At 67.5% G+C, this 56269-nt stretch carries 51 protein-coding genes and 1 tRNA gene (1 of these 52 running past the window's edge); 32 read left to right on the forward strand and 20 right to left on the reverse strand.

The window, feature by feature from the left end; genetic code table 11:
- Window positions 1-121: 121 nt before the first annotated feature.
- The 3 genes from EYS42_RS03475 (at window position 122) to EYS42_RS03485 (ending at window position 3258) form a co-directional block, all read left to right on the forward strand.
- Complete coding sequence (locus EYS42_RS03475) at window positions 122-2014, forward strand: methanol/ethanol family PQQ-dependent dehydrogenase (RefSeq protein WP_130966426.1); 1893 nt, start codon at window positions 122-124, stop codon at window positions 2012-2014.
- Between the two features lie 102 nt (window positions 2015-2116).
- Window positions 2117-2779, forward strand: a complete 663-nt coding sequence (locus EYS42_RS03480) for a pentapeptide repeat-containing protein (protein ID WP_207301093.1) — start codon at window positions 2117-2119, stop codon at window positions 2777-2779.
- Entirely contained in the window at window positions 2776-3258 is a 483-nt protein-coding gene (locus tag EYS42_RS03485; RefSeq protein WP_207301094.1) for a c-type cytochrome, read from the forward strand. Before EYS42_RS03480 ends, EYS42_RS03485 begins: the two co-directional genes overlap by 4 nt.
- Window positions 3259-3280: 22 nt before the next feature.
- On the opposite strand, the gene EYS42_RS03490 is transcribed toward EYS42_RS03485, so the two are convergent.
- The 5 genes from EYS42_RS03490 to exaC form a co-directional block, all read right to left on the reverse strand.
- Window positions 3281-3607 (reverse strand): c-type cytochrome, encoded by a 327-nt coding sequence (locus EYS42_RS03490; protein ID WP_245503481.1) that lies wholly within the window; start codon window positions 3605-3607, stop codon window positions 3281-3283.
- Window positions 3608-3662: 55 nt separating this feature from the next.
- A complete protein-coding gene (locus tag EYS42_RS03495; protein ID WP_165456620.1) occupies window positions 3663-4718 on the reverse strand; it encodes a quinoprotein relay system zinc metallohydrolase 1 in 1056 nt (351 codons plus the stop codon).
- The gene (locus EYS42_RS03500; protein WP_245503482.1) at window positions 4715-5596 is read right to left on the reverse strand and encodes a quinoprotein dehydrogenase-associated SoxYZ-like carrier; all 882 of its coding nucleotides are present in this window, start codon (window positions 5594-5596) and stop codon (window positions 4715-4717) included. The genes EYS42_RS03495 and EYS42_RS03500 overlap by 4 nt, the downstream gene beginning before the upstream one ends.
- Before the next feature lie 68 nt (window positions 5597-5664).
- Complete coding sequence (locus EYS42_RS03505) at window positions 5665-7785, reverse strand: TonB-dependent receptor family protein (protein WP_130966429.1); 2121 nt, start codon at window positions 7783-7785, stop codon at window positions 5665-5667.
- A gap of 163 nt (window positions 7786-7948) precedes the next feature.
- The gene (gene exaC / locus EYS42_RS03510) at window positions 7949-9469 is read right to left on the reverse strand and encodes an acetaldehyde dehydrogenase ExaC (RefSeq protein WP_130966430.1); all 1521 of its coding nucleotides are present in this window, start codon (window positions 9467-9469) and stop codon (window positions 7949-7951) included.
- A gap of 399 nt (window positions 9470-9868) precedes the next feature.
- On the opposite strand from exaC, the gene EYS42_RS03515 reads away from it, so the two are divergent.
- From EYS42_RS03515 to EYS42_RS03550, 8 genes are all read left to right on the forward strand, one after another.
- Window positions 9869-9944 (forward strand) — tRNA-Gly (locus tag EYS42_RS03515).
- Between the two features lie 79 nt (window positions 9945-10023).
- The gene (locus EYS42_RS03520; protein ID WP_130966431.1) at window positions 10024-10428 is read left to right on the forward strand and encodes a YkgJ family cysteine cluster protein; all 405 of its coding nucleotides are present in this window, start codon (window positions 10024-10026) and stop codon (window positions 10426-10428) included.
- Window positions 10429-10602: 174 nt separating this feature from the next.
- The gene (locus tag EYS42_RS03525) at window positions 10603-10866 is read left to right on the forward strand and encodes a hypothetical protein (protein ID WP_130966432.1); all 264 of its coding nucleotides are present in this window, start codon (window positions 10603-10605) and stop codon (window positions 10864-10866) included.
- A 19-nt stretch (window positions 10867-10885) separates the two neighbouring features.
- Entirely contained in the window at window positions 10886-11680 is a 795-nt protein-coding gene (locus tag EYS42_RS03530) for an MbnB/TglH/ChrH family RiPP precursor modification enzyme (protein ID WP_130966433.1), read from the forward strand.
- On the forward strand, window positions 11653-11925 hold the full coding sequence (locus tag EYS42_RS03535; protein ID WP_130966434.1) for an HvfC/BufC N-terminal domain-containing protein: 273 nt from the start codon (window positions 11653-11655) through the stop codon (window positions 11923-11925). The genes EYS42_RS03530 and EYS42_RS03535 overlap by 28 nt, the downstream gene beginning before the upstream one ends.
- Window positions 11888-12382 carry a DoxX family protein gene (locus EYS42_RS03540; RefSeq protein WP_130966435.1) on the forward strand — a complete coding sequence of 165 codons (495 nt, stop codon included), beginning with the start codon at window positions 11888-11890 and terminating at the stop codon, window positions 12380-12382. Before EYS42_RS03535 ends, EYS42_RS03540 begins: the two co-directional genes overlap by 38 nt.
- A 1-nt stretch (window position 12383) precedes the next feature.
- Window positions 12384-12974, forward strand: coding sequence for a sigma-70 family RNA polymerase sigma factor (locus EYS42_RS03545; protein WP_130966436.1), 591 nt, complete (start codon window positions 12384-12386; stop codon window positions 12972-12974).
- The gene (locus EYS42_RS03550) at window positions 12971-13183 is read left to right on the forward strand and encodes a hypothetical protein (protein WP_130966437.1); all 213 of its coding nucleotides are present in this window, start codon (window positions 12971-12973) and stop codon (window positions 13181-13183) included. Before EYS42_RS03545 ends, EYS42_RS03550 begins: the two co-directional genes overlap by 4 nt.
- Here the strand turns inward: EYS42_RS03550 and EYS42_RS03555 are convergent.
- Window positions 13173-14375, reverse strand: coding sequence for a GGDEF domain-containing protein (locus EYS42_RS03555; RefSeq protein WP_130966438.1), 1203 nt, complete (start codon window positions 14373-14375; stop codon window positions 13173-13175). The genes EYS42_RS03550 and EYS42_RS03555 overlap by 11 nt on opposite strands.
- A complete protein-coding gene (locus EYS42_RS03560) occupies window positions 14372-15691 on the reverse strand; it encodes a GGDEF domain-containing protein (protein ID WP_165456621.1) in 1320 nt (439 codons plus the stop codon). The genes EYS42_RS03555 and EYS42_RS03560 overlap by 4 nt, the downstream gene beginning before the upstream one ends.
- 176 nt (window positions 15692-15867) lie before the next feature.
- On the opposite strand from EYS42_RS03560, the gene EYS42_RS03565 reads away from it, so the two are divergent.
- The 3 genes from EYS42_RS03565 to EYS42_RS03575 all read left to right on the forward strand — a co-directional run bounded on the left by EYS42_RS03565 (window position 15868) and on the right by EYS42_RS03575 (window position 20352).
- Window positions 15868-16668, forward strand: a complete 801-nt coding sequence (locus tag EYS42_RS03565; RefSeq protein WP_165456622.1) for a substrate-binding periplasmic protein — start codon at window positions 15868-15870, stop codon at window positions 16666-16668.
- The gene (locus EYS42_RS03570; protein WP_130966441.1) at window positions 16665-19391 is read left to right on the forward strand and encodes a response regulator; all 2727 of its coding nucleotides are present in this window, start codon (window positions 16665-16667) and stop codon (window positions 19389-19391) included. The genes EYS42_RS03565 and EYS42_RS03570 overlap by 4 nt, the downstream gene beginning before the upstream one ends.
- Window positions 19392-19551: 160 nt before the next feature.
- Complete coding sequence (locus tag EYS42_RS03575; RefSeq protein WP_245503483.1) at window positions 19552-20352, forward strand: WecB/TagA/CpsF family glycosyltransferase; 801 nt, start codon at window positions 19552-19554, stop codon at window positions 20350-20352.
- Between the two features lie 70 nt (window positions 20353-20422).
- On the opposite strand, the gene EYS42_RS03580 is transcribed toward EYS42_RS03575, so the two are convergent.
- The 3 genes from EYS42_RS03580 to EYS42_RS03590 form a co-directional block, all read right to left on the reverse strand.
- Window positions 20423-21178: a HesA/MoeB/ThiF family protein gene (locus tag EYS42_RS03580; RefSeq protein WP_130966442.1), complete on the reverse strand. Its 756-nt coding sequence runs from the start codon at window positions 21176-21178 to the stop codon at window positions 20423-20425.
- The gene (locus tag EYS42_RS03585) at window positions 21175-22677 is read right to left on the reverse strand and encodes a S41 family peptidase (protein WP_130966443.1); all 1503 of its coding nucleotides are present in this window, start codon (window positions 22675-22677) and stop codon (window positions 21175-21177) included. Before EYS42_RS03585 ends, EYS42_RS03580 begins: the two co-directional genes overlap by 4 nt.
- 138 nt (window positions 22678-22815) lie before the next feature.
- Window positions 22816-23934: an ABC transporter ATP-binding protein gene (locus EYS42_RS03590; RefSeq protein WP_245503484.1), complete on the reverse strand. Its 1119-nt coding sequence runs from the start codon at window positions 23932-23934 to the stop codon at window positions 22816-22818.
- Between the two features lie 25 nt (window positions 23935-23959).
- Between EYS42_RS03590 and EYS42_RS03595 the strand changes: the two genes are divergently transcribed.
- Window positions 23960-25615 carry an ABC transporter permease gene (locus tag EYS42_RS03595; RefSeq protein ID WP_130966444.1) on the forward strand — a complete coding sequence of 552 codons (1656 nt, stop codon included), beginning with the start codon at window positions 23960-23962 and terminating at the stop codon, window positions 25613-25615.
- A gap of 62 nt (window positions 25616-25677) precedes the next feature.
- Window positions 25678-28476 (forward strand): CHASE domain-containing protein, encoded by a 2799-nt coding sequence (locus tag EYS42_RS03600; protein WP_130966445.1) that lies wholly within the window; start codon window positions 25678-25680, stop codon window positions 28474-28476.
- On the opposite strand, the gene EYS42_RS03605 is transcribed toward EYS42_RS03600, so the two are convergent.
- The 7 genes from EYS42_RS03605 to EYS42_RS03635 form a co-directional block, all read right to left on the reverse strand.
- Entirely contained in the window at window positions 28477-30342 is a 1866-nt protein-coding gene (locus EYS42_RS03605; protein ID WP_130966446.1) for a polysaccharide biosynthesis protein, read from the reverse strand.
- A 76-nt stretch (window positions 30343-30418) separates the two neighbouring features.
- Entirely contained in the window at window positions 30419-31015 is a 597-nt protein-coding gene (locus EYS42_RS03610) for a sugar transferase (protein WP_130966447.1), read from the reverse strand.
- A 31-nt stretch (window positions 31016-31046) separates the two neighbouring features.
- Entirely contained in the window at window positions 31047-32246 is a 1200-nt protein-coding gene (locus EYS42_RS03615; protein ID WP_130966448.1) for a DegT/DnrJ/EryC1/StrS family aminotransferase, read from the reverse strand.
- Window positions 32247-32278: 32 nt separating this feature from the next.
- Complete coding sequence (locus tag EYS42_RS03620; protein ID WP_130966449.1) at window positions 32279-33403, reverse strand: glycosyltransferase family 2 protein; 1125 nt, start codon at window positions 33401-33403, stop codon at window positions 32279-32281.
- Window positions 33400-34521, reverse strand: a complete 1122-nt coding sequence (locus tag EYS42_RS03625; protein WP_130966450.1) for a glycosyltransferase — start codon at window positions 34519-34521, stop codon at window positions 33400-33402. The genes EYS42_RS03620 and EYS42_RS03625 overlap by 4 nt, the downstream gene beginning before the upstream one ends.
- On the reverse strand, window positions 34521-35180 hold the full coding sequence (locus tag EYS42_RS03630) for an acyltransferase (RefSeq protein WP_130966451.1): 660 nt from the start codon (window positions 35178-35180) through the stop codon (window positions 34521-34523). The genes EYS42_RS03625 and EYS42_RS03630 overlap by 1 nt, the downstream gene beginning before the upstream one ends.
- A gap of 99 nt (window positions 35181-35279) precedes the next feature.
- Entirely contained in the window at window positions 35280-36647 is a 1368-nt protein-coding gene (locus tag EYS42_RS03635) for an MATE family efflux transporter (RefSeq protein WP_130966452.1), read from the reverse strand.
- Window positions 36648-36783: 136 nt separating this feature from the next.
- Between EYS42_RS03635 and lysS the strand changes: the two genes are divergently transcribed.
- A complete protein-coding gene (gene lysS, locus EYS42_RS03640; protein WP_130966453.1) occupies window positions 36784-38319 on the forward strand; it encodes a lysine--tRNA ligase in 1536 nt (511 codons plus the stop codon).
- 294 nt (window positions 38320-38613) lie between these two features.
- On the forward strand, window positions 38614-39792 hold the full coding sequence (locus tag EYS42_RS03645; protein ID WP_165456623.1) for an autotransporter outer membrane beta-barrel domain-containing protein: 1179 nt from the start codon (window positions 38614-38616) through the stop codon (window positions 39790-39792).
- Window positions 39793-39906: 114 nt separating this feature from the next.
- Here EYS42_RS03645 and EYS42_RS03650 read toward each other — a convergent pair whose 3' ends face one another.
- Together EYS42_RS03650 and EYS42_RS03655 are read right to left on the reverse strand one after the other, a co-directional pair.
- Complete coding sequence (locus EYS42_RS03650; protein WP_130966455.1) at window positions 39907-41658, reverse strand: caspase family protein; 1752 nt, start codon at window positions 41656-41658, stop codon at window positions 39907-39909.
- 2 nt (window positions 41659-41660) lie between these two features.
- Complete coding sequence (locus EYS42_RS03655) at window positions 41661-42245, reverse strand: OmpA family protein (protein WP_130966456.1); 585 nt, start codon at window positions 42243-42245, stop codon at window positions 41661-41663.
- Window positions 42246-42359: 114 nt separating this feature from the next.
- Between EYS42_RS03655 and EYS42_RS03660 the strand changes: the two genes are divergently transcribed.
- The 11 genes from EYS42_RS03660 to EYS42_RS03710 all read left to right on the forward strand — a co-directional run bounded on the left by EYS42_RS03660 (window position 42360) and on the right by EYS42_RS03710 (window position 54189).
- Entirely contained in the window at window positions 42360-44573 is a 2214-nt protein-coding gene (locus EYS42_RS03660; RefSeq protein WP_130966457.1) for a molybdopterin-dependent oxidoreductase, read from the forward strand.
- A 28-nt stretch (window positions 44574-44601) separates the two neighbouring features.
- On the forward strand, window positions 44602-45198 hold the full coding sequence (locus EYS42_RS03665) for a hypothetical protein (protein ID WP_130966458.1): 597 nt from the start codon (window positions 44602-44604) through the stop codon (window positions 45196-45198).
- Window positions 45199-45227: 29 nt separating this feature from the next.
- On the forward strand, window positions 45228-46451 hold the full coding sequence (locus EYS42_RS03670; RefSeq protein WP_130966459.1) for a hypothetical protein: 1224 nt from the start codon (window positions 45228-45230) through the stop codon (window positions 46449-46451).
- A gap of 45 nt (window positions 46452-46496) precedes the next feature.
- Entirely contained in the window at window positions 46497-47063 is a 567-nt protein-coding gene (locus EYS42_RS03675) for a TlpA family protein disulfide reductase (protein WP_245503485.1), read from the forward strand.
- Window positions 47064-47224: 161 nt separating this feature from the next.
- The gene (aroQ, locus tag EYS42_RS03680) at window positions 47225-47686 is read left to right on the forward strand and encodes a type II 3-dehydroquinate dehydratase (protein WP_130966460.1); all 462 of its coding nucleotides are present in this window, start codon (window positions 47225-47227) and stop codon (window positions 47684-47686) included.
- Window positions 47687-47755: 69 nt separating this feature from the next.
- Window positions 47756-48214, forward strand: a complete 459-nt coding sequence (gene accB, locus EYS42_RS03685; protein ID WP_130966461.1) for an acetyl-CoA carboxylase biotin carboxyl carrier protein — start codon at window positions 47756-47758, stop codon at window positions 48212-48214.
- 12 nt (window positions 48215-48226) lie between these two features.
- Window positions 48227-49579, forward strand: a complete 1353-nt coding sequence (gene accC, locus EYS42_RS03690) for an acetyl-CoA carboxylase biotin carboxylase subunit (protein ID WP_130966462.1) — start codon at window positions 48227-48229, stop codon at window positions 49577-49579.
- Window positions 49580-49585: 6 nt separating this feature from the next.
- A complete protein-coding gene (prmA, locus tag EYS42_RS03695) occupies window positions 49586-50518 on the forward strand; it encodes a 50S ribosomal protein L11 methyltransferase (protein WP_130966463.1) in 933 nt (310 codons plus the stop codon).
- 188 nt (window positions 50519-50706) lie between these two features.
- Window positions 50707-52185 carry a zinc-ribbon and DUF3426 domain-containing protein gene (locus EYS42_RS17420; protein WP_130966464.1) on the forward strand — a complete coding sequence of 493 codons (1479 nt, stop codon included), beginning with the start codon at window positions 50707-50709 and terminating at the stop codon, window positions 52183-52185.
- Window positions 52186-52258: 73 nt separating this feature from the next.
- Entirely contained in the window at window positions 52259-53173 is a 915-nt protein-coding gene (locus EYS42_RS03705) for a carbohydrate kinase family protein (protein WP_130966465.1), read from the forward strand.
- Entirely contained in the window at window positions 53173-54189 is a 1017-nt protein-coding gene (locus EYS42_RS03710) for an endonuclease/exonuclease/phosphatase family protein (RefSeq protein ID WP_130966466.1), read from the forward strand. Before EYS42_RS03705 ends, EYS42_RS03710 begins: the two co-directional genes overlap by 1 nt.
- Window position 54190: 1 nt before the next feature.
- Here the strand turns inward: EYS42_RS03710 and gpmA are convergent, their stop codons facing one another.
- The gene (gpmA, locus tag EYS42_RS03715) at window positions 54191-54934 is read right to left on the reverse strand and encodes a 2,3-diphosphoglycerate-dependent phosphoglycerate mutase (protein ID WP_130966467.1); all 744 of its coding nucleotides are present in this window, start codon (window positions 54932-54934) and stop codon (window positions 54191-54193) included.
- Between the two features lie 75 nt (window positions 54935-55009).
- Between gpmA and EYS42_RS03720 the strand changes: the two genes are divergently transcribed.
- From EYS42_RS03720 to secB, 3 genes are all read left to right on the forward strand, one after another.
- Window positions 55010-55417, forward strand: a complete 408-nt coding sequence (locus tag EYS42_RS03720) for a rhodanese-like domain-containing protein (protein ID WP_130966468.1) — start codon at window positions 55010-55012, stop codon at window positions 55415-55417.
- Window positions 55418-55532: 115 nt separating this feature from the next.
- Complete coding sequence (gene grxC / locus EYS42_RS03725) at window positions 55533-55790, forward strand: glutaredoxin 3 (protein WP_130966469.1); 258 nt, start codon at window positions 55533-55535, stop codon at window positions 55788-55790.
- 143 nt (window positions 55791-55933) lie between these two features.
- A protein-coding gene (gene secB / locus EYS42_RS03730) for a protein-export chaperone SecB (protein ID WP_130966470.1) crosses the window boundary here: on the forward strand, window positions 55934-56269 show its 5' portion. 117 nt of this gene lie beyond the right edge of the window; the window shows 336 of its 453 coding nt (coding positions 1-336); it begins with the start codon at window positions 55934-55936; the stop codon falls past the right edge of the window.

Consider the following 56269-nt stretch of genomic DNA (forward strand, 5'->3'; position numbering starts at 1 on the left):
CGGCCGCTTGGCGGCTCATGGGCAGGCATCCCAAAAGCTGGCATGTGCTTTGCGGTAAGGGGCCCCAGGCCGGCGTCAACGCCGCCACGACGAAACACCCCACCCCGATTGAGGAGCCTGCATGAGAGCACCCGTGAACCGCACCGCCCACCGCCTGTCTGTTCTGGCTGTGGCCGCCCTGGCCCTGAGCGCTGCCACCAGCAGCCATGCCGTCAAACCCGTCACCTGGGACGACATCGCCAACGATGCCAGAACCACCGACGACGTGCTGACCTACGGCCTGGGCCTGACCGCCCAGCGCTACAGCCCGCTCAAGAAGGTCAACGCCAAGACCATCGCAAACATGGTGCCGGTGTGGAGCTATTCCTTCGGCGGTGAAAAGCAGCGCGGCCAGGAAGGCCAGGTGCTGGTGCATGACGGCGTGATCTACGCCACCGCGTCGTACTCGCGCTTCGTGGCCATCGATGCACGCACCGGCAAGCGCCTGTGGACCTACGAGCACCGCCTGCCCGAAGACATCCGCCCCTGCTGTGACGTCGTCAACCGCGGCCCGGCCATCTACGGCGACAAGGTGTTCTTCGGCACGCTCGACGCCTCCATCGTGGCCCTGGACCGCACCACCGGCAAGGTGGTGTGGAAGTCCAAGTTCGGCGACCACAAGATCGGCTACACCATGACCGGCGCCCCCTTCGTGGTGAAGGACCCGAAGAGCGGCCGTGTGCTGCTGGTGCACGGCTCGTCGGGTGACGAGTTCGGCGTGGTGGGCTACCTGTACGCCCGCGACGTGGACACCGGCGAAGAAGTGTGGGCCCGCCCCTTCGTGGAAGGCCACATGGGCCGCCTGAATGGCAAGCCCAGCACGCCCACCGGCAACCCGAAGGCCCCGAGCTGGCCTGACGACCCCAGCTCGCCGACCGGCAAGGTGGAAGCCTGGAGCCACGGTGGCGGCGCCCCCTGGCAGACCGCCTCGTACGACGCCGACACCCAGACCATCGTGGTGGGCACGGGCAACCCTGCGCCCTGGAACACCTGGAAGCGCACGGCCCCTGGCGACAAGCCCATCAACTGGCCCAGCCTGTACACCTCGGGCCAGGCCTACCTCGACCCGACCACCGGTGAGCTCAAGGGCTTCTTCTCGCACACCCCGAACGACGCCTGGGACTTCTCGGGCAACAACTCGGTGCTGCTGTTCGACTACAAGGACCCGAAAACCGGCAAGACCGTCAAGGCCTCGGCCCACGCCGACCGCAACGGCTACTTCTTCGTGACCGACCGCCTGAAGCTGGCCCAGGGCGGCGCCGAACACCCCTGGAAGCAGAACGCCATCATCAATGCCTGGCCATTCGTGGACGGCATCACCTGGACCAAGGGCTTCGACCTGAAGACCGGCATGCCACTGGTCAACGAGAACCAGTACCCGCCGCAGCCCAAGGAAGGCCAGGACAAGGGCGACAGCATCTTCGTGTCGCCACCCTTCCTGGGCGGCACCAACTGGATGCCCATGAGCTACAGCCCCGACACCGGTCTGTTCTACATCCCGGGTAACCACTGGGCCATGGACTACTGGGCTGAAAAGATCAACTACAAGGCCGGTGCAGCCTACCTCGGCCAGGGCTTCCGCATCAAGAAGCTGTACGAAGACCACGTGGGCATCCTGCGCGCCATCAACCCGGTCACGGGCAAGATCGCCTGGGAGCACAAGGAGAAGTTCCCGCTGTGGGCGGGCACGCTGACCACCGCCGGTGGCCTGCTGTTCACCGGCACCTCGGACGGCTTCCTCAAGGCCTTCGACGCCAAGACCGGCAAGGAAGTCTGGAAGTTCCAGACGGGATCCGGCGTGGTCTCGGTGCCCGTGACCTGGGAGATGGACGGGGAGCAGTATGTCGGCATCCAGTCGGGCTACGGCGGTGCCGTGCCGCTGTGGGGTGGCGACATGGCCGAGCTGACCAAGCAGGTCTCGCAGGGCGGCTCGATGTGGGTGTTCAAGCTGCCCAAGCAAGCCGCCGGTCGCTGAATCGCAGCGCCCCTGAGCCGACCTGAGACCCACACGTCGGCTCACCCCGCCCCGACCTGGCCCTGCCTGCTGCAAGGCCAGGTCTTTGTCATGGAGATCCCGATGCAACGAGCTGCTGCTGTCACACCGCGCACCGGCCTGTCATGGCCACACGCCCGGCTTCGCACCTGGGGCCTGAGTCTGGGCCTGGGCTTGATGGTCATGGCCGGCATGGCCCAGGCCGATGCCAACCCCACCGACCTGACCGAGCCACCACCCGGCGAGCCCCTGGTGATCAACGGCTGCCCCATCTGGCCCTACACCCGCTGCCCCGGCGCCGACCTGCGCCACGCCAACCTGGTGGGCAAGAACCTGACGGGTGCCGACCTGCGTGGCGCCAAGCTCACGCGCGCCGACCTGCGTGGCGCCAACCTGGCCGTGGCCAACCTGGAAGGGGCCGACCTGACCGGGGCCCGACTGAACAAGGCCACGGCCGCCAACACCAACTTCCGCAAGGCACGCTTCGTGGGCACCGACCTGGAGGCCGCCCGCATGATGCGCTCGGACTTCAGCGGTGCCGAGTTCATCGGCTGCAACCTCGAGATCACCCGGCTGGACCACGCCTGGTTCGTCGGCACGCGCTTCGTGGGCAATGACCTGCAGGAAAGCAAGTTCAACCAGGTGAACCTGCAGGACGCCTACTTCGAGGCCAATGTGATCCGCTACGCGATTTTTCCGAGCTCGAACATGGCCGGCTGCACCGGCTGCCCGGGAGGATGGGAATGAAGGTTCGCACCCTGTGCGCCAGCCCGGTGCTGGCCCTGACCCTGCTGACACCTGCGTGGATGGCCTGGAGCCCTGTGCGGGCCGCCACCGCGCCACAGGCCCCGGAAGTCGACACCCGCGGCCTGCCGGCGCTGGCGCCCGGCTGGGCCGAGCGCAACCCGCTGCGTGAGGTGCCGCTGGCGCAGGCCATCGGCCGGCAGGCCTACCACCAGGCTTGCGCCCGCTGCCATGGGGTCGAGGCCGACGGATCGCGGGCACCGGCCCCTGACCTGCGCCGCATCGGCAAGGCCTGTCAGCGTCTTCAGGACCTGAGCTGGCGTGAGCGCTGCCTGTCCGACAGCGACCACTTCTTCGTGCAGTCGGTGCGCTTTGGCAAGAAGAAGTTCGACATCGAGCACATGCCAGCCTGGGATGGCGTGCTCAGCCCTCAGGTGGTGTGGTCGATCCGCAGCTTCATCGAAAACGCGCCCAAGCCCTGAATGCAGGACCGGGCGAAGACCGTCATTTCTTGACGGTCAGGATCCATTCGGCCAGCCGCTTGACATCGTCCTTGGCCAGGCTGGGGTGTGACGGCATGGCCATGCGTCCCCATTTGCCGGTCGAGCCGTTCTGGATGGACATCATCAGGTCGGCCACGGCATCTTTCTGCCCGGCATAGCGCTGGGCCACCGATGAATAGGCCGGCCCGACCACCTTCTCGGTCATCCCGTGGCAGGAAAAGCAGCCATTGGCTTTGGCCAGGTCGGGCACGTTCACAGGGTCGGCGGCCTGGGCCAGGCCGGCCAAACTGAAGGTCAGGCTCAAGGCCATCAGACGAATCTTGTTCATGGGGTTTGCTCCGTACAGCATCGGGGAAGGAAAGGGATCGGTGAGCGGCGGGGGCTCATGGCGCAGTGGTGCGAGGCCCCAGGGCCCGCACTTCGTGCGCCGGGTACCACTGCACCAGGGTGCGGTGCCATTCCGCGGGCTGCGCCGCCCAGTCCGCGAATCGTTCAGGCAAAGGCAGGCCCAGCAGCTCGCTGAGGTCACGCCCTGCTTCGGCGCTGTCGCGCAGGTGTCGGTTCACCCATTGCAGCCAGTCGCGGGTCTGGGCCATGCCATCGACACCGGCGTGCACCGGACCATGACTGGGCACCAGCTGCCGAAAGCAGCCGGCCTGGTGCAGTGACTCCAGTCGCGACAGGCTCTCGAGCCACTGGGCCGGCGTGGCATGGGGCGTGGTGGGCACACGGTCCTTGAAGACCAGACCACCCACAAAGGCCACCCCCGTGGTGTGATCGATCAGCACCAGGTCACCCCCGGTGTGGCCTTGCAGGCGCAGCCATTCCAGGCGGTGCTGGCCCAAGGTCTGCAGGCCCAGCGGCACAGACTGTGTGGCGGCCATGGGCACCGTGTGGCGCTGCCATGGGCCACACAGGCGGTGCAGGTTGGCGGCCAAGGCCTCGCCCTCGGCCTGCATGGCCTGCGCACTGGCCGGCAAGGCCTGCACGCCCACATCGGCCCAGGCGCCATTGCCCAGGAAGTGATCGGGGTGCTGGTTCAGGTTGACCACCTGCACCACCGGCTCGCGCGTGGTCTGGGCGATCAGGGCACGTTGCTGCTGGCCGTACAGCAGCGAAGGCCCGGTGTTGATGACGACCACCCCCGCACCCGTGGCAATGAAGGCGGTGTTGATGATGTTGCAGCCATTGGCCAGACGGAAGTCGTCTACCGCGCCTTCGATCACCCAGGTGCGGTCGGCCACGCGGCGGGCGCGCAGGGCCAGGTCGAGGCGGGCAGCATCGGGGTGGGCAGCATCAGGGCGGGCGGCCTCTGTGTCGGCTGCACGCTGATGGGTGGCCACCTCTGGCGGGTTGGCCCAGGCCAGGCCGGGCAAGGCACCCAGGCCCAGCAAGGGCATGAGCGGCCAGCAGCGCTTGAGCGGGCTCGGCAGGCTCATGACTGCAGCACCTGGTCGATGCGCAGGCCGTTGTTGTCTCGGCCTTGCACGCGCCATGGGCCTGGCTGGCCCGTGTCGGTGGCCAGTGGCCACTCCAGGGTGAACAGCGGATTCTCGGCCACCGGCTCGTGCAGAAACAGGCGGCACGCCGCCTGCCCACGGGCATCGGTCAGCGTCAGTGTTTCCAGGTAGAAGGCCGGCACCCCAGGCACCAGGCCCGTGTCCATGGGGTGCATCACGCGCAGGCGCAGCCGGCGTGAGCCCTCTTGGGCGTTGTCGAACCAGCGGGCCTGCACCTGGCCCAAGGTGTCCTGCCAGCTGCCATCCGAGCGTGCGCCGCCCGGTGCCGTGCACCCGCCACCTGCCGCGCCCACCTGGGTGCCACCCACATGCCACTGGCCATCGTCGGTCTGCACCAGAGCCCTCACGGGCGAAGCCTGCTCCAGCCGCATGCGCAAGGCCAGCACGGGCAAGGCCTGCAGGGGTTCGAAGTCCAGCACGTGGCGCACCGGGTTCAGGTCGGCCACCACCCGGATGCGGCGCACACGCTGGCCGCCCATCCCGGCCGTGCCCAGCAGGGCCTTGGCGTCGATGCGCACGGGCACATTCAAGGGGTCGTCGGCATGCACCGGCGCTTGCACGAGCACCCGGGTCGAGAAAACGATGGGGCCACCGTCCGTGAACTGCCGGGCCAGGTCCGGCCACGACGGCGAGGCCAGCGGGTCGGCAGGCCAGCGCACGGCCTTGGCCGGGTGGGCCACATGGGCCACATGGGCCCTGGAGCGGGCCTGAGCTTGGGCTCGGGCGGCATCACCCCACAGCCAACCGGCCAGGGGCAAGCCTTTCAACAGGCGTCGGCGCATGGTGGAGGTGCTCATGGGGTGCGTGGCGCGGCCCGGGGATCGGTTGTGGGGTGTCGGTTCAGGTGTCTGCGGCAAGCGCCTGCTCAGAAGGCCAGCGTGGCGCTCAGGCCCACACCCCACTGACGCCCAGGGGCCGGCTCGAAGAAGCGGCTGTTGGCGTCGTTGGCGATCACGGAGCCGATGGTGGCGCGGTCTTCCAGGTTGTCCACCCGCACCGATTCACGCAGTTTCCAGGCACCCACCGTCTGCTCCCAGCGCAGGCTCAGGTTCAGCAAGGTGGCCGCTTCGGCGCGGTCGCTGTTCACATCGTCCACCGCGATCGAGCCGCGGTGAACCAGCTCCAGGCCACCGGTGAAGCCCTTGTAGAAACGTGGTTGCCAGACCAGCTCGGCAAAGAGGTTGCGATTGGCCACGCCCGGGATGCGGTTGCCCGCGGCCACCGTGGCACCGCTGCTGTTCTTGTAGGCCTCTGCGAACTCGGCCCGCAAGGCCGTCAGGGCCAGATGGGTGCGCCACTCGGGGCTCCACTGCGCGGTGTGCGACAGCTCGGCGCCCACGCGACGGGTCTGGCCCGCATTGGCGTAGATGGCACGCCCGCCGGTGTTCGAGGCCACCACGATCTCGCGGCGGGTGTCGATGTGGAACAGCGCCGCATCGATGCGCTGGCCCGGGGCCCACTGGCTCTTGATGCCGAGTTCCGAATGCGTGCTGGGCGAGGCCTTCAAGGCCAGGTTGGGGCCGCTGCCTCCGGCCTTGTAGGCGATCTCGGTGAGGGTGGGTGTCTCAAAGCCACGGCCGATGTTGGCGTACACGTTGGTGTGCACGCCCAGGTGCCGCGTGATGCCTACCAAAGGGTTCGTGGCATGGAAGGACACCTGGCCGCTGTCGTCGGGGTTGCCGGGGCGGATGTAGGCGTCTTCCACCTTGAAGCGCACTTCGTTGGCCCGCACGCCGGCCAGCGCGCTCCAGTCTTCGTTGATGGCCCAATCGGCCTGCGTGAACAGACCAGACTGGGTCACGGCGTCCTGCTCGTCACGCTTGAGGGTGCCCTGCACCCCCAGGTTGTTGATGTAGCCCAGGCGGTGTTCACGCATGCGCTCGTGGTCCAGGCCCACCAGCCAGCGCACCTGGCCCACGCTCAAGGCCGTGCGACGGCTGTACTGCAGGCCCAAGCCGCTGTAGACACGGTCCAGGTCCACCATGCCCCCGGCGGCCGTGGCCGAGGTCTGGGCCGACAACGGCGTAGACAGGCGGTTGCCCAGGTCGCGCTCGCCGGCGTACACGCGGGTCATCCATTCGCTTTGGCCATCGATTTTGTGATCGACCACCACGCCCAGCTGGTTCTGGGCCACTTCCTTGCCCGCCTTGTACAGCGTCGAGTTGGCCACGGCCTGGCGCGGGTTCTGCTGCACCTGGGCACGGGTCAGGCCCAGCGGGTCACCCGATTCAGGCTGGTCGAAGGCATTGGCCACCACGGTCACACGGGTCTGCTCGGAAGCCTGCCAGCGCAGGCGGGCATTGAGCTGCTTGCGTTCTGCCGCGCTGTTCTGGCGCCAACCATCGGTCTCGAACTGACTGAGGTCGATGAGGTAATTCAGGCCGTCCTGCTGGCCACCGGCCTGCAGGCCCACACGGTGCATGCGCTGCGGGCCGGCATCGTAGGTGGCCGTGATCTCCGGGCGTTTCGGGCCAGCCGCCGTGAACACCTGCAGCACACCACCGGCCGAGTTGCCGTACAACTGGGCCAGGGGGCCACGCAGCACCTCGATGCGCTCGGCCGAGGGCAGGCTGATGGTCGAGGCCTGACCTTGCCCGTCGGGCATGGTGGCAGGGATGCCATCGACGATCAGGCGAGCGCCGCGGATGCCGAATGGCGCGCGGGCCCCCGAGCCCCGTATCGACAGTTGCAGGTCCTGTGCGTAGTTCTGGCGGTTCAGCACCGTGATGCCAGGCACGCGGTTCATCACCTCCGACAGGTTCACGCGCGGGCCGGCCGCCTCGATGGCCGCACGCTGCACCGACTGAACCGAGGCCGGCGCATCAAAGCTGCGCTGGGCCTGGCGCGAAGCGCTCACCACCACGTCCTGCAGGCCCTGTGCATCGGGCAACGCCTCGTCGGCCTGGGCCATGAAAGGGCTGACGCCCAGGGCCAGGGCCAGAGATGTGGCCAGCATGTGGCGATGGAAAGGGGGCCGTTGGGGCATGGGGGTCTCCGTCATCGGCTGCTCCGCGCGCAGCCTGTTGGGCATCTTGTGGGGGTCTTCAGCGGCTGTCGAGCACACGGGGCACCATGCGCTCGACAGCCGAGGCTACCGGCCACCCCGGCGTTTCGGCTCAGGGCAAGCCAGCAGCTGTCTCGTCAGGGCATCAGAAGAAGCCCAGCTTGTTGGCGTCGTAGCTGACCAGGATGTTCTTGGTCTGCTGGTAGTGGTCCAGCATCATCTTGTGGGTCTCGCGGCCAATGCCCGATTCCTTGTAGCCGCCGAAGGTGGCGTGCGCCGGGTAGTGGTGGTAGCAGTTGGTCCACACGCGGCCGGCCTGGATGCCCCGGCCGAAGCGGTAGGCGCGGCTGCCGTCGCGCGTCCACACGCCAGCGCCCAGGCCATACGGCGTGTCGTTGGCGATCTGCATGGCTTCGGCCTCGTCCTTGAAGGTGGTCACGGCCAGCACGGGGCCAAAGATCTCTTCGCGGAAGATGCGCATGCCGTTGTGGCCCTTGAACAGCGTGGGCTGGATGTAGTAGCCGTCGGCCAGATCGCCGCCCAGCTGCGCACGGTCACCCCCGATCAGCACCTGCGCGCCTTCGTCCTTGCCCACCTGCAGGTAGGACATGATCTTGTCCATCTGCATGCTCGAAGCCTGCGCGCCCATCATGGTCTCGGTGTCCAGCGGGCTGCCCTGCTTGATGGCCGCCACGCGCTTGAGCACCTTCTCGATGAAGCGGTCGTAGATCGATTCGTGGATCAGGGCGCGGCTCGGGCAGGTGCACACCTCGCCCTGGTTGAAGGCAAACAGCACCATGCCTTCGATGGCCTTGTCCAGGAAGGCGTCGTCAGCGGCCATCACGTCTTCGAAGAAGATGTTGGGGCTCTTGCCGCCCAGCTCCAGCGTGGCCGGGATCAGGTTGGCTGCCGCGGCCTGGCCGATGATCTTGCCGGTGGCCGTCGAGCCGGTGAAGGCGATCTTGGCGATGCGCTTGCTGTTGGCCAGCGGCATGCCGGCTTCGCGGCCCATGCCGTTGACAATGTTGAGCACGCCCGGAGGCAGCAGGTCGGCAATCAGCTCGGCCAGCACCAGGATGCTGATGGGCGTGCTCTCGGCAGGCTTGAGCACCACGCAGTTGCCGGCACCCAGGGCCGGGGCCAGCTTCCAGGCGGCCATCAGGATCGGGAAGTTCCAGGGGATGATCTGACCGACCACGCCCAGCGGCTCGTGGAAGTGGTACGCGATGGTGTTGCCGTCGATCTCCGAGATCGAGCCCTCCTGCGCACGCAGGCAGCCGGCGAAGTAGCGGAAGTGGTCGGCCGACAGCGGGATGTCGGCGTTCAGGGTTTCGCGGATGGGCTTGCCGTTGTCCACGGTCTCGGCATAGGCCAGCTTCTCGATGTTGGCCTCGATGCGGTCGGCGATCTTGAGCAGGATGTTCGAGCGCTCGGTGGGCGAGGTGGCGGCCCACTTGTCCTTGGCGGCGTGGGCAGCATCCAGCGCCAGCTCGATGTCGGCCTCGGTCGAACGCGCTGCCTGCGTGAACACGCGGCCATTGATCGGGGTGATCACGTCGAAGTACTGACCTCCCACGGGGGCCACGAACTTGCCGTTGATGAAGTTGTCGTAACGGGTCTTGAAGGCAACGGGGGCGCCCGCGCTGCCGGGGGTGGCGTAGATCATGTGTCTTCCTCAGTTGGATGAAAGCAGGACAAGCCGGAGGTGGCTGCCGGGCTTTTTCTCAAACTCCATGCCAGGCCAGAAGCAGCGCTGAAAGCCGCCCGACGCGCCCTTAGACCCCGCAAAGTGCTCCGTTTGTGAACACTGTGCGGCTGTGCCGCGCCCTCTGTGACGCGGCACTGTTCCATCCTGCAATGCCCACCCGCACCCGCGGGCCCTGACAAGCCCGGGCGCACGGCATTCGCGGCCGTTTGGCGCCGTCAGACAGGTCCTTGCTGCGGGTGAACCCTGAGCCCGAACCCGATCCCTCAGGGAAACCCTGTAGATGACGCCCGGAGGCGCCTTCGTCGCATGCAGGGCCCGTTGTCGGGCCAGAAAACACGCTATAATCTTGGCCTCAGCGCGGGAATAGCTCAGTTGGTAGAGCGCAACCTTGCCAAGGTTGAGGTCGCGAGTTCGAGCCTCGTTTCCCGCTCCAGATCGCGAGCCCCTGTCAGTCACCTGACAGGGGCTTTTTGCTGTCCGGCCCTGCCCTTCACTTCTGCCCTCCTGCGTCCATGCGCTCCTCGATCCACATCGTCGACGTCGACCGCCTCGACACCTGGACCCGCTATCGCAACGGCCTGTGCGACACCTGCATGGCCAACTGCTGCACCATGCCACTGGAAGTGCGCCTGACCGACCTGGTGCGTCTGGGCGTGGTCGACGCCTTCGAAGCCGAGCATGAAGAAGAACGGCTGATCGCACGGCGCCTGCAAAAGGCCGGCGTGGTCGAGCGCTTCCACCAGAAGTCGGGCGTTTTCACGATGGCGCGTCGTGCGGATGGCGATTGCCGCTACCTCGACGCACACACCCGGCGGTGCACGGTGTATGCCCAGCGCCCAGACACCTGCCGCAAACACCCGCAGGTGGGCCCGCGTCCAGGGCACTGCCCCTACGGTCGCCGCGACGCCACACGCTGACACATGGCTGGTTGCAGATTTCTGTCAGGATCTGCATGGCACCCGCGACAGAGACACCAGCAGGCCTGAGAGGCGGTTCACGCAGCAATGCATCCACCCCAACCGGCCTTGCGTAACTGTCACTGTGCACACCCCGTGCTCGATCTCAACGCTCCCTGAGCAAAGGACTTCGCCATGAACATCAAGACCCTCGCCGCCCTGGCCGCCACCGTGATCGCCACTTCGGCCTACGCCGGCCACCATGAAGAAGCCAAGTGCGGCGCCGGCACCTGCGGCAAGAAGGAAATGACCGACAAGAAGAAGGCCAAGGCCGCCAAGGCAGGCGCTTCGGCCGCCTCGGGTGCCGAACACAGCTGCGGCAAGAAAGACGCAGCCTGTGGCAAGAAGGAAGCCAGCTGCGGCAAGAAGGACAAGGAAGCCTCCTGCGCCAAGAAGTGATCGGTCCGAGGGCTGCACCATGCTGGGACTGGGCTTGCGCCGCGAGATGCTCGACTGGGACCTGTCATCCCTGCAGGCCCGGTTCTTCGAGGTCGTGCCCGAAAACTGGGTGCACCGCGACCGCAGCCCCCTGCTCGCCCTGATCGAGGGGGGGCGCCCCGTGCACCTGCACGGTGTGTCCATGAACCTGGGCGGCACCTCACCGATCAGCCCGCAGTTCCTGCGTGAACTGCGCGGCCTGATCGACGACCTCAGCGGGCCACAGGGCGTGCCGCACTACTCCGACCACCTGGCCGCCAGCGGAGATGCGCACCAGCTCTACGACCTGTTCCCCATCCCGTTCACGCCGGCCGAAGTGGCGCGCGTGGCGGGCCGCATCCAGCAGGTGCAAGACGGCCTGGGCCTGCGCATGGCCATCGAAAACAGCACCTGGTACAGCAACACCGGAACCCTGTCAGAGGCCGACTTCCTGGCGGCCGTGGCCGAGCGGGCCGACTGCGACATCCTGCTTGATCTCAACAACATCAGCGTGAACCGGAAGAACCACGGCACGCATGACCTGAGCGAGTTCATCGCCCGCATCGACCTGAACCGGGTGCGCTACATGCACGTGGCCGGCCACGAATTCGACGCCCGCTTCGAGCTCTACATCGACACCCACAGCCAGGGCGTCGAGCCCGACACCGCCGCGGTGGCGCGGCAACTGCAGGCACTACATGGCCTGCCCATCCTGCTGGAGTGGGACAACGACCTGCCTGACATGGCCACACTCAACCGGGAGCTGGCATGTCTGATGCCTTCTACGACTACGTGAGAGGCCGCAGCGACGTGGTGCCCGAGGGGCACAACGAACGCGGCTTGCAGGCCTACCGCCACCTGGTCTGGTTGGGCGCCAGCCAGATGGTCGAGTCGCATTTCCCGGAAGTTCGCCGGGAGCTGGGAGAAGACGCCTGGCGAGCCTTGATCGCGGCCTTCGTGCGCGACTCGCGCTGGCAATCTCATTATTACGGGGACCTCAAAGATGATTTCCTGGCTTTCCTGGCCGAACACACTGCTTGAGCGCGCCACGGCACCGCTGCACGACCTGGGCCTGCTGGTGCTGCGCCTTTGGGTGGGCCAGGAGTTTCTGCTGGCCGGCTGGACCAAGGTGGCCGCAGGGCCCCAGGCGCCTGAATGGTTCACGGGCCTGAGCTTTCCCTGGCCCCAAGCCCTGCTGCCCGCCGATGTCAGCTGGGTGCTGGCGGGGTATGGTGAGTTGCTGCTGTCACTCGCCTTGCTGCTGGGTCTGTACAGCCGGGTGGCGGCGCTGGGATTGCTTTACGTCACCTTCGTGGCCGTCTACACAGTGCATTTCGACCTGGGCTGGGCTGGCTGGAACCAGATCGACAGCGAAGATGGCCTCGGCTTCAAAGTGCCCCTGATGCTGGCGCTGATGCTGCTGGCCGTGCTCACTCAGGGCGCTGGCCGGTATGCGGCCGACGCATGGCTGACGCGCCGCGAACACGACAGGACCTGAGATGGACGCCGCACGCGACATGGACGCCTGGGCGCGCCGATGGCGAACCCCGATGCTGCGCTTTGCTCAGCTGCACATTCAGCCTCGGGAAGAAGCAGAGGACGCCGTCCAGGAAGCCCTGATGGCACTGGTCGCTCAACTGGCCAGCGGTGAACTGGCCGCAGGTGCCAGCGCGGGCGAAGCGCTCAAACCCTATCTGTTCGGCATCCTCAAGCACAAGATCACCGACCGCTTGCGCCACCGGTACCGCCACACTGCGCGCACCGAATCGATGGACGACGAGGCCTTCGAGGCCGAGCTGTTCGATGCTCGGGGCCACTGGCTGGATGGCGCCGCCCCCACGCGCTGGCATTGCCCCGAATCGACACTGGCCAACGAGCAGTTCTTTGCCGTGGTGGACGCCTGCATCCACCGGCTGCCCGCCAAGGCCGCCCGGGTGTTCAGCATGAAGGAACTGCTGGACTGCGACGCCGATGAGGTGTGCGCCACCCTGGGGCTGAGCAAGACCGATTACTGGCAATGCATGAGCCGGGCCCGCAAGCAGTTGCAGGTGTGCCTGACACAACGCTGGTTCGAAGGGGATCGCACATGATGAACTGCAAGACCTATGTGTTCAAGCTGAGTTCGGGGCAGCTGGACACAGCCAGCCTGGGCGAACGCCTGTGGGCCGCACAGCACCGCATGATGTGTGGCAAGTGCCGCGTCTTCACGGCCAATGACCAGCAGCTCACGGCCGTGATGCAACGTCACAAGAACGATCTGCTGAAGGCCCCGCCACCCGAGGAGCCGATCAACCGCTGACCTGGTTGCGCCCGGCCACCACGGCGCGAGCCAGGGCTCGCTGGGCCCGTGCGATCAGCTGCTGAGGCGCACTGGCCGGGTCGGAAGGCACCGCAGTGCCCACCCCGATGGTGATGGTGATCGGCCCCAGCGACTGCGACGCCCGGTGCCCCTGCGCGCGCACCAGGTCGAACAGGCGGTCGGCCGCGACCATGGCCTCGATGTTCTCCACATCGGGCAGCACGGCCGCGAAGGTCTGCGCATCGAAACGCACCATCAGGTCCTTGGGGCGCACGCTGCTGGACAGCAACTGGGCCACCTCTCGCACACACTGGTCCATCGCGTGGCGGCTGGCCACCGTGGCGCCACCACGCAACTGGTCCACCTCGATCAACAGCAAAGACACGGCCTGCGGCTCTTCCTGGGTGGTCCGCCACACCTGCCTCAGGTAGTCGTCCAGGGCCTGCCGGTTGCCCAGCCCGGTGAGGGCATCGGTCTGAGACAGCAGCACCAGTTCATCACGGGCCGCCTGCAACTCGTCGAGCAACTGGTCTTCCTTGAGGTTGAGCAGGAAGCGCTGGCGCTCCTGACGCTCCAGCGCAAAGTTGCAGGTCAGGGTGGACACAGCACTGAACCCCAGCATGCACACCAGCGGCACCACCAGTGGATTGCCGTGCTGGTCACGCATGAAGGTGGCCACGATGTGCATGCCCAGTACCGCCAGCGAGAACATCAGGGCAAGCCGAAAACGCACCCGCTGCAACAGGTTGCAGTACAGCAGCACGACGATGAGGCCCGCGCTGTACAGGTAAGCATGCACACTCTGACTGATCAGAGACAGGAACAGCAGCGAGGCTGCGACTGCCAGCGAGGTGCTGACCACCAGCCAGTCGGCGGTCCACGACCCCAGGCGCGCAATCAGCGGCTGGCTGAAAAAATGGCTCATGAGGATGAGTGCCACACCCACGGGCGTGAACACCCCCAGACGGATCGTGACGCCCGTCCAGAACACATCGGGCAGCAGCATCCAGTCGACCAGCACAAACAGGTTGTAGACCAGCAGCGCCAGCGCCGCGGTGCGTATGGCATAGCCAATGCGCCTGGGCACCTCATGGTCGAGGTAATGGCGTTCGAGGTCGTCGTCAAAGCCCAGCCGCCAGCGGGGCTGCACCAGGGCCTGGTCGACCGTCTTGAGCAGTGCCGTCTGGTTCATGGGGCCGGCCTTTCCTGCCAGGACACCTGCATCCGGTCACCGCCCTGTCGTTTGGCGCCGGCCAAGGCATGACGGGCCATGGCGATCAGGGCCTCGGGCGTGTCGAACTCGGACACCTGAGGCAGGCAGGACACCCCAAGGCTCAGGCGCACCGGGTGCCTCAGTGCTTGATCTTCATCGAGGTGGAGCATCCGGCTCGCCGCCAGGATCCGTTCCCCCACCACGCGGGCCGGCTCGGCCCCGGTGTGACCGAGCACCACCATGAACTCGTCATCGTCGGTGCGGGCCACGAAGTCATTGGGCCGACGCAGGCTGGCCTGAATGGCACGGGCCACCGCCTGCAGGCAGGCATCGCCATGTCGGGCGCCGTGGGCTGCGTTGTGATCGGCCAGGTGATCCACATCGATCAGCAGCACCGACACGGGGGCTTCGTCAACCAGCAGGCGGGCCCAAGTGCGCTCGAAATGCTTCTGGAACTGGCGCTTGTTGGGCAACTGGGTCAGGGCGTCCACCCGTGCCATCGCCTCGATCTGCTGGATCGTGTCCTGCAGGTCCTGGCGGATCATGCCCTGCTTGAGCGTGAGCAGGTGATTGCGCCGGCTCTCCTTTTCAAGGTGGAACAAGGCATACACCACCATCACCGCAGAAGACAGCAGGATCAGAAAGACCGGCAACCCGATGGTCAGACTCTGCTCGGGCGCAGGCAACAGCAACTGGGCCGCGAAGGTCAGGCCCACGGTGCCCACGATCGTCCACAGGCCGGGCACCAGCCGCATGCGAAGGAAGGCGGCGGTGTACATGATGTGCATGGCACTGGCCACCAGGTACTCCTGGGCCAGCACACTGCCACTGGCCAGAACCAGACAGAGGTGCAGCAGCACCGCACTGATCGTGCCGACAGCCTGCAGTTTCTGCATGGCCATGGACGACATGACCATCTGGGAGGCCAGGTGGGCAAACAAGGCGTAAGGTGCCATGCCCACCAGGCGCACCATCACGGCCATCCCCCACACGTCGGGGATCATGAAACGGTCGGCCAGGATCAGCAGCGCCATGGCAGGCGGCAACCACTGCGAGGCCCGCACAAACACTGCGCGGCGCTCGCCCAAGGTGGCCGATTCGAAAGTGGCCTCCAGCTCAGGTTCGAAACGCAAGCGCCAGGCCGGTTGCTCCAGCGCGCGGTCGATGTGCGCCCAGGGCGTGGCCACGCGCAGCGCCTCACCGCCTTGCGACAGGGGCATGGAGGGGTCATCTCCCCGGCCGGAAGAGGCGGAGGACTGGAGCACACGGTCCAGAGATCGGGCGGGCGGGTTCATGGGTGCACGGCGGTGTCTTCCCGGATCTTGCAACAAGGCCGACGCCATGACCAGAAGGGAAGTCCCCGTGCTGCAGTGCAGCGAACAAGGTGGGAAACACCGTTGAATTGTGCCCAACCCGATTTCCCGTCCCTTGATATAAAACTGATTCATGGCGCAGTACAGGAGTGTCCACAGTGAAACGAACCCTTCGCTTCCTGCAGGGCATGGTCTGCAGAACCTTGGTCTTGGCAGGTCTGGCTGCGGCAGCGGCCATGGCACCATCGGCCTCAGTGGCAGCAGGCGCTCGCTCGGTCACGATCGGAGCTGAAGACGACTGGCCTCCTTATTCGTTCCGCCACACCGATGGCAGCCTGCAGGGCATCACGCCTCGCCTGGTGCAGGCTGCCCTGAAACTCAGGGGCATCGAAGCGCGCTACGAAGTGCTGCCGTTTTCCCGCTGCATGCGCGACGCCATGGTCGGCCGTCTGGCCGCCTGCTTCAACGCCACCATCACCGCGGAGAACAAAGCCCCCTATCAGTGGCACCCAACCCCGCTGTTTGTTGAAGAACTCGGCATCTTCGCCCGCAAGGGTGCGGGCGCCCGCGCAGCCTCGGCCCAGGACCTCGAAGGGCAGATCGTGGGCATCACCCGGGGTTACACCTACCCCAGTGAGATGGTCAAGAACCCGCGCATCCGCATCGTCGAGGCAGCCTCGGACTTGCAACTCATGAAGCTGCTCCAGGCCGGACGGCTGCAGTTTGCGCTGCTCAACACCTTGCCGGCCTCCTGGCGCATCCAGCAGGAAGCCAGTTTGAAGGGGCAGATCGAGCGGGTGGGCGCCGTCAGTCAGGACGGGTTCTGGCTGGCGGTGTCACGCAAGCACCCACAGGGCAACGAACTCGTGCGCGAGATCGAAGCCGGGCTGCAACAGCTCAAGGCCAGTGGCGAGTACGACCGCCTGATGCAGAAGGCCCGACAGGAGCTGATCCGATGAGCCTGCCCTATCGATCGCTTTCCAGGCAGCTGACCTGGCTGGTGGCAGCCGTTAGCCTGCTGGTGGCCCTGGTGTCGACCGCTTACCGTGCCAACCAGGTCCATGAAGAGGCCATGGCCCACCTGGAAGCGACATTCCACACCATCGAAGTCAGCCATGTGCGCGCCTTGTCGGCCAGCGCCTGGTTGCTGGACGAAGCCCAGGCGCAGGAGCAACTCAGGGGCATCGCCGAGCTTCCACAGGTGAAGCAGGTGCAGATGACCGGCGACCTCAAGCTCCAGACCCAGGCAGAGCCCACACCGAACTCACGCTGGACACCCCCGGCCTGGATGGACATGCCCCGCGTGGTCAGTCGCAGTTATGTGCTCAGTCACCCAGCCGATGGCGCACCTCAGGCACGCACCGTCGGACGCCTGCAGGTCGATGTGTCATTGCAGGGCGTGTACGACAGCGTCATGAACATGCTGTGGGTCATCATGCTGGTCGAACTGGTGCGGACTGCGGTGCTGGGCCTGGCCCTGCTGTGGGTGGTGCAGCGCCTCATCACCCGGCCACTTCAACAGGTGGCAGACGCCTCGAACCGCCTGCAGATCGAAGACCTGCACACCCCATTGGTGCTCAATGGCCGGTCCACCCGCTCCCGCGACGAAATCGACGTGCTGGTCGAAGCCAGCAACAGCATGCGCCGCTCGATTGCCGAACAGATCGACCAGCGCGAGGACAGCGAGCGGCAACGCCAGGCCATGTCGCTGGAAAAGGAAGCCGCCCAACTGGCCAATGCGGCCAAAAGCGATTTCCTGGCCAGCATGAGCCACGAGATCCGCACCCCGATGAACGCCATCATCGGCATGTCGGAACTGACCCTGCGCACCCCCCTGGACAACAAGCAGCGCAACTACATCCAGAAGGTTCGCCATTCGGCGCAGATCCTGCTGAGCCTGATCAACGACATCCTGGATTTCTCCAAGATTGAGGCGGGTCGGCTCGACCTGGAGCACACGCCCTTCGACCTCTACCACGAGCTGGAGGGGCTGCTTGACATCGTCAGCCTCAAAGCCGCCGATAAGCCGATCGAACTGATGCTGTCGGTGGGGCCCGACGTGCCACGCCACCTGATGGGCGACCCCCTGCGCCTGCACCAGATCCTGCTGAACCTGGGCAGCAATGCCGTGAAGTTCACGCGCTTCGGCGAAGTGGTGATCGGGGTGGAGCGACTGGCTCATGACGGGCACAGCAGCACCCTGCGCTTTTACGTGCGCGACACCGGCATAGGCCTGACCCAAGCCCAGAAGGCCAAGCTGTTCCAGCCCTTCACACAAGCAGATGCCTCGATCAGCCGCCAGTTCGGGGGGACCGGGCTGGGCCTGGTCATCAGCCAGCGACTGGTCAATCGCATGGGCGGCACGATCGACATCAACAGCGCCTACGGGGTTGGCAGCACCTTCTCCTTCGACCTGCGGCTGGAACACGCCCCCCAAAATGAGCTCCGCGAGGAGTCCATCGAGCAGACCGTGCCTCAGCGTGTGCTGGTGGTCGACGACAACAGCTCGGCCCGCCAGATCTTGGCCGACATGAGTCGCACCCTGGGGGCCGAAGTGGTGACTGCGGAGGACGGACAGAACGCGATCCGCCTGTTCGATGCGGCACTGCGCGCAGGCAAACCCTTCGACATGATCTTGCTGGACTGGCAGATGCCCGGCATGGACGGCGCCGCCTGCGCACGCCTGATGCAAAGCCTGAGCCCCAACCCACCACAAGTGCTGATGGTTTCGGCACACCAGCGCGACGAGATCGAAGCGACTTTGGCACGTTCGAACACCCAGGTGCAGGCGTTTCTGAGCAAACCCGTCACGCACAGCGCCCTGCTGGAGGCCTTCCGGCAGGTGCGAGCACCAGCCCGGCCTCAGACAGGCAAGGCGCCCACTGAAGAAGTGGACACCGCTGAAGCCCGGCGCCACCTGCAGGGCCTGCGCGTTCTGGTGGCCGAAGACAACCCCATCAACCAGGAACTCATCAAGGCCATGCTGACCCGCGTGGGCGTGCTGGTGACCACGGCACAGGATGGCGAGCAGGCCCTGAGGGCGCTGCAATCGGCCGAATTCGACGCCGTGCTGATGGACTGCCAAATGCCCGACATGGACGGTCATGAAGCCACACGGCGCATCCGCAAGCGATCTGACTGGGCCACGCTGCCCATCATCGCTGTGACTGCCAGCGCCATGCCAGGAGAGCGCGACAAGGCCCTGGCCTCAGGCATGAATGCCTACCTGATCAAACCACTGGCGATGGCCGACCTGTACCGCACCTTGCGCCAGGTTCTCGCATGTGAAGGAGCCCCGACAGCCGGAAGACTGGACACTGGCGCATTTCTGGCCGATAACGGTCTGGACACAACGGCCGGTTTGGCCCAGACCATGGGCAACCAAGCGCTGTACCAGCGGCTTCTGAAGCTGTTTGCACAACAGGAATCGGATTTCTGCCCGCGCTTTGACCAAGTGCTTCGACAAGGGCAGCCCCGAGAGGCACGCCGCATGTTGGGTAATTTGCGCACATCGGCCGGAGCGCTGGGCGCCCATCAGATCGTAGAGGCCTGCAACGAGCTGGACCGCTTGCTGTACCTGGGCGAGACAGGCTCCCGGCTGCAACCGGCACTGGACGGTCTGGCGAACGCTGTGTCGCACGCGGTGGCTGGCATCCGCCAGCTGGAGGGGTTTGAAGCCTGAGCAGGGCTTGCCCCACCCCCAATTGGGGGGTGGGTGACCGCAAAACCCGAACTAACCCTGAGGAAATCGCGACTTCAATCACGCCTCCTAGGCGAGACCCTGAGTCGACCGCCTCGGGCACGCCGATAAAGTTGCACCAAAGCCTTCCAAGGTAGTCACAGTGAAGCCTTCCAACTACAGCCTGTACCTCCAGACCGTTCGCCAACGAGCACGTCGCTCGGGTGCGACCGTTCTGTCGAGTTTCATCGATGCGGTGGATTGGGACCAAGCCCTGGCCCGTCTGGCCACGTGGGCTCGCTTGCGCGAATCGCGCTATGTGTGCCTGTGCAATGTGCACTCGGTGGTCACGGCTGAACAGGACCCAGCATTCCACGAAGTGATCGCTGGTGCCGACATGGCCCTGCCAGACGGCGCTCCAGTGGCCTGGAGCCTGCAGCAAAGCGGCTTTCCCGAACAGCAACGCATCAACGGCCCTGACCTGATGTGGCGCTACATGCGCGTGGCCGAGGAGCTGGGGCAGTCGGTCTTTTTTTATGGCTCTTCGGAAGACACCCTTCGCCAACTGCGCCAGGCCGTGGCCCGTCAGTTCCCCACGCTGCGGGTGGCCGGCATGATGTCGCCCCCTTTCCGCGAACTCAGCGCCGAAGAAGATCAGGCCCATGTGGACGCCATCAACCGCTCGGGCGCCCATGTGGTGTTCGTCGGTCTGGGCTGTCCCAAGCAAGAGGTCTGGATGGCCCAGCACAAGGGCCGCGTGCAAGGCGTGATGCTGGGCGTGGGCGCAGCCTTCGACTACCACGCAGGCACCCTGCGCCGCGCCCCGGTGTGGATGCAGAACCATGGCCTGGAATGGGCCTACCGCCTGGCCAGCGAGCCGCGCCGCCTGTTCAAGCGCTACCTGGTCACCAACACCACCTTCGTGTGGAAGCAGGGCCTGAAGATGCTGCAAGGCCGGTTCTGAGGCCGGCCCGACATGCCACATGAAAAAAGCGCCTTACAGGCGCTTTTTTCATGTCGGCAAGCGCATCAGCTCAGTGGGCCGAGCCACACACAGCGCAACCCGGCTGCCGCTTGAAACGCACCGCCGAGGTCTCGCCCGTGCGGCCATCGACCATCACCAGGCGGCCCAGCGCCGAGGCGGGCGTCAGGCCAGCCAGCTGGCGCAAGGCAGCACCCGCCTGCATCACCCCCACTTGCCCCACTGCCGGCGCAAACACGCCCATGGTGGCGCAGCGCACCTCGGGCGGCGCCTCATCAGGGGGGAACAGGCAGGCATAGCAGGGGCTGTCAGGCACGCGCGGGTCGAACACGGCCAGTTGCCCGTCCCAGCGCACGGCCGAGGCCAACACCAGGGGCTTGCCATGGCGCACGCTGGCGCGGTTGAGCAGGTGCCGGGTCTCGAATCGGTCGGTGCAATCCAGCAGCAGGTCGGCCTGCGGCGCCCACGCGGCCAGCAGGGCGTCGTCGGCACGGGCGTGCACAGGCTGCACCTGAACTTCCGGGTTCAGGGCCCGCAGCGTGTCGTAGGCCGACGCCACCTTGGGCCGGCCGATGCCATCGGTGCGGTGCACGATCTGGCGCTGCAAGTTGGTGAGGTCGACCTCGTCGGGGTCGATCACCGTGAGGCGCCCCACACCCGCACTGGCCAGGTACATCAGGGCCGGGGCCCCCAGGCCTCCTGCCCCCACCACCAGCACGTGCGAATCGATCAACCGCTGCTGCAGGTCTTCCGACCATTCGTCGAGCAGCAGGTGGCGGCTGTACCGCAGCCGCTGCGCATCGTTCACTTGCCGTCGGCCTTGGGCTTGTCGTCCTTGGCCTTTTCGTCCTTGCTGTCCTTGGCCTCGGCCTTCTCGTCCTTGCGCTCGGTCATGGTCTTGGAGGCCAGCACCGGCAGGCCCTTGAGCTGGTTCAGTGCCTGTTGCAGCTGGAAGTCTTCGGGGGAACCGAACTCGGGCAGAGGCTTGGGCTTGTCGTCCTTGTCCTTGGCTGCCTTTTCTTTTTCTTCCAGGCGCTTGATGGCTTCTTCGCGGGCCTTCTCGCGGGCAGCGTCCTTCGACTCGGGGCCCTGTCCGCTGGAGATGTGCTTCTCCAGGTCGGCTTCGCGCATGCGCAGGGCGCTGTAAAGATTGCCCTCGGCCGATTCGTCGATCATGACGTCGGGCACGATGCCCTTGGCCTGGATGCTGCGCCCATTGGGCGTGTAGTAGCGGGCTGTGGTGATCTTGAGGGCCGTGTCGGCCGTGAGCTGGCGCACGGTCTGCACCGAGCCCTTGCCGAAGGTCTGGGCGCCCATGATCACGGCGCGCTTGTGGTCCTGCAAGGCGCCCGAGACGATCTCGGAGGCCGAGGCCGAGCCCTCGTTGACCAGCACCACCACCGGCACGTTCTTGAGCGCGGCGGGCAGGCGGGCCAGCACGTCGCTGCCACTGCGGCGCGAGTAATCTTCAGGGCGGGCCAGGAACTTCTGCTTGCTTTCGGCCAGCTGGCCGTCGGTGGTCACCACCACCACGTCCTTGGGCAGGAAGGCCGCCGAAATGGCCACGGCACCGTCAAGCAAACCGCCCGGGTCATTGCGCAGGTCGAGCACCAGACCCTTGACCTGGGGCTCATCAGCGTAGAGCTTGCTCACCTTGGTGACGAAGTCTTCCACGGTGCGGTCCTGGAACTGCGTGATGCGCACGTAGGCATAGCCCGGCTCGACCATCTTGGCGCGCACGCTCTGCACGCGGATCTCTTCGCGGATGATCGTGACGGGGAAGCTGCGGTTCTCGCTCTTGCGGAAAATGGTGAGCACGACCTTGGTGTTGGGCTCGCCGCGCATGCGCTTGACGGCCTGGTCCATGGTCAGCCCTTTGACGAAGGTGTCGTCGATCTTGGTGATCAGGTCACCGCTCTTGAGGCCCGCGCGAAACGCAGGCGAACCTTCGATGGGCGAGACGATCTTGACGAGGCCGTCTTCCATGCCGATCTCGATGCCCACGCCCACGAACTTGCCCGAGGTGCCTTCGCGGAATTCCTTGAAGGTGGTCTTGTCAAAATACTGGCTGTGCGGGTCAAGGCCCGCCACCATGCCGCCGATGGCGTCGCTGATGAGCTTCTTTTCGTCGACCGGTTCAACGTAATCGGTCTTGATCATGCCGAACACGGCGGCCAGCTGCTGCAGCTCTTCCAGAGGCAGTTGTGGCGTGGCGCTTCGCGCGGTGGCCTGAAACTGCAAGGTGGTCATGCCGCCGGCCAGGGCACCAATGGCCACCCAGCCCGCAATCTTCAATTTGGAGGTCATTGTCCTTGCCTCGGTCTGCTCAGCAATGTGCTTCCGACTGGAGCACGTGTGGATCTTGCAGTATAGGAGAGGGGATGACAGCGCAAGGGGCAATCTGGGCTGAAAACCCGCACAGATCGGGTGAAGTCGGGTGAACGCTCAGGCCGCGCTCTGCGCCTGTCGCGCGAAGGTGACGACTTCCTGCGGCGCCAGGCGAATGCCCACCTCCTGGCCCGCCTGCAGGGCCGGCTCGGGCGGCAGCTCGGCGTACAGCACCTGCCCGTCGCTCAGACGCAGGGTGCCCAGCGCATCGGCCCCGCGGTACACCCAGCGCAGCACTTCAGCGCGCAGGCTGCTGTCGGGGTCGAGTGCAACGTCACTGGCCCGCAGGAGCAGGTCGTGGGGGGCCGATTCCGCGGGCGCCGGCGCCGGCGCCGGCACTGGCGCGGCAGCCGCGGGCACAGGCGGCGCTGAGGCATGCTGGTTGGCTGCCGTGTCGACCGGCTGGTCGTGCGACGCCATCCAGCGCGAAGGCAGCAGCACCCCCTGCCCGATGAATTCGGCCACGAAACGGCTGGCCGGCTGGCGATACAACTGGCGTGGGGCGTCCCACTGGTGCAACTGCCCCTGGTGCATCACGCCGACCTTGTCGCCCAGGGCAAAGGCCTCGGCCTGGTCGTGGGTGACGAACAATGCCGTGGTGCCGGTGGCCTTGAGGATGTCGCGCAGTTCGTGCACCAGGCGCTCGCGCAGGCTGGTGTCGAGGCTGGAAAAGGGCTCGTCCAGCAAGATGAGATCAGGCGCCGGGGCCAACGCACGGGCCAAAGCCACCCGCTGCTGCTGGCCACCCGACAGCTGATGAGGCCAGCGAGCAGCCAGCCCATCCAGACCGACCAGGGCCAGCATGCGTGCCACCCGTTCGTGGCGCTGGGTGCGGCCCAGGTGGCGCAAACCAAAAGCCACGTTGCCCGCCACCGTGAGGTGCGGGAACAGGGCGAAATCCTGGAAGACCATGCCGATGCGGCGCTTTTCAGCCGGCACCTGCAGGCGGGCGGCCGGGTCACTGACGCACTGGCCGGCAATGGAGACGCGACCCGCCGAAGGCCGCTCCAGCCCCGCGACCACGCGCAGCAAGGTGGTCTTGCCACAGCCCGACGGGCCGAGCAGCACGCCGATCTCGCCCGACATCAGGCTCAGGCTCACGCCATCGAGCACAGGCCGGGCCGCAGGGCCAGGCCAGCGCATCACCAGTTGATCAACGGACAGCATCGGCTTCATGGCCCCATGTTATCATCAAATGATAATGAGAGCTGTTTGCATTTATTTACTGATCGGGGTGGCGCTGCTGCTGAGCCTGCCCGTGGTCAGCGTGCTGACAGCCTGGGCGGGTGGCCCCGACACCTGGGGCACCGTGCGCCACCAGTTCGACACCGTGATGGGGCTTTACGCCTGGTCGTCGCTGCGGCTGGCGCTGGGGGTGGCCGTGGGCAGCGCCGTGCTGGGCGGGCTCACCGCCGCCGCCGTGGCCCTGCTCGATTTCCCTGGGCGCCGCTGGCTGGGTGCGGCCCTGCTGTTGCCCATGGCCATGCCAGCCTATGTGCTGGCCTATGTGCTGACCGACACCCTGCAGTTCAGTGGCCCGGTGCAGACCTGGTGGCGCGACTGGCAGGGCGCCGATGCGGGCCGTCTGCCCGATGTGCGCAGCCTCGGCGGCGCCGTGGTGCTGATGGTGCTGTGCCTGTATCCGTATGTGTACCTGCTGGTGCGTGCCAGCCTGGCCGACCAGGGCATGCGCCTGATGGAAGCCGCCCGCGTGCTCGGGGCCAGCTGGCCCCGCCGCCTGTTCACCGTGGCCCTGCCTGTCGCGCGCCCTGCCCTGGTGGCGGGGGTGGCCCTGACCCTGATGGAGACCCTGGCCGACTACGGTGTGGGTGCCTATTTCGGCCTGAGCACGGTCACCACCGGGATCTACCGGGCCTGGCTGTCGATGGACGACCGTCTGGGGGCCGCCCAGCTGGCCAGCCTGCTGCTCTTGGTGGTGATCGGCCTGCTGTGGCTGGAACAACGCGCACGCCGCGGCATGTCGCTGGCCATGAACCGGCCCGGGGCCTCGGCCGCTCAAGTGGCGCCTTTGCGCCTGCGTGGCTGGGCCGGCTGGGCCGTGAGCCTGGGCTGCGCCCTGCCGGTGCTGCTCGGCTTCGTGCTGCCCACGGTGCGGTTGCTGCAGCTGTTGTGGCAAGAACATCAACACGGCGAGTTCGGGCTGCCATGGGCCCAGTTCGCGCAGTGGTGCCTCAACAGCCTGCAACTGGCCGGTGGGGCGGCCATGCTGACCGTGCTGCTGGCCCTGGTGCTGGTGCACCTGGTGCGCACCACCGGGCACCGCGTACTCAAGGGCGCCACCGTGCTGCTGTCGATGGGGTATGCCGTGCCCGGTGCCGTGATCGCCGTGGGCCTGCTGTGGCCGGTGGGCCTGCTGCAATCGGTGTGGCCCGCTGAATGGCTCGACCCGCAGCGCCCGCTGCTGTCGCCGGCAGGCCTCATGACGGGCACCCTGTTCGGCCTGATGTACGCCTACCTGGTGCGTTTTTCCTCGGTGGCTTTGCAAACCATCGAGTCGGGCGACGCCCACATCAGCCGCACGCTCGACGAAAGTGCCCGGTTGATGGGTGTGTCGGGCTGGGCCCTGTGGTGGCGCGTGCACCTGCCGCTGCTGTGGCGCCCGGCGCTGGCAGCGACCACGCTGGTGTTCGTTGACGTGATGAAGGAACTGCCGGCCACCCTGGTGCTGCGCCCCTTCGACAGCGACACCCTGGCCGTCATGGCCTACCAGCTGGCCCGAGACGAGCGTCTGGGCGAAGCCGCCCTGCCCTCGCTGGCCATGGTGCTGGTGGGGCTGGTGCCGGTGCTGATGCTGTACCGCCAGATGAGCAAGGCCCACCACGCCCCGACGCACTGAGCGGGTCTGATAGGCTTGTGAATCTGTGCTCTTTCGGCACCGCACTTCACACCATCACCCCGATGCCCTTGTCGCCGCATGCCCGCCTGCTGCTGCAGCGCGCCGCCATCACGTTCGCCGCCTACACCCTGGCGGGGACGGCGTCGCTGTGGCTGTCGGGCTCGAACGATGCGGTCTCCCTGATGTACCTGGCCACCGGCGTGGGCCTGGCCTTCGTGCTGGGCTGGGGACGGCTGATGGCCGTGCCCGTGGGGCTGGGGTCCGCTGCCGTGTCCTGGATCGGGCAGTGCCTGGCCTCTCCCGACCCGATGGGTTGGGCCCTGTGGGTGTCTTTCATCATCAGCGGCTTCGGCGGCGGCCTGCAGGCCTGGTTGGCCGCACGCTGGACCATGCCCGACCCTCAGGGCGATCTGCGCCTTGACCGTCCGCGAGACATTGTCAGTTTCCTGGTGCTGGCGGGCCCCATGGCTTGCGTGTTCAACGCCGCCATCAGCACGACGGCCATGGTGGGGCTGGGGTTGCTACCCGCTGCCCTGTGGGCGCCGACCCTGGTGAGCTGGTGGGCGGGCGATGCCCTGGGCGTGCTGATGGGCACCCCGCCCCTGCTCACCTTGCTGGCCAGGCCACGCCCCCTGTGGCAGCGGCGTTTGCGCATCATGGGCATCCCCATGCTCGTGGCCATGCTGCTGCTGGCCGTGGGCATCCGGCAGATGCAGCGATGGGAGCACGAACGCGAGGCCGCCACCTTCCGGCAGGAGGTCGATCGCACGGCCACGGCCGTGAAGCTGCGCCTGAGTGGCTACCTGTCGGCCCTGGAGTCGTTGCGCGGCGTGTTCGATGCCTCCGATTCGGTCGAGCGCAACGAGTTCTCGCGGGCCAGCCGCCCCTGGTTGGAGCAGCTCAAGGATGTGCGGGCCATGGGCTGGGAGGAGCGGCTGTCCACCACGCGCCTGGCCGACTTCGAGGCCCAGCAACGCGCGGAAGGCCTGACCCAATACCGGGTGTTCGATGGCACCGAACGCCAGCCGCCACGGGGTGACGAAGTGGTCGCGCTGCGCTTCATCGAACCCATGGAGGGCAACGAAAGCGCACTGGGGTACAACGTGCTGTCACGCCCGCAAACCCGCCAGGCCTACCAACGGGCTGTGCTGGACAACCAGCCCAGCGTGACCCCGGCTCTGAACCTGATGCAGGACGACGCGCGCCAGACCGGCGTGGTCATCTATCGGGCGGTGTACCGCGACCCCAATGCCCTGCCCTCAGACCGGGCACGCTCGGCCGCTGGCGTGGTGTTCATTGCCTTGCGCCCCCAGGAGGCGCTGCAATCGGTGCTCAAGGACATGCCCTCGTACATGCGGGCCTGCCTGATCGACGTGACAGAGCGGGAGCCCGTGGTGCTGAGTGGCGATGCCGGCTGCCAGCAGGCCCACACGAGCGGCTCACCCATCAAGACGGCTCAGTCGCTGACCGTGCCACTGCCATTTGCACAGCGCCAGTGGGCCTTGCACCTCTGGGCGGTCGAGGCCGTGCCCATCGTGGGAGGACGGGCCACGTCCTGGATGTTTGCGACCGTGGGGGTGCTGTTTGCCGCGGCGTTGAGCGCCCTGCTGCTGGTGATCACCGGCACCACCGAGCGCATGGCCGCGGCCATGTCGGAAGCTCGCAGGCAGCGCGAGTCGGCCGAACAGGCCAACCAGGCCAAGAGCGAATTTCTCTCCCGCATGAGCCACGAATTGCGCACGCCGCTCAACGCCATGCTGGGCTTCTCGCAGGTGATGGGCCTTGACCCGTCTGAGCCCTTGGCGACCGGGCAACGACAACGGCTGGAACAGATCCAGCAGGCTGGCTGGCACCTGCTGGACATGATCGACGACGTGCTCGACCTGTCTCGCATCGACAGCGGCACCTTGCGCCTGGAGGTGGCCAACCTGCCCTTGCCGCCGGTGCTGGCCGCCTGTGAGCCGCTGGTGGCGGAACTGGCCGAGCGCATGGATGTGCACCTCACGCTGGACGGCACCTTGCCAGCCGGGTGGGGTGTGCAGGCCGACGAGACCCGTCTGCGGCAGGTGATCACCAACCTGCTGAGCAACGCCATCAAGTACAACCGCCCGGGCGGCTCGGTGCGTGTGCAGGCGGCGCTGGTCAAGACCAGCCAGGGGCCCATGGTCAACCTGGTGGTCACTGACAATGGCCTGGGCATGAGCGAGCAGCAGGTCAGCCAGCTGTTCCAGCCCTTCAACCGTCTGGGCCGCGAGCGTCAGGGGCAAGATGGCACAGGCATTGGACTGGTCATCAGCCGCCACCTCACGCAGCTGATGGGCGGCCAGTTGTCGGTGTCCAGCCGCGAAAGCGAAGGCTCGACCTTCACCTTGAGCCTGCCCGCGGCCTCCCTGCCTGTGCAGGCCAGTGCCCCGCCGCCACTCGCCACGACCAGCGCGGTGCCCACTTGGGGTACCCACGATGAGCCCACCCGCCATGTGCTGTACGTGGAAGACAACCTGGCCAACTCGGCCCTGGTGCAGGCGGCTTTGAGCTCACGCCCCTGGATCCGGCTGACGCTGGCAGAAACCATCGAAGACGGCCTGGCCGCCCTGCATGACCGCCTGGCTGGGCCAGCCCCGCAACTGATCTTGCTCGACGTGCACCTGCCCGACGCCTCGGGCCTGGACTTCCTCAAGCTGGCCAAGGCCAATCCGGAAACCCGCCACATCCCGGTGGTGATGATCTCGGCCGATGTGACGCCCGACCAGGTCAATGCCTGTCTGAGCGCCGGGGCCACCTGCTACCTCACAAAACCCGTGGGCATTGCCGACCTGCTGGAACAGGTCGACAAACTGCTGGGGCGCCGAAGCGCCGCCTGATCACTGGCGGGGCGCGTATTCAGGCACCAGCGTGTGCAGGCGCTGGCGCAGCTGGGCGGGCGGAGGCAGGTCTTCCTGACGCGCCAGGGCCAGCATTTCATCGATCCAGCCGGTGGGCAGCTCGCCGTTCAGGCGGGCCAGGCGCAGGCGCGGGTGGGGCGTGGGCAGGGTCTGGTCGGCATCGGCCAGCAGCTCTTCGTAGAGCTTTTCGCCCGGACGCAGGCCGCTGAACACGATGGGAATCTCGGCCTCGGTGTGGCCCGAGAGGTGAATCATTTCGCGGGCCAGGTCGGCGATCTTGATGGGCTGCCCCATGTCCATCACGAACACCTGCCCGCTGTCGGCCAGGGCGGCGGCCTGCAGCACCAGCTGCGAGGCCTCGGGAATGGTCATGAAAAATCGGGTGATCTCGGGGTGCGTGACCGTGACCGGCCCGCCCTTGGCGATCTGTTCCTTGAACTTGGGGATCACGCTGCCACTGCTGCCCAGCACGTTGCCGAAGCGCACGGCCATGAACCGGGTGCCCGGGGCCTGGGCGGTCCAGTGCGAGACCACCATTTCGGCCGCGCGCTTGGTGGCGCCCATCACGTTGGTGGGGTTCACGGCCTTGTCGGTCGAGATCAGCACGAAGCGGCGCACCCCAGCCTCGGCCGCGGCCTGGGCCACCTGGTAGGTGCCCAGGGTGTTGTTGCGGATCGCCATCCAGGCGTTCTCGTCTTCCATCAGAGGCACGTGCTTGTAGGCCGCTGCATGGAACACGAGGCCGGGCGACTGCTGGGCCATCACCCGGCGCAAGGTCGGCAGGTCTTTCACATCCCCCACCAGGCGCACCAGCGGCAGGTGGGGGAAACGCTCGCTCAGGTCTTGCTCGACCTGGTACAGCGCGAACTCGCTGAGCTCGAACAGCACCAGGCGGGTCGGGCCGAAACGGGCGATCTGGCGGCACAACTCGGAGCCGATGGAGCCGCCCGCGCCGGTCACCAGCACCACTTCGCCACTGATCAGGCTGGACAGCGCCGATTCATCAAGCTGCACCTTGTCGCGGCCCAGCAGGTCTTCGGGCTCGATGTCGCGCACGCGGTCGATGCGCGAGCGGCCTTCGCGCAGTTCGTCGGCCGAGGGCACGGTCACCACGGGCAGACCGGTCTCGGCCGCCAGGTCCAGCACCCGCTTGCGCTGCGGGCCGCTGGCCGAGGGCATGGCCAGGATCAGGTGGGTGACGCCGTCGACCACCTCAGCTTCTTTGAGGCGCTCGACGCCCCCCAGCACCGGCACGCCGCTCACGCGGGCCCCGTGCTTGCGCACATCGTCGTCAAGCAGACCGTGCACGGTCCAGCCGCGGTGCTGGATGCCGGCGATCAGCAGCTTGCCAGCGGCACCTGCGCCCAGCACCAGGGCGTGCTGGCCGGTGGCGTCGCCCCCGCGGGTGCGGGCGCGGGCGTGTTCATGGGCCATGCGCAGGAACATGCGGGCCAGGCTCAGGGTGATCAGTGCGAACACCGGGTGCAAGGCCAGCACGGCACGGGGAATCTCGACCAGCTGGGCCATCAGCACCACCACGGCACTGGCCAGCCCAGCGCCAACGCACACCCAGCCCAGGCGGGAGATTTCCTGGAAGCTGACGTAGCGCCAGGCGGCCTTGGGCACACCCAGGGCCCACGACACGGTGCTGTACACCACGATCACCCCCAGCAGCACGCCGTTGTCGTAGCTGGGGCGCTCGTGCAGCCAGCGCTCCACGCCCATGCGGAACAGGTAGGTGGCATGCCAGGCCAGCGCAATCAGCCCCGCGTCGGCCGCCAGCACCGAGGCGGTGCGGTGTGCACGCAGGCGGTCCAGCAAGGGGGCAAGGCGGGTCCAGATCATGGTCAGGGGCGGTGGAAAGGCTTGTGCAAAGCCCACATTGTCCTACGGCAGGTGGCAGCAAGGCGCCGGAGGTGTGTCAACGCCGGACGATGGCCACCAGCGTGCGCCAGATCAGGCGCACATCCAGCCACACCGAGGCCTGGTCCACATAGCGGGCCGCCAGGGCCAGCTTGTGCGGCAGCACATCGTGGATGTAGGCATGCTCGGGGTCGGCCGCACGCGCCAGCACGGCGCTTTCGTCGCGGTACTCGATCGAGGCGATGTCGGTGATGCCCGGGCGCACCGACAGCACCTTGGCCTTGAGCTCGGCCGGGTACACGGCCACATAGCGCGGCACCTCCGGACGCGGCCCCACCAGGCTCATGTCGCCCCACCACACATCGAGCAGCTGAGGCAATTCGTCGAGCTTGCTGGCGCGCAGGAAGTGGCCCACGCGCGTGATGCGCGCATCGGCCCCCACCGTGATCTGCAGGCCCTGGCCCACCGGCGCATGGCGCATGGTGCGGAACTTGTGGATGCGAAAGGGCACGCCGTGGCGTCCCACCCGCTCTTGCCGGAAGAACACGGGCCCGGGCGAATCGAGCTTGACGGCCAGGGCAATGAGCAGCAGCACCGGGGCCAGCACCAGCAGGCCCAGGGAAGACATCACCCAGTCGAACACGCGCTTGGCCATCACCCGAGTCTCGTCAGCCCCATGACGGGCCTCAACGGCCGAAGGCCTTGCGAACCGCCGTGATCACCCGCTCGACATCGGCATCGGTCATGCGGGTGTACAGCGGCAGGCTCACCATGCGCTCGTAGGCCTTCTGGCTGTGCGGGAACTGCACGGGCTGCAGGTCGTAGCGCTCTTTCCAGTAAGGGTGCAGGTGCAGCGGGATGTAGTGCACGCTCACGCCGATGCCGTCGGCGAACAGGCTGTCGATCAGCTGGTCGCGCGTGAGGGTGGCCTCGTCAGACAGGCGCACCACGTACAGGTGCCAGGCGTGCAGGTCACCCGCGTGCTGCGGTCGCGGGGGCAGCACCAGGGGCAGGTCGGCCAGGGCTTCGTCGAAGCGGGTGGCGATCTGCTCGCGGCGCACCTGGAAGCCGTCAATGCGCGTCAACTGGTGCAAGCCCAGGGCCGCCGCGATGTCGGTCAGGTTGTACTTGAAGCCGGGCGCCACGATCTCGTAGTACCAGCTGGGCACCTTGGCCGTGAAGCGGTCGAAGGCATCGCGGTTGATGCCGTGCAGGCGCATGACCTTGGCCCGCGCAGCCAGCTCGGCATTGCGCGTGACCAGCATGCCGCCTTCGCCGGTGGTCATGGTCTTGTTGGCGTAGAAGCTGAACACGACCGCATCGCTGGCGTGCAGCCCCACCAGCTGGCCCTTGAAGGTGGTGGGCAGCGCGTGGGCAGCGTCTTCGACCACCTTCAGGCCATGGCGCTGGGCGATGTCGTGGATGGCGTCCATGTCGACGGCCAGGCCCGCGTAGTGCACAGGCATGATGCACTTGGTGCGCGGCGTGATGGCCGCTTCAATGGCCGCCGGGTCGATGTTCAGCGTGGCCGGGTCGATGTCGACCAGCTTCACGTCGGCACCGAGGTAGCGCACCACCTCGGCCGTGGCCGTGAAGGTGTGCGTGGTGGTGATGACTTCGTCGCCCGGGCCGATGCCCAGGGCTTCCAGCGCCAGGTGCAGCCCGGCCGTGGCCGAGTTCACCGCGATGCAGTGCAGGCCGTGCTCGCCCGCCTGGCCACCGTTCAGGTAGGTGCCAAACGCCTCTTCGAACTTGCGGGCCTTGGGGCCCGTGGTGACCCAGCCAGAACGCAGGGTGTCGACCACTTCGGCGATTTCTTCTTCGCCGATTTCAGGCAGGGCAAAGGGCAGAAAGGGCAAGACAGGCTGAGACGGGGTGTTCGACATGTGCAGACTCGGTTTCGAATGCGGTGCAGGGCTCAGCGCTGCGCAGCGGCCCCGCGGGTCAGGCGGCCAAAGCTGGGGTCGGGACGGCCCTTGACGAGCGCGTCCCACCAGCCACGCAGGCTGCCCAGGCCATAGCCCCAATGGTAGGCCGCGATCACGGCGGGCAGGTGGGGCTTGAGCTCGGCACCGGCCTCGCGGGCGATGCGGCCGCTGATCCACCACACGGCCGCGCCATAAGCCAGCAGCCCGGCCACCAGCAGCAGCGAGCTGCCCAGCATCAGCCACACGGCCACATCGCGCGCAGGGCCCACGGGCATCCACGACACCGCCAGCCCGGCCAGCAGCGACAGGCCGTACAGCAGGGCCAGCCCGCCCACGAACAGGCCCGGAATCAGGTGGCGCAGGGCTGCGGCCTGGCCATGTTTTTTCATGACGAAGGGCTTCCAGTAGCCGTACTGGCGGTACTGGCGGAACACGTCCATCTTGTGGGCGCGCGGGAAGTAGGTGGAGCGGATGCTGGCCGACTGCCACACCTTGCCGCCACCCTTGTGGATGCGCAGGTTGTGCTCGTCGTCCTGGTTGCGCACCAGGGTTTCGTCGAAACCGCCAAAGCGCTCGAAGGTGGCTTTGGGCCAGGCCCCCAGGTACACCGTGTCCACCCAGCCGTTGTGGATCAGGTCGCGCGAGAGGGCACCACCGGCCACCAGCTTCGACTGGAAGGCCGCGGCCACCGCACGCTGCACCACACCGGCGGTGCCTGGCTGGCCTTCGGCCTTCCAGGGGCCGCCCACGTTGTCGGCCCCGGTGGCCTGCCAGGTGGCCAGGCACTGGGCCACGTAGTCGGGCGCGTACACGGTGTGCACGTCCAGGCGCACGATGAACTCGCCCGCGGCCTGCTCGATGCAGCGGTTCAGCCCGCACGACACGATGCGGCCCGGGTTGTCGATCATGACGAAACGCGGATCACGCCGGCAGAAGGCCTGCAGCTTCTTGCGGGTGCCGTCGTCGCTCAGGCCATCGGCGATCAGCACCTGCAGCTGCCAGCCGGCCGGCACCTGCTGGCCCGCCACGCTGCGGCAGAAAGCCTCGATGTGATCGGCCTCATTGCGGCACGGCACGATCACCGAGACCGTGCGTCTCACGGCGTTCACGGTCATGCCGACCTCACCGGGCGACCCTTGTTCAGGCTGGAACAGGGCTTGAGCAGCTGCAGGTACAGGGCCCACATGCGGTCCATCTGGCCGCGGCGCGAGGCCTCTCGTTCAACCACCACGCGGTTGTAGGCGCCCATCAGGCGCGCCTGCTCCGGGTGGTCACAGGCCTGTACCAGGGCTGTGGTGATGGCCTGGGCGTCACGCACAGGCACGATCCAGCCGCCGCGGGCATCCAGCCACTGGCGATTGGCCGGCAGGTCGGAAGCCACGATGGGCAGGCCACAGGCCATGGATTCCAGCACCGACACCGAGGTGGCGTCGCTGGTGGGCACCGAGATGGACACACGGCTGCGCTGGATGGCGGCCACCATGGCCTGGTCACCCACTCGGCCGTGGAACACCACGGCATCATGCAGGCCCAGTGCGGCCACCTGGGCCTTCAGGGCCTCGGCCTGGGTGCCGCCACCCAGCAGGTGCAGACGGGCCTGGGCCTGGGGACGGGCCGCGCGCAGCCCGGCAAAGCCCTGCAGCACGGTGTCGATGTTGTAGTTGGGCTCCCAGCTGCGCAGGCTGACCACCTCGAACCCCTCGGCCGGCACGGCGGGGCAAAACTTGTCGGTGTCGGCGCCCCACAAGATCTGATGGGCCGGCGCATGGGGGTGGTAGCCCGCGATCTCTTCGATCATGTCCATGGAATCGGCCGTGATCAGGTCGGCACGGCGCAGCGACCAGCCCACCACCTGGCGCATGAGGCGGCTCTCGCGCGGCGTGACCAGGATGTCCGAGCCCCAGGCTGTGAGCACGGTGGGGCGTTGGAGGCCACAGGCCGCAGCCCACAGGCCATAGGAGGTCACGTAGTGGCCATGCACCACACACACCGGCCAGCGGGCATGCAGTTGCGCCGCCACCCGACGCACCTCCGGCAGGGCCAGGAACCAGCCCATCTTGTCGCTGCCCGGGCGGATGGCGATCACTTCGTCCGCACCCGGCACCTCGGCTGGCTGCCGCGTGATCACCACGGCACGGGCACCGCGCTCGACCACGGCGGCCACCCAGCGACGCGTGTGCACGCTGGCGGCATCGGCAAAGAACAGGATGCGGTCCGGGGCCTTGGGCGCCATCAGGCTCGGCCTCCGGCGCGTGCGTTGCGCTGGTCCGCGTGGGCCAAGGCCTTGTTGAGGTTGTCGTGCCCGGCCCAGGCCGCATACACGGCGTGCAACTCGGGGTGCTGCGCCAGCAGGCTGGCATCGACCTCGCGGGTGTCGCCCATGACCACCGCCGGCTGGCCCATGGTGCGCGGGCCCACGATGGCGAAGTCGGGCACATCACCCGACACGAAACTGAAGGCCTGCACGATCACGCCACGGCCAATGCGGGCGCCTGGCGCGATGATGCAATGCGGGCCCACGAAGCTGTAGGCGCCAATGTGGGTGGCGCGGCGCACATAGCCCACCGGGTCAGGGTGGCCGTAGTATTGTTGCCCCATGATGCGCACCGAACGGTGGCTGGAGTGGCTGAGCACCGACACGTAGTTGGTGATCTGCACGCCCTCGTCGATGGTCAGGCCGTTCGAGCCGTCGATGCGGTTGAAGTGCCCGATGAAGATGTGGTCGGCCAGCGTGATGCCCTCTGGACATTCGAAACAGGTGTGCGTGCTGAACCGGGTGCTGGGGCAGTAGCCTCCGCGCGCGTTCTGCCACCCGTAAATGATGCGCGGGCCACTCGCCAGCGACAGCAGGCGGGCCAGGGCACGTTTGATGGTTTGCGGGATGGCGGACATGGCGGCGTTTCAGGGAGCCCGTATTGTCACCGGGAAGTCATCGCCGCGCGCCCGGCTGCCAGGGGCACCCCTCAAACACGCCCCCGCGAGCCCGGGGTGTCAGCCCTTTGTGGCAGCCGCGTCAGCCGGGATGGCTGGCACACCCGACCACAAGGCCCGCCAGGGCAGGCCCGCGTGCTGCAGGAACACCCGGTAGGCCACGGCAATGGCCACGATGTAGCCCAGGCTGGAGGCCACCGCGGCCCCCACCGCGCCATGCAGGGGCACCAGCAACCAGCCCAGCGAGAAGCTGATGGCCAGCGACAGGGCTGCAATGCTGCCCGACAGGTGCGGCTTGCCCAGGTGGTTGGTGTAGAACGCCGACAGGCTGGAAGCTGCGGCATAGGCGGCCACCCCTGGAAGCAGGGCCGCCAGCGGCAGAACCGAAGCGGCATAAGCCTCACCCATCAACCAGGGCAGCCCCCACCATGCACCCGCCAAGAGCAAAGGGGCCGCCGCCAGCGTGGCCAGCACATTGATGCGCACAGCCTGCACCGTGGTCTGCCCGGCAATGGCCCGGTCGGGATGGCCAATGCGCGAATACGCCGACACCGACACCGACGACGACAGCAGCCACAGCAGCTCGGCCACGCTCACGGCCACCGAATAGGTGCCCACCACGGCCAGCCCCAGGTGGCGCTCGACCAGGAACAACGAAGCCCGGTAGTTCAGCAGGCTGACCACATTGGTGATGCCGATGGTGGCCACGAAGCCAGGCTCCTGCCACCAGCGCGGCCGGGGCTGCACCGGCGCAATGCCTTGTCCGGCCCGGGCGTCGTCACGCAGGCGCGCTTCGCGCAGGGCATACAGCGCCGTGGCCACCGCCACCACCGATTTGCCCAGCACCCAGGCCGTCAGCACCAGCACCACCATGGGCGTCTGGCGCTTGGTGCTGTCAAGCAACCACCACACCACCGACAGCCCGCCCAGCACCGACGCGGGCGCCGCCACCTGAGCCAGGTTCAGCGGCCACATGCGGCCCTGCCCCAGCCACAGGCCGGTGGCGGTGGGCACCAGCAGCAAAAAAGGCGCGGCCAGGGCCAGCAGCCACAACTGCGCATAGGGCATCACCGAGGTCGACCACGACACGGCCAGCAACACACCCGAGGCCAGCAAGCCCAGCCCCACCGCAGCGCGCAGCACGCTGCGCAACAGGGGCGCACCGAAGCCCGACTCACCGGCCTCCTGGCGCGACACCTGGCGGGCCAGCCACAGACCCAGGCCCGTGAACAGCGTGAGCAAGGCCGACTCGATGGCCACGAACAGCGCGAACGCGCCCTGCACCTTGGGCCCCTGACGGGCCACCAGCACCGTGATCGTCAGGCCCAGACCCACGATCAGCAGCTTGGCCGCCAGGTTGCCCAGGGCGGCTTTCGGGATGGCCGACCAGGCCCGGCGAAGCAGAGAATCAGACGCGTTGACAGACATTGCCGCCCATTGTCTCGCACGGTTTCATACAATCGAGGGTTTGGCCCCACCCGAAACTGTTGTCTTGCGCCGGTTCATAGCCGGTCTGACACCGCCAGGGGGGAGCGCCCCGCCACCGAAACCAGCCCATCCAGCCATGAGCACGCCTGACACGTCCAAGCCTTCGACGCCCGACACCGCCACCCCCGAGACCGTGGTGGACACCAACAAACTGGTGGCCGAGCGTCGCGAGAAACTGGCGGCCATCCGCGCTCAGGGCGTGGCCTTCCCCAACGATTTCAAGCCGGCCGACCGCGCTGCGGGTCTGCACGCCGCCCACGACGGCACCGAACCCGAGGCCCTGGAAGCCCAGGCGGTCAAGGCCAGCGTGGGGGGCCGCCTGATGCTCAAGCGCGTCATGGGCAAGGCCTGCTTCGGCACCCTGCAAGACGCCACCGGCCGCATCCAGGTGTACGTCACGCTCGACAACGTGGGCGCCGAGGCCCTGCAGGCCTTCAAACACTGGGACCTGGGCGACATCCTGGGCGCCGAAGGCACCCTGTTCAAGACCAAGACCGGCGAGCTGTCGATCAAGGTGAGCAGCATCCGCCTGCTGACCAAAGCCCTGCGCCCGCTGCCGGACAAGTTCCACGGCATGACCGACCAGGAGCAGAAGTACCGCCAGCGTTACGTCGACCTGATCGTCGACGAAGAATCGCGCGCCCGCTTCATCGCGCGCAGCAAGGCCGTGGCCTCGATCCGCAGCTTCATGGTCGACCACGGCTTCCTGGAAGTCGAAACGCCCATGATGCACCCCATCCCTGGGGGTGCCAACGCCAAGCCCTTCATCACCCACCACAACGCGCTCGACCAGGAAATGTTCCTGCGCATCGCGCCCGAGCTGTACCTCAAGCGCCTGGTGGTCGGTGGCTTCGAGCGGGTGTTCGAGATCAACCGCAACTTCCGCAACGAAGGCGTGTCGGTGCGGCACAACCCCGAATTCACCATGATGGAGTTCTACGCGGCCTGGTGGAACCACCGCGACCTGATGGACTTCACCGAGAGCATCCTGCGCCACGCGGCCATTGCGGCCGTGGGCACCGCCAAGGTCACGTATGGCGGCAAGGAAGTCGACCTCGAATCGCCTTTCGAGCGCCTGACCGTGCGTGAGTCGCTGGTGAAGTACGCCGGCCTGAGTTCGGAAGAGGCCGACAACGCCGAGGTGCTGCACAGCAAGCTCAAGCAGCTGGGCGAAGAACCCCCGGCCCGCTGGAGCCTGGCCGAGCTGCAGTTCGGCCTGTTCGAAGCCGCAGTGGAAGAAAAGCTGTGGCAGCCCACCTTCATCATCGACTACCCGGTGGAAGTGAGCCCGCTGGCGCGCGCATCGGATGCCGACCCCAGCATCACCGAACGCTTCGAGCTGTTCATCACCGGCCGCGAATACGGCAACGGCTTCAGCGAATTGAACGACCCCGAAGAGCAGGCCGCCCGGTTCGCTGCCCAAGCCAATGCCAAGGAAGCTGGCGACGAAGAGGCCATGTACTTCGACGCCGACTACATCCGCGCGCTCGAATACGGCCTGCCCCCCACGGGCGGCTGCGGCATCGGCATCGACCGCCTGATGATGCTGCTGACCGACGCGCCCAACATCCGTGACGTGATTTTGTTCCCGGCGCTGCGCCGCGAGGCGTGATAGCCGGCTGTAAGCTGCGCCCGACCGGGCGTGGCCACACGACACCAGGGGCCCCAGTGGCCCCTTTTTCATAACCCCTGAGGCAAGGGGGCTCACCCCCGCTGGCGGGATGGCATGGCATACGCTGCATGGAAAAATCTGCGGCTTCAAACACGTCGCCATTCCACGAGCGGCATGCCAACACTTCAGGGAGAAGCAAGCCCACCGCTGGTGGGCAAGGCGTGCTTGCGCGTGGGTTTCAAGTTTTTGTCCATGCCTCTCACACCCCTCCTTTCGCCAACCCGTGTCTGGCTGGTGCTGACACCCGTCGCTGTGGCTGCCTGCTGGTGGCCGCTGATCACGCAGGCTCAGGCCATGACCGCTTCGGCGGACATCCCTTGCGCTGCGCCCAATGAAGCGCCGGCTGAGGCGCCCGCCGAAGAATTCATACCTGACTCCGATGGCACCCGGTTCATCGACCGAGACATCGAAACGGCGCTGACGCGAGAACGCGCCGCCGCCATCGGTCAGAACGTGTCCGCCACCGAATGCGGCCCGCTGGTGCAAGGTGGCGTGCTGGCCCTGCACAGCCAGCAGGCCCTTCGGCTGCAACTCCACCAGCAGCAACTGCGCGTGCTGCAACGCCAGCAGGCCGACCGCCTGGGCGGCAGCCCCTGGCTGCGTGGCGAGCGCCGCCTGAGCGTGTGGGCACAGGGCGCCAGCCACACGGCCGACCAGGGGGCCATGGCCAACGCCGCAGGCCTGGCCCAAAGCAGCGCCGACCTGAACCTGGGCGCCGACTACCGTCTGAGCGAGCAGGCTGTGGTGGGTGCGGGCCTGTCCCTTCAGTACCCCCGCCTGCGCTGGCTGGGCACGGCCTCACGCGTGAGAGGCCAGCAGGTGGGCCTGAGCCTGTATGGCCTGCACGAACTGGGACGCTGGGGACACTTGAGCCTTGCCGTGGCCCGCAGCACCGACCGCTACCGCAGCACCACCGACCTGGGCGACGGCACCGTGGTCGATGGCCGCCAGCGCGGCCACACCACCGGCCTGAGCCTGCAATGGGGCCATGACCTGGCCTGGGGCGCTCACAGTGTGTCGCCCTACCTGCGCCTGGACCAGGTGCGCACCCGCCTGACAGACGCTACCGTGGGTGACACCCAGGGGCGCTCGGATGCGGCCAGCGTGGGCGTGCAATGGCAGGCCAGCGTGCTGCAGACCTGGGGCGTGCTGCTGCCCTATGCCCGCGTGGAATGGAGCGAAACCACCCGCCAGCGCCTGACGGGCGCGTCGGCGCAGGCCTACGCCACGGCGCAAGGCTGGCTGCCTGCTCCCGCACCGCAAGCGGCCGACCGCCACCAGGGCAGTGCGGCGGTGGGCCTGTCATCGGTGAACGCCAAGGGCATGAGCCTGTTTGCCGACTACGAGCAAGGCATCGGCCTGCGCAACACCACACACTGGCGGTTCAGCGCAGGTGTGCGGCAGGAGCTGTGATCGATCGGGGCATCCGAGATGCCCCGCCCTGCGTGCCCAATTCACCGCGCAGTTTGCCGAGCACCCCTCACCGGGTGCCCACCATGAAGGGCTCTTCCGCGGCCCCTTCGCGCCTCAACGGGGGCTGAGCACGAAGTCGCCGGCCTCATGCCCGGCAAAAGCAATCGGGGCATAGTGTGGCTGCTGCTGCACCTGCAGCCTGCGGCCCAGATGGGCAAAGCGGGCTGCCACCGCCTGGTGCAATTCCAGCGCCGCCACGGGGGCCTGCACCTGGCGCAGCACGTCGAGCAGGCTGCGTGCGAACAGCGAATGCTCGATGCTGCCGCCGTCGAGCACCGGCTCCAGCCCGCCCGACGTCATGGCCACACGCACCCTCTGCCGCGACAGGAACTCCAGCGCCTGGCGGCGTTGCCCTTCGGCCAGGGCCGTGTCGATCTGGGGCATCAGCGAATGGGTGAGCGTACCCGAGTAGCAGGAATCAGCGATCACCATGGCGTGCCGCGCCTGCATGGCCGACAGCTGGTCGGTCACGTCGATCACCGACACCCAGCGGCTGACATCCTGCTTGTCACCATCGACCGGAATCCAGTAGCCACGGGCCGTGACGTTGTCCATCTGGCCGTGGCCGGCGTAGTACACCAGCACCTGGTCCTGCGGTCCTGCGCGCGCGCGCAGGGCCTGCAAGGCCTGCAGCATCTGGGCCCGGGTGGCGTTGCGAACCCATTGCACGTCAAAGCCATAGCGGTCACGCAGCACCTCGCCCACGGCCTGGGCATCGGTGAGGGGGGTGTCGAGCGCGCCCCATTGGGCATAGGCCTGGTTGGCGATCATCAGGGCCCAGCGCCGACCGGCGGGCAAAGCCTGGGCGCGCTCCCCCGGAGCCCGTTCAACCGAGGCGGCTGCACCCGATGCCGTCGGCGCTTGTACCATCAGCTGTTCGGGCGACGGGGGGGGGGCCACCGGCCGGGCCAGGGCTTCCCCGCTGGAGCGCTGCACCACCCGCACCTCGGTGCGGGCCAGGGCACCGTCAGTGGCCTGAGCTTCCAGGGCATAGGCCTGCGCACCCGCCATGGCCGCCCCGCCCTGCTCCGCACTGGCCACCGGCACCTGCAGCAGCCCCTGGGCATCAAGCTGCACCGCCTGCCCGTTGACCTTCACCGACTTCAAGCCGGCAGGCGCCACCACGCGGGCCACCAGCTCTCGGGCCTGCGGACCGGCCTCGACCGTCAACACCCCATCGACCGGCCTGGGCAGGCGCATGGCGGCCTCAGGTGCCACCACCTCGATGCGCAGGCGCTCACGCGGGGCCATGACCAGCCCCGCCACCCAGCCGCCCGACGCCGCCGCCAGCAACTGCTGGGTGCGGTCAGAGCCGGGCGTGGTGGCGCCGCTTTGCACATCCAGACTGGCCAGATTGAACTGTGCACGGGCCACGCCGGCCGCTGCGGCCTTCTCGTACCAGGCACGCGCCAGCTTGGGCTGCCCTTGCTGCTCGTACAACTCACCTGCGGTGGCCTGGGCTTCGGGCATGCCGTCGGCGGCCAGGGGCAACCAGATCTTCAAGGCCCCCACGGTGTCTTGCGATTCGACATATTCGCCACCCGCAGCCAGACACTCGGACGGGCTCACGCGCAGGGCACGCCGGGGCGTGGCCACCACGCTCAGGCCCAGGCGGCGCACCTGTCCGGGCAACAGGCAATGCACCCAGGCCCCACTGGCTTGCGCACGGTCGGTCTCGGTGGCGGCATTGAGGCGCTCAAGCGCATCGGCCGCATGCGCGCTCAACGGAGCCGCACCAGCCAGCAGCGCACACGCTGCCCGTGCAGCCAGCGCCATGCGCAGGGCCTTGCAAACTTGATGGCGCATGCTCACCCCGCGCGGAACTGCACGCGGCGGTTGCGCGGGCTGTAGGGGTCGGTGTCGATGGGCTTGCGCGGGCCCTTGCCATCGACCTGCAATTGCCTGGGCGACAGGCCCTTGGCCGCGATCAGGTACTCGCGCACCGCCTGCGCGCGCTTGAGCGACAGGCTGTCGTTGTAGTTCAGCGTGCCCTTGGCGTCGGTGTGGCCCTCGATCACCACCTTCACCGTGCCTTCGGTCAGCTTGATGCCTTCGGCGATGGTGTTGAGCTGGATGCGGGCCTGCGGCGTGAGCTGCGCCGAATCGAAGCCGAAGGTGATGGGCACCGACAAGGCGCTGGCCTCGGTCACCTGACGCACGGGCTTTTGCTCGAGTGCGGCAAAGGGCGAGCCTGCAGGCATCTGGCCGCGCAGCTTCTGCTGTTCGACCGCGCCGCGCGACAGGATGTCGGCCACGTCCTGCGCCGAGGGGGCCTGTCCGTTTTCGTAAACCATGACCGATTGGGCCTGGGCTGCGGTCATGCCGGCGGCCAGAACCCAAGGAAAGAGGACACGGGCGGCCGCAGCCAGCCCGAATGCACGGGGTGCCATCATGTGTTTCCCTGAAGATTGATTTGGTTGGCGGCGATTGTTCCATGCGAGGATGGGCGTTCGTGTCCCCTGAGCGGGGGGATGCCATGCCACACCCCATGCAGTGAACCCATCGCCATGAGCCACACCGCCTCCCCTGCTGCCCACGGCAGCACCCTGCCCGTGACCACCCGCACCGTGCAGGGCGCCTGCAACCTGTGCGAGGCCATCTGCGGCCTGACCTTCACCGTCGAGACCCAGGGCACGCACGAGCGCATCGTGTCCATCAAGGGCAACGAGGCCGACCCGCTGTCACGCGGGCACATCTGCCCCAAGGCCGTGGCCCTGAAAGACCTGCACGAAGACCCCGACCGCCTGCGCCAGCCCGTGCGCCGCGTGGTGACCAACGGCCAGACCACCTGGCAGCCCATCGGCTGGGACCAGGCCTTCGACCTGGTGGTCGAGCAACTGGCGCGTGTGCGCGAGCAACACGGCTCGCAGGCCGTGGCCGTGTACCAGGGCAACCCCAGCGTGCACAACTGGGGCAACATCACCCACGCCCAGACCTTTTTCGGCCAGCTCAAGACACGGCACCGCTACTCGGCCACCTCGGTCGACCAGCTGCCGCACCACCTGGTGTCGCACTGGCTGTATGGCCACCAGATGCGCATCCCCGTGCCCGACATCGACCGCACGCAGTTCATGCTGATCCTGGGCGGCAACCCGATGGCCAGCAACGGCAGCCTGATGACCGTGCCCGATGTGCGCGCGCGCTTCAAGGCCCTGAAAGAGCGCGGCGGGCAGCTGGTGGTGGTCGACCCCCGCCGCACCGAAACCGCGGCCCTGGCCCAGGAACACCTGGCCATCGAGCCCGGCACCGACGCGGCCTGGCTGCTGGCCCTGCTGCACACCCTGTTTGACGAACAGCTGCTGCGCCCGCGCCGGTGGGAGGGCCTGCTGCAGCACATCGAGGTCGTTCAACAGGCGGTGCAGCCCTTCAGCCCCGAGGCCATGGCAGGCGTCACCGGCATCGACGCGGCCACCACCCGCCGCCTGGCCCGCACGCTGGCCACCTCGGAAGCCGGTGTGGTCTACGGCCGCATGGGCGTGTCCACCCAGGCGCATGGCGTGGTGTGCCAATGGGCCATCCAGGTGCTGAACCTGCTGTGTGGCCAGGTCGACCACGAAGGCGGCGCCTTGCTGACCTCGCCGGCCGTGAACCTGATCCAGATGGGCCTGATGGGCAAGGGCCATTTCGACGTGTGGCGCAGCCGCGTGCGCGGCGCCCCCGAGTTCAATGGCGAGTTGCCTGTGGCCGTCATGGCCGAAGAAATGCTCACGCCGGGCCAAGGCCAGGTGCGCGCCCTGATCACCTCGTGCGGCAACCCGGTGCTGTCCACCCCCAACGGCCAGCAGCTCGACCGCGCGCTGGAGGGGCTGGATTTCATGGTGGCCATTGATTTCTTCATCAACGAGACCACGCGCCATGCCGACGTGATCCTGCCGCCCACCTGCTTCGTCGAGCACGACCACTACGACCTGGTCTTCCTGCACCTGGCCGTTCGCAACGTGGCCCGCTACAGCGAGCCCGTGGTGGCGCCCGCCGAAGGCAGCCTGCACGACTGGCAGATCTACAGCGAACTGGCGCGCCGCTACGCCCGCCGCCTGTGGGGCGTGGAAAGCAAAAGCACGCTCGGCCGACTCAAGGGCATGGCCATGCGCGCCGCCCTCACGCGGCTGAGCCCCAAGCGCCTGCTGCAGCTGGGCCTGGGCCGCAAGGGCGCCCGTGTGACCTGGGACGAGCTCAAGCAGCACCCCGAGGGTGTGGACCTGGGCCCGCTGGAGCCGCAACTGATCGACGCCCTCAAAAAACAGAACCGCCGCGTGAACCTGATGCCCGACCGCATCGCGCAGGAGCTGCCCCGCCTGGTGCAGGCCTTCGTGACCGAGGTGGCCCGCCCCAACGCGCTGCGCCTGATCGGCCGGCGTGACGTGCGCAGCAACAACTCGTGGATGCACAACACCGAGCGCTTGGTGTCGGGCAAGCCGCGCTGCACCCTGTACATGCACCCTGTTGATGCCCAGGCCCGCCAGCTCAGCGAAGGCCAGGTGGTGCGCATTGCCTCGCGCGTGGGCGAAGTGCAGGCCCCCGTGCACATCACGCCCGACATGCGCCCCGGTGTGGTCAGCCTGCCGCATGGCTGGGGGCATGGCCGCCAGGGCACACAATTGCGGGTGGCCCAGGCGCACGCCGGGGTCTCCATCAACGACCTGACCGACGACCAGCTGACCGATGGCATCAGCGGCAACGCCGCCTTCAGTGCCACCCCGGTCGAGGTGCAGGCCGCCTGACACCCCATCTTCCCGAGACCCTCGCCCCATGCGCGCCCATGCCACCGAAGAAATAGCCGCCACCGCCGCCCGCCTGGTGGTGGAAGAAGGGCTGGAGTACGGCCCGGCCAAGCGCCGCGCCGTCAAGCAGCTGGGCCTGAACGGCCGCGCCGAGCTGCCCGACAACCAGCAGGTGGAAGACGCAGTGGTGGACTACATCTCGCTGTTCTGCGCCGACACCCAGCCCGCCGAGCTGCGCGCCCTGCGCGAACTGGCCGCCGTGTGGATGGAGCGCCTGGCCGAATTCCGCCCCCACCTGACCGGTGCCGTGTGGCGCGGCACGGCCACGCGCCTGAACGACGTGCACCTGCAGCTGTACTGCGACGACAGCAAATCGGCCGAGATCCTGCTGATCGGCAAGGGCGTGGAGTACGACGTGTCGAGCGCCCCAGGCCCCCGTGGGGATGTCGACCGCCTGAGCCTGAGCGTGAACTGCCCGGCCCTGGGCGAGCACATCGGCGTGCACCTGACCATCCTCGATGCCGACGACATCCGTGGGGCGCTCAAGCCCGACGCCCGCGGCCGCACCGAACGCGGCGACCTGGCCGCGCTGCAACAGTTGCTGGCTGAGCCCCCCACCGCCTGAGTCACGCCACACAGCCACGCCACCCTGCCATGACGCCCCGCCGTTCGTTTGCCTGCCAACTGCTCCCCCACACCCTGACGGCGTTGTTGACCGCCGTGTTGACCGCTGTGTCGGCCACCCAGGCCTGGGCCGCCACGCCCTGGGCGGGCCTTTACCAGGGCCAGATCGGCACGCGCCACGTGACAGTGGCCCTGTACCCCGACGAACAGCAGCGCCTGACGGGCCGTTACTTTGACGAAGCCGTGGGCCGTGACCGACTGCTGTGGGGCCCGGCCGTCCAGGCCATCCAGCCGGGGCAGCCCCTGGTGCTGGACGAGTGCGACCCGTCCGAGGCGCTGCCCTTCGAGCCCTGCGAATCGCCCGCCGCCCGCTGGACCTTGCCCGACAGCCCCGCCCGCACCGGCGGCCAGTGGAAGGCCCGCCAACCCAAGGATGGCCACCCCCTGCCCAGCGAGGGCATCCAGTTGCGGCGCGTGTCGGGCTACACGCCCAGCGCCAGCGCACTGAACGACCCCTACGAACAGGCCCGCTTCAAGGGCATCCGGGCCGAAACACGCCCCGGCGGCCAGATGGGCCCCGCCCACTGGCAGACCCTGCTCGACCCGCGCAGTGACGTGCGCACCGTGCAGCTGACCGCCGGCGGCACGCCCCAGGCGCGCCAGCGCATCAACGCCCAGCTGCAGCAGCAATGGCGCGAGCGCGTGCGCGACTGGCTCACGGCGGTCGACTTCACCGACGACCAGCAGGTGGTGTTTGCCAACCCGCGCTGGCTCACCGTCACACGCACCTACGGCTTCTACTTCGCCGGCGCGGCCCATCCGGCAGGCGGATTTGAAGTCAACACCTTCGACCTGCGCACCGGCCAGCCCCACCGCTGGGCGCCGATGTTCCGCATGGTGGGCCAACCGGGTGAGCGGCTGGACCTGCAACGCACCGACCTGCTGCCCGCCCTGGCGCTGAAAGCCTTCGCCGCCCGCAAAGCCGACCAGGCCGGTCAGGCAGCCGACCCAGACGACACAGCCTGCGAAGACCTGGTGCTGGAGCGCTACGCATGCGAACGCGGTCAATGCAGCGCCCCCGACCTGGCCCACGCGCCCGGCCCGCAAGACTGGCTGATGTGGCCCACCGGGCAGGGTCTGGCCGTGTCGCCTGACATCTATCCGGAAGCCGCGCGCAGCTGCCGCGGCCACCACGTGGTCTTGCCATGGACCGAGGTGCGCGCCACACTGGTCAAGAAGCAGCCCCTGCCCTGAGGCCCCACCGCGCACAGGGTTGTCTGGCCGCCCTAACATCGTCACATGACTTCTGCCCCCAACCCACAGCCTGACATGCTCAGCCCCGACGCCACCCGACGCAGCCTGCTCACCCTGGGCGCCTTGGCCGGCCTGGGCGGCGGCCTGTGGTGGGCCTCGCGGTCGGCCGAAGCCGCCGCCAGCGACCTGCCCAAAGATTTCTGGACCCAGCAATTCGACACCCTGTCGGGCCCGCCCCTGGTGCTGTCAGCCTTCAAGGGGCGTCCCCTGCTGATCAACTTCTGGGCCACCTGGTGCCCCCCGTGCGTCAAGGAGATCCCCGAGATCAACGAATTGCACGAAGCGCAAAAAGCCCTGGGCGCCAAAGGCTGCCAGGTGCTGGGCCTGGCCATCGACGGGCCCACACCCGTGCGCGAGTTCGTGGCCAAGACCCCGGTGAAGTACCCGCTGGGCCTGGCCGGTTTCGGCGGCACCGAGCTGGCCAAAGCCCTGGGCAACACCTCGGGAGGCCTGCCCTTCACGGTGCTGATCGACGCCAAAGGCCGCGTGCGCCAGCGCAAGATGGGCGCCACCACACTGAAAGAAATGCAGGGCTGGTTGAAGAAAACCTGAGGCCCTGCCCAGCGCCATGTCAGGCGCACGCATTAAGAATTGCACGAATTTTGCGGGCATTTGCGCGTAAACTCGGCGTTCTTTCAATTTCTGGGTCCTTTCAAAGGGTGCGCCGCTGGCTTGTAAGCAAATGCACCGCCCCTGGTCATGACCCGAACCGCATGCAGATCCTTGTTCTTCATGGCCCGAACCTGAACCTGCTGGGCACCCGTGAACCTCAGGTTTACGGCTCGACCACGCTGGAGCAGATCAACGACGCCCTGACGGCCCAGGCGGCCGCCCGCGGCGCTCGCCTGACGGCCTTCCAGAGCAACCACGAAGGTGTGCTGATCGACCGCGTGCACGCGGCACGCACCGACGGCACCCAGTTCGTGGTCATCAACCCGGGCGCCTTCACGCACACCAGCGTGGCCCTGCGCGACGCCTTCGCGGGCGTGGCCATCCCCTTCATCGAGGTGCACCTGTCGAACGTGCACCGCCGTGAGCCCTTCCGGCACCACTCCTATTTCAGCGACATCGCCGAAGGCGTGATCGTGGGGCTGGGCGCCAAGGGCTACCACCTGGCCCTCGACGCCGCGCTGGACCGCCTTGCCGCTCAGGCGCAGGCTCCGGCCAAGGCCTGAAGCGGCCCCTCTACCCCTTCCAGAAGCAGTCACGCGGGGCACAACCCCGCCCACTCCGGAGATCCCATCATGGACTTGCGCAAACTGAAAACCCTGATCGACCTGGTGTCGGAATCGAACGTCTCGGAACTTGAAATCACCGAGGCCGACGGCAAGGTGCGCATCGTCAAGGCCGGCGCCCAGCCGGTGGTCTACACCCAGGCCCTGCAAGCAGCCCCCATGCAGGCCGCCGCGCCTGCCGCCGTGGCTGCGCCCGCCGCCGCCCCTGCCGCTGCCGAAGCCCCGGTCGAAACCGGCCACATCGTGAAGTCGCCCATGGTGGGCACCTTCTACCGCTCGTCCAGCCCGGGCGCCAAGGCCTTCGCCGAAGTCGGCGACACGGTCAAGGCCGGCCAGCCGGTGTGCATCATCGAAGCCATGAAGATCATGAACGAGATCGAAGCCGACAAGGACGGCGTGGTCTCCAAGATCCTGGTCGAAAACGGCCAGCCCGTCGAATACGGTCAGCCCCTGTTCATCATCGAGTAAACGGGGGTCTTCATGTTCAAGAAGATCCTGATCGCCAATCGAGGCGAAATCGCCCTGCGCATTCAGCGGGCCTGTCGCGAGATGGGCATCCAGTCGGTGGTGGTGTATTCCGAAGCCGACCGCGAAGCCAAGTACGTCAAGCTGGCCGACGAGGCCGTGTGCATCGGCCCGGCCCCCTCGGCCCAGAGCTACCTGCACATGCCGGCCATCATCTCGGCCGCCGAAGTGACCGACGCCGAGGCCATCCACCCCGGCTACGGCTTCCTGTCCGAGAACGCCGACTTCGCCGAGCGCGTGCAGTCGTCGGGCTTCACCTTCATCGGCCCCACGCCCGAGAGCATCCGCATCATGGGCGACAAGGTCTCGGCCAAGCAGGCCATGATCAAGTCGGGTGTGCCCTGCGTGCCCGGCTCCGATGGCGCCCTGCCCGAAGACCCGAAAGAGATCATCAAGATCGCGCGCAGCATCGGCTATCCCGTGATCATCAAGGCCGCCGGTGGCGGCGGTGGTCGCGGCATGCGGGTGGTGCACACCGAAGCGGCCCTGATCCACGCCGTGCAGACCACGCGCGCCGAAGCCGGTGCCGCCTTCGGCAACCCGGCCGTGTACATGGAGAAATTCCTCCAGCACCCGCGTCACATCGAGATCCAGGTGCTGGCCGACCAGCACAAGAACGCCGTGTGGCTGGGCGAGCGCGACTGCTCCATGCAGCGCCGCCACCAGAAGATCATCGAAGAAGCGCCGGCCCCGGGCATTCCCCGCCGCGTCATCGAGAAGATCGGTGACCGCTGCGCGGCCGCCTGCAAGAAGATCGGCTACCGCGGCGCAGGCACCTTCGAGTTCCTGTACGAAAACGGCGAGTTCTACTTCATCGAGATGAACACCCGCGTGCAGGTGGAGCACCCCGTCACCGAGATGACCAGCGGCATCGACATCGTGCAGATGCAGATCCGCGTGGCCGCCGGCGAGAAGCTGCCCTTCACCCAGCGCCAGATCGAACTGCGTGGCCATGCCATCGAAGTGCGCATCAACGCCGAAGACCCGGTGAAGTTCATCCCCTCGCCGGGCCGCATCACCACCTGGCACCCGCCCGGTGGCCCCGGTGTGCGCGTCGATTCGCACGCCTACACCAACTACTTCGTGCCGCCCAACTACGACTCCATGATCGGCAAGATCATCGTGCACGGCGACACCCGCGAGCAGGCCCTGGCCCGCATGCGCACCGCCCTGTCGGAAACCGTGATCGAAGGCATCCAGACCAACGTGCCCCTGCACCGCGAGCTGATGGTCGACGCCGGTTTCGTCGATGGCGGCACCGACATCCACTACCTTGAAAAATGGATGGCCGCTCGCAAGCAGCGCTGACCCACCATGCATGAACTGACCCTGCTGACCACCGAGGCCCACGTCGAGATCCTGACGGACGCCCTGATGGAGATCGAGACGCTGGCCGTTTCGGTGGAAGACGCCGACGCCGACACCGAACAGGAAGAGGCCCTGTGGGGCGAGCCCGGCATGCCGGTGGCCCGCGAGGGCTGGCAGCGCTCGACCGTGAAGTGCCTGTTCCCTGACGAAGCCTCGGCCCTGGAAGCCGCCACCCTGATCCTGGCCCAGGACTGGGCCAGCGAGATCCATGTGCAGGGCATCCAGGAAGTGCCCGATCAGGACTGGGTGCGCCTGACGCAGTCGCAGTTCTCGCCCGTGCCCGTCACGGCCGATTTCTGGATCGTGCCCACCTGGCACGAAGTGCCGGAGGCGGCCCGCACCGTCATCCGTCTGGACCCGGGTCTGGCCTTTGGCACCGGCACGCACCCGACCACCCGCATGTGCCTGCAGTGGATCGCCGAGAACGCCGCAGCCCTGCAGGGCCAGCGCGCGCTCGACTACGGCTGCGGCTCGGGCATCCTGGCCATCGGTGCGGCGCTGCATGGCGCCACCCAGGTGGATGCCGTCGACATCGACCCCGCTGCGGTCGAGGCCACCCTCGCCAATGCCGACGTCAACCTGTCGCACCTGAAGGCCGCCGATGGCCACACGCCCATCTCCGCCGGCCTGCCCGACCTGGTGGGCGACGCCCAGGGCAGCTACCCCGTGGTGCTGGCCAACATCCTGGCCACGCCGCTGAAGATGCTGTCGCCGCTGCTGGCTGGCCACGTGGCCGCCGGTGGGCACCTGGTGCTGGCCGGTATCCTGGCCCGCCAGGAACAGGAACTCAAAGACGCCTACGCTGAAGTCGGCCTGCAACTGAGCGTGGCCAACACACAAGACGGCTGGATCCTCATGACCGCCCGCAAGGCCGCATGACCCGGCCCTCACCCCTCTGACCCTCCGGCGGCCACAAGCCGACGGACTCAGGCCCAAGCGCCCACGGCCACCGCCGTCGGCGCTTTTTTCATGCTATCGGTGGCAGTGGTGCCCGGCCAACGCCCTGGGGCTGCAAGAGGCCCTTGCCTGCATGACAATCACAGGCGAGAACGGCACCCACACACCCCATGAGCCTGGCCACCCGATGCACCCACTGCGGCACGATCTTCAAGGTCGTGCAGGACCAATTGAAGGTCTCGGAAGGCTGGGTGCGCTGCGGCCGCTGCCACGAGGTGTTCAACGCCCTCGAAGGCCTGTTCGACCTGGAGCGCGAAGCACCGCCCGCGCGCAGCCCGGCGCCCAATTCGGCATCGGCACCCACGCCCGAGCACGCCACGGCAGCGCCACCTGCCCCCCCCACAGCCTCGCCACCACCGGTCGCGCCGCTGCCCGCACCCACCGCTCCGGTGTGGTCCGAGCCCCCCGCACCCGCGGCACCGGCGCCCGGGCTCACCCAGTTCGACCTGGACCTGCCGGGCAGCGACCGGCGCTCGGGCGTCGTGTCCAACGCCACGCCGCAGCCGCATGGCGCCCCACCCGATGCGGTCGAGTCGGGCTACCCCGAAACGCAGGAAACTGACGCCCTGGAGTCGCGCTACCTGCTGCCCCGGGAAGACGGCGCCCCCGTGCGCAAGCGCCGTCGCCGTGGCGGGCCCGATTTCGCCGACGCCGAGTTCCCCGAACACCTGGTGGGCGACGATCCGTGGGACGACAGCCAGCCGTTCGAGGCCTCACAGCCGGCGCCCGCCTGGCCCTCAGCCAGCGCCGCCGTGCGCGATGCAGCAGCCCCCCCCGCGATGGCCGCGTCTCCCGTGGACGCATCAGCCACCACACCGGCGGCCATGCCTGCGGCAACCGCTGTCAACGCCGCCCCGTCCGAGACCGACTCACCTGCCGAACCCCCAGCAGCTCGGGCAGCCATGCCCTCGGCCCCCGCGCCACTGGACGACGGCTTCGAGCCCGAAAGTGCGTTGCCGCCCCCCAGCCAGCGCAAGGGCCGCCCGGGCACACGGGGTCGAGCGCCGCAAGCCGACGCACCCGAGTTCATCCGTGTGGCCGAGCGCAAGGCGCTGTGGAGCCACCCCACCGTCGTGGGCCTGATGGCCGGTCTCAGCCTGATGCTGACCGCCACGCTGGCGCTGCAGGCCGCGCACCACTGGCGCGACACCCTGGCGGCCCGCCAGCCCGCGCTGCAACCCGTGCTGACCGCGATGTGCTCGGCGCTGCAGTGCGAGATCCAGCCGCCCATGCAACTCGACGACCTGCAAGTCGACAGCGTGCAGCTGGTGCGCACCGCTTCGGAAGGCCCCGACACCTACCGCCTCACGGCCATCGTGCACAACAAGGCCGACATCGCGCTGCGCTGGCCGCAGCTCGACCTCACCCTGACCGACCCCAACGGGGCCGTGCTGGTGCGCCGCATGTTCGCGGTGGCCGATGCGCGCGTGGTGCCGCTCGATGCCCCCGCCAGCCTCCGTGGCGATCGCCCGCAGGACCTGCCCGTGCCGGCCGCCGTGCCGCCCGGCACACAAACCACCGTGCAATGGCAGATCAAGGCGCCCAACTTGCGACTGGCCGGCTACACGGCCGAACTGTTTTACCCTTGAGCCCCCCGAGACGGCGCGCGCACTCGGCGCCCCGCTTGCCCATTTCCTGCCCCCTCAGCCCACCGGAGCCCCCATGGCCATCCTCATCTGCGGTTCGCTCGCCTTTGACACCATCACCCGATTCGAAGGCCGTTTCGCCCAGCAGATCCTGCCCGAGCAGGTGCACATCCTGAACGTGTCCTTCCTGGTGCCCACGCTCAAGCGCGAGTACGGCGGCTGCGCTGGCAACATCGCCTACAGCCTGCAGCAGCTGGGCGGCACGCCGCTGGTCATGGCCACGGTGGGCGCCGACGGCCTGCCCTATGTGGAGCGCATGAAGGGCTGGGGCGTGCCGCTGGACCTGGTCAAGCAGATCGATGACAGCTACACCGCCCAGGCCATCATCATCACCGACAGCGACAACAACCAGATCACCGCCTTCCACCCCGGCGCCATGGGCCAGGCCCATGTACAGGCTGTGCCGGCCCGCAGCGACATCGAACTGGCGATCGTGGCCCCCGATGGGCGCGACGCCATGATCCAGCACGCCGAACAGCTCAAGACCGCCGGCATCCCCTTCGTGTTCGACCCGGGTCAGGGCCTGCCCATGTTCAATGGCGAAGAGCTGCTGCGCTTCGTCGACCAGGCCACCTGGGTGGCCGTGAACGACTACGAAGGCAAGATGCTGGCCGACCGCACCGGCCTGAGCCTGGCCGAGATCTCGCAGCGCGCCAACGTGAAGGGCCTGATCGAGACCCTGGGCGCCGAAGGCTGCCACGTGTGGACCGACGGCCAGGCCGAGCACGTGCCGGGCCTGAAGGCAGCCGCCGTGGTCGACCCCACCGGTTGTGGTGATGCCTTCCGTGGCGGCCTGCTGTTCGGCCTGTCGCAAGGCTGGCCCCTGGCCCGCTGCGTGGCCCTGGGCAACCAGATGGGCTGCGCCAAGATCGAGCAGGCCGGCCCGCAGAACTACCAGGTCGACCGCGCGGCCGTGCTGGCCCGGGTCTGATGTTGCGGGCGTTTCGCAGACAGGCCAGGTCCGCCACCCTGGCCACGGCCTGCGCCCTGGCGGGCCTGGCCCCCAGCGCCCAGGCCGCCTCGCTCACCCTGATGAGCTGGAACCTGAACTGGCTGATCACGCCCGACACCGACCGCGAACTGCGCCCGGTGTGCAAGGGCCAGCAGCCCGGCAGCCACACGCGCGCCCTGCCCTGCGCGCCGGGTCGCACCCCACCGCCCCAGCGCACGGGGGCCGATTTCGAGGCCCTGGCGCGCGTGGCCCAGGCGCTGCGCAACCACCACCATGCCGACGTGATCGCGCTGCAGGAGGTCGATGGTGCGGCCGCCGCCCGCATGGCCTTCAAGGAGGGCTGGGTGGCCGACTGTTTCATCCAGCGCGCGCACCCGCAGAAGGTGGGCTTTGCCATTCGGCAGGGCGTGCCTTACCGCTGCAACGGCGATTACACCGCGCTGGACCACGACGGTCACAGCCGCGCCGGCGCCGACATCACCCTGTGGCCCGACAGCCCCAAGGCCATCCGCCTGCTGTCGGTGCACCTCAAAAGCGGGTGCTTCAGCGGCAAGCTCGACCGCAACTTCTCGCCCTGCAGCGGCCTTCGCGAACAGGTGCCCATCGTGGAGCGATGGATCGATGCGCGTGTGCGCGAAGGCACACCCTTTGCGGTGCTGGGCGATTTCAACCGACACCTCGACAAGGACAGCCGCTATGACGCGGGCCCTGACGAGAACGCGCCCCTGAACATGCTGCCCGCCTGGAGCGACAACAACCCGCCGGGCGCCTTGCTCACTCGCGCCACCGACGGCGAGCGCTATGTGGCCTGCACGGCCGACGACACGCACAGCCGCTACATCGACGACGTGCTGCTGAGCCAGTCGCTGATGCGCCGCACGACATCGTCCCGATTCGTGCGGCCCAGCTTCGATGCCATCCTGGGGCCTGACGTGGCCCGCACCCGGCTGGTGTCGGACCACTGCCCCGTGGGCATCACGCTGGAAATGCCCTGAATCAGGCCTTGCCTTGCGAGGCCACGGCCGCTGCGGCCTTGGCGGCGGCGTCGGCATCGCCCAGGTAGTAGTGGCGGATCGGCTTGAGGTTCTCGTCCAGCTCGTACACCAGGGGGATGCCGTTGGGGATGTTCACGCCCACGATGTCGGCGTCACCGATGTTGTCCAGGTACTTCACCAGGGCACGGATCGAATTGCCGTGGGCAGCGATCACGATGCGCTTGCCGGCCTTGATGGCGGGGGCGATCGACTCGTTCCAGAAGGGCAGCACGCGGGCCACGGTGTCCTTCAGGCACTCGGTCAGCGGCACATCTTCCGGGTTGAGCTTGCCGTAACGGGGGTCCTGGCGCTGGCCACGGGGGTCGTTGGCATCCAGGGCGGGCGGCGGGGTGTCGTAGCTGCGGCGCCAGACCAGCACCTGCTCGTCGCCGTACTGCTTGGCCATGTCGGCCTTGTTCAAGCCCTGCAGGGCGCCGTAGTGGCGCTCGTTCAGGCGCCAGTTCTTGACCACGGGCAGCCAGTCGCGGTCCATTTCGTCCAGCGCGTGATTCAGCGTGTGGATGGCGCGCTTGAGCACCGAGGTGTAGGCCACGTCGAAGTCATAGCCTTCGGCCTTGAGCAGGCGGCCGGCGTTGCGGGCCTGGTCCACGCCCGTGGGCGTCAGCTCGACATCGGTCCAGCCGGTGAAGCGGTTTTCCAGGTTCCAGGTCGATTCGCCGTGGCGGATCAGCACGAGCTTGTACATGGCAGCACTCAGTGAGGGGTTTGAGGAATAGCCCGCGATTATAAAATCGCAGGTTTTGGAGAAGGAACCCTTTGCATGAGCTACCTGGCCGACAACTGGTACTGGATGGTCGCCGCCGCCGCTTCGGGCGGTGCCCTGCTGTGGCTGCAGCTCAAAGATGGCGCCGGCGCCGGCATTTCGCCGCAGAACGCCGTGATGCTGATGAACCGTGAAAAAGCCTTCGTGCTCGATGTGTCGACCGCCGACACCTTCGCACAAGGCTCCGTGACGGGCGCCCGCAACATCCCCCTGGCCGATCTGGCCAGCGGCAAGGGCCTGCCCGGCAAGAAAGACCAGGTCATCCTGGTGGTCTCGCCCGATGGCCGTGACGGCGTGAAGGCCGCTGCCCAGCTCAAGGCCCTGGGCCACGAGAACGTGCAGGTGGTCGGTGGCGGTCTGAAGGCCTGGGTGGCCGCCAACCTGCCCCTGCAGCGCAAGGGCTGACCCGCGAAGCAGGGGGGCTTGCCCCTGCAGCCCGCCGGGTTGATGGCCCGGCGGGACAATTGCCCCATCAGGTCCGCCGAGGATCGCTCTGACACGGCCTCTGCCGTTTTCCGCCATGCAACACGTCAAGATGTACACCACCCAGGTCTGCCCCTACTGCATCCGGGCCAAGGCCCTGCTCAAGCAGCGTGGCGTGGCCCAGATCGAAGAGATCCGCATCGACACCGACCCGGCCCAGCGCGACCACATGATGGCCATCACAGGCCGCCGCACCGTGCCGCAAATCTTCATTGGTGAGACCCATGTGGGCGGTTGTGACGACCTGATGGCCCTGGACAGCGCCGGCAAGCTGCTGCCCCTGCTGGGCGCCTGATCGGTCGGCGCCGGCCGCGGCACCGTGCCCCCTCGAGAGAGGGGCCGTGCCCTGGGCGAAACCCTGGGCCCCGCCGCCCTGGAGCGTCATGGGGCTGGGTGATAATCCATCGCGTTTCGCTTGTCATCACCCAAAGGATTCCCATGTCTGAACAAGACACCAACACCCAACCGGCCTTCAGCATTCAGCGCATTTACCTGAAGGACCTGTCGGTCGAACTGCCGAACGCGCCCAAGATCCTGCTGGAGCAAGGCAACCCGCAAGTCGACATCCAGCTGAACATCCACGCCGAAAACGTGGTCGAAGGCCTGTACGAAGTGGCCGTGTCCGCCACCGTGACCACCAAGGTCAACGACAAGGTGCTGTTCCTGGTGGAAGCCAAGCAAGCCGGCCTGTTCGAGATCCGCAACATCCCCGACGACCAGCTGCAGCCCATCATCGCGATCGCCTGCCCGCAGATCGTGTACCCCTACCTGCGC

The sequence above is a fragment of the Aquabacterium lacunae genome, assembly GCF_004310865.1.
Lineage (GTDB): Bacteria > Pseudomonadota > Gammaproteobacteria > Burkholderiales > Burkholderiaceae_C > Aquabacterium > Aquabacterium lacunae.

Excerpts from the sequence above, each read along its gene's own strand:
- EYS42_RS03475 (WP_130966426.1), top strand. The coding sequence starts at position 122 with ATGAGAGCACCCGTGAACCGCACCGCCCACCGCCTGTCTGTTCTGGCT.
- EYS42_RS03480 (WP_207301093.1), top strand. The coding sequence starts at position 2,117 with ATGCAACGAGCTGCTGCTGTCACACCGCGCACCGGCCTGTCATGGCCA.
- EYS42_RS03485 (WP_207301094.1), top strand. The coding sequence starts at position 2,776 with ATGAAGGTTCGCACCCTGTGCGCCAGCCCGGTGCTGGCCCTGACCCTG.
- EYS42_RS03490 (WP_245503481.1), bottom strand. The coding sequence starts at position 3,607 with ATGAACAAGATTCGTCTGATGGCCTTGAGCCTGACCTTCAGTTTGGCC.
- EYS42_RS03495 (WP_165456620.1), bottom strand. The coding sequence starts at position 4,718 with ATGAGCCTGCCGAGCCCGCTCAAGCGCTGCTGGCCGCTCATGCCCTTG.
- EYS42_RS03500 (WP_245503482.1), bottom strand. The coding sequence starts at position 5,596 with ATGAGCACCTCCACCATGCGCCGACGCCTGTTGAAAGGCTTGCCCCTG.
- EYS42_RS03505 (WP_130966429.1), bottom strand. The coding sequence starts at position 7,785 with ATGCCCCAACGGCCCCCTTTCCATCGCCACATGCTGGCCACATCTCTG.
- exaC (WP_130966430.1), bottom strand. The coding sequence starts at position 9,469 with ATGATCTACGCCACCCCCGGCAGCGCGGGCGCCCCCGTTGCCTTCAAG.
- EYS42_RS03520 (WP_130966431.1), top strand. The coding sequence starts at position 10,024 with ATGCGCTCCTCGATCCACATCGTCGACGTCGACCGCCTCGACACCTGG.
- EYS42_RS03525 (WP_130966432.1), top strand. The coding sequence starts at position 10,603 with ATGAACATCAAGACCCTCGCCGCCCTGGCCGCCACCGTGATCGCCACT.
- EYS42_RS03530 (WP_130966433.1), top strand. The coding sequence starts at position 10,886 with ATGCTGGGACTGGGCTTGCGCCGCGAGATGCTCGACTGGGACCTGTCA.
- EYS42_RS03535 (WP_130966434.1), top strand. The coding sequence starts at position 11,653 with ATGTCTGATGCCTTCTACGACTACGTGAGAGGCCGCAGCGACGTGGTG.
- EYS42_RS03540 (WP_130966435.1), top strand. The coding sequence starts at position 11,888 with ATGATTTCCTGGCTTTCCTGGCCGAACACACTGCTTGAGCGCGCCACG.
- EYS42_RS03545 (WP_130966436.1), top strand. The coding sequence starts at position 12,384 with ATGGACGCCGCACGCGACATGGACGCCTGGGCGCGCCGATGGCGAACC.
- EYS42_RS03550 (WP_130966437.1), top strand. The coding sequence starts at position 12,971 with ATGATGAACTGCAAGACCTATGTGTTCAAGCTGAGTTCGGGGCAGCTG.
- EYS42_RS03555 (WP_130966438.1), bottom strand. The coding sequence starts at position 14,375 with ATGAACCAGACGGCACTGCTCAAGACGGTCGACCAGGCCCTGGTGCAG.
- EYS42_RS03560 (WP_165456621.1), bottom strand. The coding sequence starts at position 15,691 with ATGAACCCGCCCGCCCGATCTCTGGACCGTGTGCTCCAGTCCTCCGCC.
- EYS42_RS03570 (WP_130966441.1), top strand. The coding sequence starts at position 16,665 with ATGAGCCTGCCCTATCGATCGCTTTCCAGGCAGCTGACCTGGCTGGTG.
- EYS42_RS03585 (WP_130966443.1), bottom strand. The coding sequence starts at position 22,677 with ATGACCTCCAAATTGAAGATTGCGGGCTGGGTGGCCATTGGTGCCCTG.
- EYS42_RS03590 (WP_245503484.1), bottom strand. The coding sequence starts at position 23,934 with ATGAAGCCGATGCTGTCCGTTGATCAACTGGTGATGCGCTGGCCTGGC.
- EYS42_RS03595 (WP_130966444.1), top strand. The coding sequence starts at position 23,960 with ATGAGAGCTGTTTGCATTTATTTACTGATCGGGGTGGCGCTGCTGCTG.
- EYS42_RS03600 (WP_130966445.1), top strand. The coding sequence starts at position 25,678 with ATGCCCTTGTCGCCGCATGCCCGCCTGCTGCTGCAGCGCGCCGCCATC.
- EYS42_RS03605 (WP_130966446.1), bottom strand. The coding sequence starts at position 30,342 with ATGATCTGGACCCGCCTTGCCCCCTTGCTGGACCGCCTGCGTGCACAC.
- EYS42_RS03610 (WP_130966447.1), bottom strand. The coding sequence starts at position 31,015 with ATGGCCAAGCGCGTGTTCGACTGGGTGATGTCTTCCCTGGGCCTGCTG.
- EYS42_RS03615 (WP_130966448.1), bottom strand. The coding sequence starts at position 32,246 with ATGTCGAACACCCCGTCTCAGCCTGTCTTGCCCTTTCTGCCCTTTGCC.
- EYS42_RS03620 (WP_130966449.1), bottom strand. The coding sequence starts at position 33,403 with ATGACCGTGAACGCCGTGAGACGCACGGTCTCGGTGATCGTGCCGTGC.
- EYS42_RS03625 (WP_130966450.1), bottom strand. The coding sequence starts at position 34,521 with ATGGCGCCCAAGGCCCCGGACCGCATCCTGTTCTTTGCCGATGCCGCC.
- EYS42_RS03630 (WP_130966451.1), bottom strand. The coding sequence starts at position 35,180 with ATGTCCGCCATCCCGCAAACCATCAAACGTGCCCTGGCCCGCCTGCTG.
- EYS42_RS03635 (WP_130966452.1), bottom strand. The coding sequence starts at position 36,647 with ATGTCTGTCAACGCGTCTGATTCTCTGCTTCGCCGGGCCTGGTCGGCC.
- lysS (WP_130966453.1), top strand. The coding sequence starts at position 36,784 with ATGAGCACGCCTGACACGTCCAAGCCTTCGACGCCCGACACCGCCACC.
- EYS42_RS03650 (WP_130966455.1), bottom strand. The coding sequence starts at position 41,658 with ATGCGCCATCAAGTTTGCAAGGCCCTGCGCATGGCGCTGGCTGCACGG.
- EYS42_RS03655 (WP_130966456.1), bottom strand. The coding sequence starts at position 42,245 with ATGATGGCACCCCGTGCATTCGGGCTGGCTGCGGCCGCCCGTGTCCTC.
- EYS42_RS03660 (WP_130966457.1), top strand. The coding sequence starts at position 42,360 with ATGAGCCACACCGCCTCCCCTGCTGCCCACGGCAGCACCCTGCCCGTG.
- EYS42_RS03665 (WP_130966458.1), top strand. The coding sequence starts at position 44,602 with ATGCGCGCCCATGCCACCGAAGAAATAGCCGCCACCGCCGCCCGCCTG.
- EYS42_RS03670 (WP_130966459.1), top strand. The coding sequence starts at position 45,228 with ATGACGCCCCGCCGTTCGTTTGCCTGCCAACTGCTCCCCCACACCCTG.
- EYS42_RS03675 (WP_245503485.1), top strand. The coding sequence starts at position 46,497 with ATGACTTCTGCCCCCAACCCACAGCCTGACATGCTCAGCCCCGACGCC.
- aroQ (WP_130966460.1), top strand. The coding sequence starts at position 47,225 with ATGCAGATCCTTGTTCTTCATGGCCCGAACCTGAACCTGCTGGGCACC.
- accB (WP_130966461.1), top strand. The coding sequence starts at position 47,756 with ATGGACTTGCGCAAACTGAAAACCCTGATCGACCTGGTGTCGGAATCG.
- accC (WP_130966462.1), top strand. The coding sequence starts at position 48,227 with ATGTTCAAGAAGATCCTGATCGCCAATCGAGGCGAAATCGCCCTGCGC.
- prmA (WP_130966463.1), top strand. The coding sequence starts at position 49,586 with ATGCATGAACTGACCCTGCTGACCACCGAGGCCCACGTCGAGATCCTG.
- EYS42_RS17420 (WP_130966464.1), top strand. The coding sequence starts at position 50,707 with ATGAGCCTGGCCACCCGATGCACCCACTGCGGCACGATCTTCAAGGTC.
- EYS42_RS03705 (WP_130966465.1), top strand. The coding sequence starts at position 52,259 with ATGGCCATCCTCATCTGCGGTTCGCTCGCCTTTGACACCATCACCCGA.
- EYS42_RS03710 (WP_130966466.1), top strand. The coding sequence starts at position 53,173 with ATGTTGCGGGCGTTTCGCAGACAGGCCAGGTCCGCCACCCTGGCCACG.
- gpmA (WP_130966467.1), bottom strand. The coding sequence starts at position 54,934 with ATGTACAAGCTCGTGCTGATCCGCCACGGCGAATCGACCTGGAACCTG.
- EYS42_RS03720 (WP_130966468.1), top strand. The coding sequence starts at position 55,010 with ATGAGCTACCTGGCCGACAACTGGTACTGGATGGTCGCCGCCGCCGCT.
- grxC (WP_130966469.1), top strand. The coding sequence starts at position 55,533 with ATGCAACACGTCAAGATGTACACCACCCAGGTCTGCCCCTACTGCATC.